The following is a 56,329-nucleotide window of genomic DNA, read 5'->3' as shown; positions in this document are numbered from 1 at the left end:
TGCTATCTTTCGCACGCCGCTTGATCGAACGGACGAGCGAATTGGGCCTGGAAGATCATGAACGATGGCAAAGTGAAGACCCTCGATGACGCGCTGGCCTTCATCGCCAGCTATGTCGAGGCGGCGATACCCTCCGCAAGGGTATCCCTGTCCGCGGCCCATGGCCTTGTTCTGGCGGAAGATATCGTCGCTCCCGTCTCGCTGCCGCGTTTCGACAATGCGGCGATGGATGGCTTCGCCATCCGGTCGGAGGATATCCTGCCGGATGGAACCGCCTGTCTCAAGATCACCCAGACGATCGCCGCGGGACAGGAGGTCGTGCATGCGCTCCCGGCCGGCGAGGCGGCTCGGATAACGACAGGCGCAGCGCTGCCTCCCGGCGCCGACCGTGTCGTCGTGCAAGAGGCGGCGCAGGTCGCGGGCGACATGGTCCATCTGACGGCGGATGCCGGTGGAAAACCGCATATCCGCCGCACCGGCGAGGACGTTTCGCGGGGCGACGTCCTGCTGAAGGCCGGTACGCGTATCGGTGCGGGCCAGCTTGCGCTCCTGACGGCGCTCGGCCTGCGCTCCGTGCTGGTGGTGCCGCGGCCGAAGGTGGCTCTGCTCTCGACCGGCAACGAGCTTGTCGACAGCCCCGGATTCCTGAAGAGCGGCCAGATCTACGATACCAACCGGCCGATGCTGTCGCGGATGCTCCAGGCGGCCGGCGCGGAGGTCACGGATCTCGGTATCGCCGCGGACGACCCGCAGGCGATCCTCGCGAAGCTCGTCGAGGCGGCGAGCGGCCACGATCTGCTGGTCTCGTCCGGCGGGGCTTCCGTCGGCTTTGCCGATCATCTGACGCAGATCGTTTCCCGCCGCGGCTTTCTCGAATTCTGGAAGCTCGACCTGCGGCCGGGCAAGCCGATCGGGTTCGGCGATGTCGACGATTGCCCCATCCTGCTTCTTCCGGGAAACCCGTTCGCCGCCGCTGTCGGGTTCAACCTGCTGGGCCGCGCGATCATCGCCTGCCTGGAAGGAACGAAACCGGGCAGGAATGTCTGGCGGCTTCCTCTCGGCCAGCCGGTCTCCAGAACAGGCGGCGGGACGCAGGTCCTTCCGGGCCGGCTTCGGCATGAGCCCGGTCACGCAATGACGGTGGAACCGCTCCCTTATCCGGGTTCGGCCAGCATTCGCGCCCTCGCGCTCGCGGACGTGATGATCGTCCTTCCTCCCGGGCAAGGGAACATCCCGGCCGGCGGGCATGTCGAGGTCCTGCCCATCTGATCGCACGGCGCGGATCGGCAACGTGCCGGGTCACATCTTGCCGATAAGGACGAGGCGGCCGGGCTCGATGACGCGGATGGCATGCTCGACGCCCGCCTCGACGACGAGATGGTCGCCCGGCCCGAAGGAGAGCGTGGATCCGCTCATGCACAGCTCGAAGCGGCCGCTCACGACGATGGCGAATTCCGCCGTTTCGCCCGCATGCGCGGGAATGTCGGCCTCCACCTCAGCGTCGATCACCAGCATGTCGCCGAGCTTTCCGGTGATGCGGCCGCGGAAGCCGGGGGCCTCGATGAGGGGCTCCTTCGTCATGCCTTGTCCTCCTTGCGGGCGATGAAGAGAATGCCGGCGCTCGCGACTTCGCGTGTCTCGATGGGCATCAGGCCGGCCTCGTGCGCCCATCGGGCAAGCGTCGCCGGTTCGTCGAAGCGCATGGTCTCCGCCATGCTGGCGGAGATCCTCGCGATCTGCTTCCGGAAGGCCGGCGGGGAGGTGATGAGCGCCAGCCGGCCGCCGGGCTTCAGCACGCGCGCCATCTCCTTCAGGCTTTCGAGCGGCTCGGGAAAGAAGAAGAAGGCGTTGAGGCAATAGACCTTGTCGATCGTGCCGCTCGCGACGGGCAGGGCCGCGGCGTCGGCCTCGTGCAATGTCAGGCGGCCTTCGGCGAGCGCCCGGGCGTTCAGCCGGCCGGAATTGGCGATCATGTCCGGGCTGTGGTCGATGGCGGCGGCGCGACAGCCGCTTTTCAACAGCCGGCGCAGGAAGACGCCGCCGCCGCAACCGACCTCCAGCACGAGATCGCTTTCTTCCGGCGGAAGCTGCCTGAGCGCCAGATCGAAGCCGGGCCGGTGGCCGAGGGGGAAACGGTAGAGCAGGTAGCCGAGAAGGCCGCCCGGCCGCCGCGCGATGCGGTCGACCATGGTGGAGGAAAGCTTCAGCATGGATGAGCCTCGATTATCGGGTCATGGGAATGGCGCGCGCGGCGCGCGAGACGAAGAGAAGGGCAAGGACGAGCGCGATACCCGCGCCGCCGAAGGCGAGAACATAGCCGGTGCGTCCCGCTGCCCAGACGACAAGGCCGGCAATCGCCATCTCGCCGAGCACATTGGCGCTCTGGAGCACGGTCACGTCCGTGCCCGCCTGTTTTCCCGCGCCGCCGAAGGCCATGATGATCGTCGCCGCCGAGACGGCGATGAAGCCGCTCGCGACCGACAGGACGCCGATTGCCGGCAGGACGGAGAACCAGCCTGTCGGCAGGATGCCCGCGGCAATGAGGCCGAAGAGGGCGAAGGCGAGGGCGGCGAGCGTCATGCCCGATCCCATGGCGAGCCAGCGGTTGCGCGCCGTCAGCGCACTGCCGAGCGGGCAGCCGAGCACCACCATGATAAGGCCGCTGAACGTGGCGACGAGGCCCGTATCCTGGTTGGACCAGCCCTGGTCGACGAGGAATATCCTGCTGACGCTGAGCCCGCCCGCATGGGCGCCGCCATAGATGAAGGCGAGCATGAGGAGAAGTGCGATGCCGGGCCGGCGGAACGTGTCGGCGAGCCGGGCCTTGCCGCCGCCTTGCGCCGTGGCGGGACGTGGCGGCTCGCGCCAGGAGAGGGCGATGGCGACGGTCAGGATCGGGAACAGCGCGAGCAGCAGAAATATGCCTTGCTGGCCGAGCCTGTCGGCGACCATCAGCACGCCGCCGCCGCCCACCATGAAGCCGCCCATCATGCCGCCGACCTGCAGCGCATTGGCATAGGCAAGCCCGCGTCCGGCAAGCTGCTCGGCCGCCAGGCCGTCCGTCGCGGTGTCCTGCGTGGCGCTGGCGATCGAGCCGATCATGAGCGCCGTCACCGCCATCCAGAGGCCGGCTCCTTCGAGCGGAAGGAAGGCGAGCAGAAGGAGGCAGGCGGCGAGGATTATCTGCATCGGCACGATCCAGCTCCTGCGGCGCCCGAGGCTTGCATTCCAGCGATTGTCGACCGCCGGCGCCCAGAGGAACTTGACGATCCAGGGCAGGCCGGCGAGCGGCACCAGCGCGATGACGTCCATGGAGACGCCGCTCTGGCGCATCAGCACGGGCACCGCCTCCATGGAAAGCCCCATGGGCAAGCCTTGCGTGAAGTAGAGTGCGCCGATCATCAGGAAGAAGCGCAGCCGGCCGGTTTCCGCCGGAGCGGGTGCGGCGGCGGCGAGGAGCATGGTATTGTCGTTCCCGCCCATGTCACCACACCTTGGCCAGCGTGATGCCGATCGTCCGGCCGGGAGCCGCCACGCCCATGTCGGTGCCGCTATAGCTGAAATAGTTCTTCAGGTAGCGCTCGTCTGTCAGGTTCTTCGCCCAGAGGCTAGCGCTCCAGCCGTCCTTCTCGATGCCGATATGGGCATCCACCAGATGCGTCGGTTTCTGCCGATAGCCGTTGTCGGCGGTAAAGGCGTAGGAACTGCGGAACGTATAGTCGAGGCCCGCCTTCAGCACCGCGCCGGCTTCGAGCTCCCGCTCGAAGCGCAGGCCCGCGCTGACGCTGTGGCGCGGCGCGAAGGGCAGGTCGTTGCCGGTATAGACCGCGCCCATCACCGTATCGACGAAATCGTCGTATCCGGCACGGGTGTAGCCATAGCCGAACCGCAGCCCGAATTCTTCGGTGAGCTGCGCGGTGGCCTCGATCTCCAGGCCCTTCGACGTCGCCGCAGCGGCATTGCGATAGACGCGGGTGAACGGCGTCGTGTAGATCACCGCCTGCTGGTCCTTCCAGTCGATGTAGAACAGCGAGGCCGCCAGGGTGAACCGGCCGTCGGCCGAGGTCGCCTTGGTGCCGAGCTCGTAGGACGTGGTGGTCTCGGGATCGTAGCGGTTCGCCGTGCCGTCCGCCTCGATATAGGGGCTGATGCCGCCCGACTTGTAGCCGCGGCTGATCTTGGCATAGGCGATGTTGCCTTCGGACAGGTGATAGGTGAGGGCCGCTTCCGGCGAGACGTTGGAGAAGGACACGTCGCCCTCGGCCCGGCCGGGCGTGCCGAACATGAAGCTGCCGCTCGGCGAGGAGATCTCGCTCGTCGTCGACTTGCGGTCGTAGGTGTAGCGTCCGCCGGCCGAAAGCTCCCATTGTGGCGTCAGGAAATAGCCGGCCTCGCCGAAGACCGACACCGTGTCCGCCGATTGCTCGAAGACGTCCCTGCTCCAGACATCCCGCGGGAAGGCCGCGAGGTCGAAATACTGCGTGCCCTCGAAGCGCTCATGCATGTAGAAGAGCCCGCCGCTCCAGCGGAAGACGTCGTCGTCCAGCGAGGAGAGGCGGATTTCCTGGCTGAACTGGCGCTGCGTCTCTTCCTGGGCCTGGCCGATGAAGGGCGTGGCGGTGAAGTCGCCGTCGAGATAGCTGCTCATCTCGTGGCCGCGGAAGGCGGTGATGGAGGTCAGCCGCACGGTCTCGAATTCATGGTCGATACGGACGGAGAGGCCGCCACTGTCGACGCTGTTCTCCGGCTCGAAATCATGGGTCGCCTCGTGGTCGAAGGCGAGCGGCAGCGGCGCATACCAGAGCCCGCCGTCGCTGCGGTCGCGGGTGTAATCGCCGATGATCCTGATCTTCGTGCCGTCGCCGACCTCGCCGGTGGCGACGATGCGCCCGGAGAAGATGTCGGTGTCGCTGACATCCTCGCCGGTGACGAGGTTTTCGATATAGCCGCGATTGCCGCTCCAGGCGGCGGAGGCGCGCACCGCCCAGTCCGTGCCCTCGATGGGCGTCTCGAAGGCCGCCTTGAAGCGCCTGTCGAGGTCCGTGCCGATGCTTGCGGAGAACTCGCCGCCGACGGTGTCGCCGGGCTCGCGCGAGATCAGGTTGACCGCCCCGCCGATCGTGTTCTTGCCGTAGAGCGTCGCCTGCGAGCCGCGCACCACCTCGACTCGCTCCAGGTCTTCGAGGATGAAGGGATAGCCCATCGGCCGGGCGAGGTAGACGTCGTCGAGGAACATGCCGACGGCCGGCTGCCTGTCGACGCCGCCGGAAATGCCGAGCGACGTCACGCCGCGAATGCTGACCGGGCCGCCCTGTCCGTTGAAGAGCACGTTCGGCGTCCTGAAGGCGGCATCCTCCATCGTGTCCGTCCGGCCCTTGCCGAGCTCCTCGGCGGGAATGGCGGTCACCGCGACGGGCGCCTCCTGGATCTTCTCCTCGCGCCGCCGCGCGGTGACGACGATCTGTTCGAGGACGGTTGCCCCGGACGTGGTGCCGCCGGCTTCCTGCTCCTGTGCGGCAGGCGAACCGGCGTCGATGAGAACGAGGCCCGTGGCCGCAAGGACGGTCGCGGCGCGCAGGGCGGCGTGGCGTTTTCCATTCATGATGAATTCCCTCATGTTTGCGAGGGTCTTCGCATGGGGCCGGCGTGAGGGACAATCGCAGGGCCGTTCGGGATCGCGGCAAAGACGTTCGGGAAACGGACTATCGGTCAGCGGGCCTTGCCGGCGATGGTGGTGGGCGCGACGCCGAAGCGGCGGCGGAACTCCGTGGCGAAATGCTGCGGCTGGTAGCCGACCTGCCGGGCGACACGGGCGATCGACGTCTCGCCGCCCTCCAGCAGCATACGGGCGGCATCCAGTCGGTTCGCCTTGACGAAGCCGTAGACGCTGGTGCCGAACAGCGCCTGGAAGCCGCTGCCCAGCTTCTTGGCATTCGTGCCGACGCGGCGGGCGAGCTCCGGCACGCTGGGCGGCGAGGCGAGCTCGGCCAGCAGGATGCTGCGCGCCTCGTGCAGCCGGGCGATGTCGCGCGCCGGCCATCCCGCCGTGACGCCGGCATGGCCGGGCGCGGCAGCATCGTCGAGGACATGGGCGACCATCTCCATCGCCTTGCCGGTCATGTAGAGGCGGCGGGCCGGGCCCTGCAGCGGGCAGCCGAGCATCTGCCAGGCGATGGTGCGCGCCGCTTCCGGCAAGGCAAGGCGCGGGTCCGGCGTCTTGCGCGAGATCAGCGCCAGCGTGTCCCCGCCGACCAGCGGCTCGGCCATGTCCGCCTCGATCTGCACGAAGACGGCCGCCACGCTGCCGTCGCGCAGGACGACATGGCGCGTCGCGACCTGTTCGCTGGCGGAGAAGATCGTGCCGCCGCCGCTTTCCCATTGGTGCTCGCCAAGGCCCTCCTGCTGGACGGAAAGGCTGCCTTCCAGCAGCGTGCCGAGCCAGTGGCCGGGCGGCGTGACGCTTTCCCACACCATTTCCCGCCGCACGGTGGCGGTCTCCAGGAAGATGTTGAGGCCACAGGCCCGGATGATCTCCACGGCGTTCTCCGGGGAAGGGGAATGCATTGCGGCCGGCGCGAGGCCGTGTGCCGCGAATACATGTTTCGGTCGGAGAACGATCACAATATATGACTATAATAGTCAAGTTATTTGTGCGCTTTGTCCGCGCGGCATTCGGGATTGAACCAGGAACCGCCAGCGTCACGCAGCCGGTTCAGTGGGAAGAGGGTGTTCTTTCGCGCTCCCAGTACCAGGCCGCATATATGCGCTTCCGGTCATGCCCGCGGCTTTTCAGGGCGGCGCGGATGCGCCGCACGTCCTCCCGCTCGCAGGCGACCCAGACAAAGGTTTCGTCGTCCATTTCCGCCACGGCCCGCAGCGCTGCCTGCGCCAGCATGTTACCGGACCCCGCGCGGTGGAGCCATCGCACATCGAGCGAGCCGGCGGTCGGGAGCGGCTGCTCCTCCGCCTCGTCCTCGACCTCGATGATCGCCTGCATGCGCGTACCGGCGGGCACCTCGGCCGCAATGCGGGCGATGGCGGGCAGGGCGGTTTCGTCGCCCGCGAGAAGGATCGATCCCGCCTGCGGAAGGCCGCCGCCGCCGGGGCCGAGCAGGGCGGCCTTGTCGCCCGGGCGCGCATCGCGGGCGAAATCGGCGCCGAGCGTCGCAATGCCGGCGGCCGGGTGCTGGAGGAAGTCGACGGCGATCTCGCCGCGCTCTTCATCGATGGCGCGGATGGTGTAGACGCGCACGACCAGCGCGTCCTCGCCCTTGGGCCAGGCGATGCGGCCATCCTCCTGCAGCCCGGGCCAGACCGGCGCGCGGCCCTTCGGCGGAACGAGCAGGCGGACATGCATGTCTCCGCCGATGAAGGGCGTGACATCCGGGCAGGCGAAGACCACGCGCCGCATGCGCGGCGTGACGTCCGATGCCGAGACCACCGTGATCTCATGGAGGTTGGCGGGCCGCGTGCGCGGCGCAGGCCCGGACCAGGTGAGCTCGAGCGGATCGTCGCCGGCGAAATAGAACAGGTGCTCGGCGATGATCGTGCGGCTCATCTGGAGCGCTTCCTGTGTCGGGCAGGACAGGTCGATCAGGAGGCGCCCGGCCTCGATGCGCATATGCGCGGTGCCGATCTCGCTCCTGAGGGTCGCCGCATCGCCCGTGCGCCGGACCTCGGCATGCTCGATGAAATGCTCGCAGACCTCGTCGAGCATGCCCGCGGCATCCTTCGGCAGCGCGATGCCGGCAAGCTTGAATTCCGTGAGTGCATTCATGTTCTTATTCCGTCTTCCAGGGGTCTTGTCCGGTCCTTCCCGATCATCCTGTGCCGGCCGATCGGCAGCATGGTCGGGCGGCCCGAGGTCGGATCCGTGATGATGCGGCTTTCGAGGCCGAAGACCTGCCGCACATTCTCCTCCGTCAGCACCTCCTCCGGCCGTCCGGCGACATGCAGCCGGCCGTTCGCCATGGCGACGAGATGGTCGGCGTAGCGGGCCGCGAGGTTGAGGTCGTGCAGCACCATGACGATGGTGGTGCCGCGCATCTGGTTGAGGTCGGTGAGGAGGTCGAGGACCTCGATCTGGTGGCTGATGTCGAGGAAGGTGGTCGGCTCGTCGAGCAGCAGCAGGTCCGTCTGCTGGGCGAGCGCCATGGCGATCCAGACGCGCTGGCGCTGCCCGCCGGAAAGCTCATCGATGGGCCGTTCCGACAGGTCCTCGGTCTTCGTCGCCGCCAGCGCCGCGGCCACGGCCTCGTCGTCCTCGCGCCGCCAACGCGAGAAGACGCCCTGGTGCGGATGCCGCCCGCGGCTGACGAGGTCGGCGACGGTGATGCCCTCCGGCGCGATGGGCGACTGGGGGAGCAGTCCCAGCGTGCGCGCTAGCTCCCGCGAGGGAAGGTGATGGATCGACTTGCCGTCGAGCAGCACCTTGCCCCTGCGGGCCGGCAGCAGCCGCGACAGCGTGCGAAGAAGCGTGGACTTGCCGCAGGCATTGGCGCCGACGATCACGGTGATCCGGGCCGGGGGGATGGCGATGTCCAGACCGTCGAGGACGACGGCGTCGCCGTAGCCGGCCGAAAGGCCGCTCGCGAGGAGGGTATGGGATGTCATAGCGAACCTCCGGACCGGTTGACGCGCACGATCAGGAAAATCAGGTAGGGGGCGCCGAGCGCCCCGGTGACGACGCCGACGGGATAGCGGCTCGGCAGCAGGAACTGGCCGCAGTAATCGCCGACCAGCACGAGCGCCGCGCCGGTGAGCGCCGCGGGAACGAGGAGCGATCCGTTGTTGCCGACGATGCGAGCGGCGATGGGCCCGGAAAGGAAGGCGACGAAGGCGATGGGCCCGGAAATGGCGGTGGCGCTCGCGATCAGGCCGACGGCGGCGACGATGACGAGCACGCGCGTTCGCCCGACGCGGACGCCGAGCGCGGCGGCGGTGTCGTCGCCCAGCCTCAGCGCTTCGAGATCGCGCCCGCGGCCGAGCAGCAAGCCGCCGAAGAAGACGAGGGCGGCGAGGAGCGGCAGCGCCTGGCCGAGCTGCGCACCGTTGACGCTGCCGGTGAGCCAGCGCAGCGCCTCCTGCAGGGTCCAGGCCGGGGCTGTCGAGAGGATATAGGCGATGACGCTTTCCAGCATGGCCGAAACGCCGATGCCGACGAGGATGAGCCGCGTGCCGGCGACGCCGTTGCGGAAGGAAAGGGCGTAGACGAGCAGCGCCACGCCGAGCCCGGCGGCAACGGCGAGGATCGAGACCATCGGCCCCTTCAGCCCGAACACGACGATGGCGAGGACCGCCGCGGCGCTGGCGCCCCAGCTGATGCCGATGATGTCGGGGCTTGCGAGCGGATTGCGCAGCATGATCTGGAAGGCGACGCCCCCGAGGCCGAAGCTGAGGCCGGCGAGGATGGCGAGGACGGCGCGCGGCAGCCGGAGCTGACCGACCGTGAAGGCGACGCCCGGCACGTCCTCGCCCATCAGCGCGCGCAGGATATCCCGCGGCGGGGTGAAGGATTGCCCGAGAAGCAGGGCCAGCACGAAGGCGGCGGTGATGAGGGCAAGGAGCAGGCCGATGACGAGGCCGTGCCGGCGGGCGCGGCGGCGGCGGTTTTCGGCAACGGAATCGACGAGGGCGTGAGGGAGAGGGGCAAGCATGGTCACAGGTCCCGCACCCTTTGGCGGCGGACGATCCAGATGAAGAAGGGCGCGCCGACAAGGGCGGTCACGATGCCGACGTCGAGCTCGGCCGGCCGGGCGACGATGCGCCCGATAATGTCGGCGGCCAGCAGCAGGCCGGCGCCGCCGATGGCGGAAAAGGGCAGCAGCCAGCGGTGATCGCTGCCGGCCAGCAGCCGGGCGAGATGCGGCACGACGAGGCCGACGAAGCCGATCGGGCCGCAGACCGCCGTCGTCGCGCCGCAAAGCAGGATCGCGGCGAAGGCGGCGACCGCGCGCGTGACGGCGACATGCTCGCCGAGGCCGGCGGCCAGTTCGTCGCCGAGGGCGAGCGCATTCAGCTTGCGGGCGGAAAGGAGCGCGACGACGAAGCCGGCGGCAAGGAAGGGCAGAACCGGGTCGATCCGCTCGAAGGTCGCGCCGCCGACGCCGCCGATCTGCCAGGCGCGGATGCCGCCGGCAATGTCGGCGCGCGGCAGCACGACGGCGATGACCAGCGAGGAGAAGGCGATGGAGGTGGCGGCGCCGGCAAGGGCGAGCTTCAGCGGCGTCGCGCCGCCACGTCCCAGCGAACCGATGACGTAGACGAAGACCGCGGCCGCCCCGGCGCCGAAGATGGCCGTGAAGATATAGGCATGGGCCGAAGCGATATCGAACCAGGCGACGCCGACGACGACCGCGAGCGAAGCGCCCATATTGACGCCGAGGATGCCGGGATCGGCGAGCGGGTTGCGCGTCACGCCCTGCATGATCGCCCCGGCAAGGCCGAGGGCCGCGCCGGCCAGCAGCGCCAGCACCGTCCGAGGGATGCGCATGGCGACGGCGGCCTCGCCGATGGTCCCGGCCTTTCCTGCGAGCGCCGCGGCAAGGTCGTCTAGGCCGACATCCCGCGTGCCGATCGCGACCGACAGCGCCGCGAGCACGACGAGCGCTGCCGCGGCGAGCAGCAGCCACAGGGCGCGCAGGCGGCGCGCCCGCCCGATGGCCCCCGGCAGGCTCCCGAGTGCCGTGGCGCCGGGCGTCATTTCGCCTTCCCGGCGGCCTCGGCCAGCAGCGCGACATAATCCTTCAGCACCCAGGAGATGGAGAGCGGCGTCGGATTGGCGGCGGTGCCGACCGGATTGCGGCCAAGCATGACGAGAGCGTCCTTTGTGACGGCGGGCATGTGTGACAGGAGAAGGTCGGCCTTCACCGCATCGAGCAGCGGTACGCCGCCATAGGCCACCACGATGTCGACATCGTCGAAGGCATCGACCCGCTCGGCGCTGACGCTAGCGGCGAACTGCCCCGGCTTCGTTGCCTCCAGCACGCTTTTCGGCGAGGTGAGGCCGAGATCGGCGAAGAATTTCACGCGGGTATCGTTGGCCGTATAGAAATTGACGGTGCTGAGGTCGGTCACGTCGAGATGGGTGACGAAGATCGCCGACTTGCCCTTGAGGATCGGGTAGCCCGCGACCGTGTCGGCGATCTCCTTCTCGATGCGGGCGATCAGCGCCTCGCCTTCCGCGGCCATGCCGAGCCCGGCGCTGTTGAGGCGGATCATCTCGCGCCAGTCGGTCGACCAGGCCGATTGCGGATAGGCGACGACGGGCGCGATCTGGCTCAGCGTATCGTAGTCCGCCTGGCTGAGGCCGGAATAGGCGGCCAGGATGACATCCGGCCGGGTCGCCGCGACCGCCTCGAAATCGATGCCGTCGCCCTCGTCGAAGAGCACCGGCGCCTCGCCGCCCAGGTCCTTCAGCCTCTCGGCGACCCAGGGCAGCAGCCCGTCGCCATCGTCATCGCCGAAATTGGCCGCGGCAATACCGACGGGCACCACGCCGAGCGCCAGTGGAACCTCGTGGTTCGCCCAGGCGACGGTCGCCACGCGCTGCGGCTTCTTTGTAATGGTCGTCGTGCCGAAGGCGTGATGGATGACGATGGGGTAGGCGGTGTCCTCCGCCGCCCGCGCACCGGCGGTCCACAGGACGATGGCGAGCAGGGCCAGGGAAAAGCGGAAAAGCCGCGGCATTGGCGGAACCCTCGCGAGCGGTTAAAAGTGGAGTTTCCGTTTCAGGTTCATGGGGCGTCGTCAAGGCGAATGCCGGCCGCCCGGTCCGGCAGGTGCGAAGTTTCCGTGGGTTTGTACAAAACCGGGGGATTCTACAATACCGGAGGAAACGTCTCAAGTTATTGGGCGCTCAGGGGACATCGCATATCGCTGACGGCGGCCGGGCTAAGAGGGTCTGGCCGGCCACGGAAAGCCGATGGCTCCGGGCTGGACAGGACGGCGCACCGCCGCCGCCGGCCGCAATGGCAACATCGACCTCTGGAAAAGCACAATGACCATCAGCAAGACAGGCAGCAACGGCCGGCAGCCCCTCACCCGCTACAGGAATGCGATTCTTCTCGGGTGCACGGCGCTGGTCGCGCTCACGCCGACCCTTGCGATGGCGCAGCAGGCGGAATCGGGTTCCGCCACAACGCTTGAAACGATCACTGTCGATGGCGGCAGCGTTGCCGAATACGACGATGATACGAAGACGATCGTGGCGCGCAAGACCACCGCCGTCGGCAAGATGCCGACGGACATTTTGGAAACGCCGGCCACGGTCTCGGTCATCACCTCCAAGGAAATCCAGGAGCGCGCCGCGAACAGCATCGAGCAAGTCGTGCAATACACGTCCGGCGTCGTCACGGACTATTATGGCTCGGACGACCGCTACGACTATTTCAAGATCCGCGGTTTCACACCCTTTACCTATCGCGACGGGCTGGTCGTCGGCAGGACCTGGAGCGGCGTTCTCGAAGAGCCCTATGCCTTCGAGCGCATCGAGGTCCTGAAAGGGGCCAATTCCACCGGCTTCGGGGTTTCCGATCCGGGCGGCTCGGTGAACTACGTGAGCAAGAAGCCGAAAAGCGAACGCTTCGGCGAGGTCTATAGTACCGGAGGATCGTTCGACCACAAGGAAGTGGGATTCGATTTCGGCGACAATATCACCGAAGACGATACGCTCTCATACCGCCTGACCGGCAAGTTCCAGCGGTCGGATGCCGAATACGATTATTCCCAGGATGACGAGAACTTCATCATGGGTGGCCTCACCTGGCGCCCCACCGACACGACAAGCCTAACATTCACCTTCGACCATCTGGACAGGGATGGCACACCCAGCGGCGGCGGTCATCCAAGGGGTACGGATTTCGACAGGGACCGCTTTTTCGGCGAGCCGGGTTTCAATTACGATACGACGAACAGAAACACCTACAGCGTCATGTTCGACCATGATTTTGGCAACGGCCTGACCTTCAACTCCAGCGCCCGCTACAGCAAGTCGAATACAGGCTTCGGATATGCCTATATCTATGATGAGCTGGGCGCCTTCGACCCGGCGGATACCGAGGCGGATCGTATTTTCTTCAAGAACAAGGGATCCGACGAACAGCTCGTCATGGACGCGCATATGCTGTACGAGGCGAATGTCGGCCAAGTCGATAGCCGTACGCTTGCCGGCGTCGAATACAGCAGATTCGAATCGACGGGCGATACCTTCTATGAGTATCCGCCGATCTGGGGCGGCACGGCACCCGGAATCGACTGGCAGAACCCTGTCTTTTCCGGCCCGCCCGGTACGTTCACGTATCGGACTTGGCAGGAGAATGATCAGAAGACCAAGGCCATCTACATCCAGCAGGACCTGACCTTCTTCGACAGGCTGACCGCGAGCATCGGATTGCGCAACGACTGGCTTGATCTCACCGAGACGGATCTGGCTGCGGGAACCACGACGGCGGACGACTATAGCGAATTCACCAAGCGACTGGGCCTGAACTACAAGATCACGGACGAATTTGCGGCCTATGTCAGCTACGCCGAATCCGTCGCGCCGCCGAGCGTTGGGACCGAGCCCACCACCGGCAAGCAATATGAAGTCGGTGTTAAATATCGGCCGGACGCTTTCCCAGCACTATTCAGCGCGTCCATCTACGACCTGACGCTGGAGAACATCACGACCCGCGACGCGCCCATATACCTGCCCGCGACGGTAGACAAAATCCGCCATCGCGGTCTCGATCTTGAAGCCAAGGTCGAAATGACCAACAATATCAACCTCATCGCCGCCTACTCTTACATCGACTCCAGGATCGTCGAGAAAGGCGGCACGCTCGATGGCAACAGCTTCGCGCAGGTGCCCGAGCATCTGGCTTCGCTGTGGGGCACCTATACGCTGGAAGGCAACGGGAGCCGTGGCGACATGACCTTCGGGCTCGGCGCTCGCTATACGGGCTCGTATTACTTCGACAACGCAAACACCCGGAAGTCGGACGGTGCCATCGTCTTCGACGCCGCCTTCACCTACAAGATACAGGAGAACACGACGTTCCAGCTGAACGTCAGCAACCTGTTCGATGAGAAGCATATCGCCAATGATGACGGCGGTGCGTATTACTACAATCCGGGTCGCGCAATCTACGCGACGCTGCGCCAGACCTGGTGAGCGTCCGCCCCGCCCAGACCGCACGGGCGGGACGCTTTCGGTTCAGGAAAACTGCTGCATCCGCCGCCAGGCGGCGGGTGTTCCGCCGACGACCTGGCGGAAGGCCTTGGTGAGGTGCGCCTGGTCGGAAAAGCCGAGCTGGGCCGCGATGTCGGCAATGGTCAGCTCGCTTTCCACCAGCAGTTTCTGCGCGAGGTCGATGCGCTTGCCGAGCTGCCATTGCAGCGGCGTCTTGCCCGTCGTCTGCTTGAAGACATTGGCGAACCAGCTTTCGGAAAGTCCGACGGTCTGCGCCATGTCGGCGACGCTGAGGCGGTTGCCGTTGCAGCTTCCAAGACGCGACATCAGCCTGTTCATCTGGGCCTGCGTGAGCCGGCCGTTGGGCTGCTCGGCGCCGTGATCGGGAATGTCGAGCAGGCCGGCGACGATTCCCGCCACGAGGCTTTCGGCGAAGACGGCATGTTTCGTGGGGGCGGACACTTCGCCGACCAGCAGGCCGGCCAGGGTCTCGATCGCCGCGGTATCCTGGATTTCCACCGGCCGGCGCAGGGCCGCCAGCGCCGCGGAGGCGCCGACCGAAGGCGACAGGAACCGCAGCAGCCGGTCCCTGTGAAGGTGCAGGTCCAGATGGGAAAAGCGGTGGGTGGCGGTAAAGCCGGTCCAGAGCGGCACGCCCGCCGGCACGTAGACCGCCCGCGTCATCGGGCGCGAATATCCCGTCATGCCGCCTTCGCGATTGGTCATCCGGATGAAGGGCGAAACGTCGTTGAAGAAGATGACGATGCGCGGATCGGGTGAAAGATAATAGCCCCTCGCGCCGGCCTGGCCTTCCGCATCCCAGAAGACCCCCACCATGCCGTCAAGGCTGCGCCATTTCACCGGCGCGAGCACCTTGATGCCTTCGGTAAAGCAGGTCATGGAATGCAGATAGCTCACCTTGCCAAGCCGCCCCAATTCGATCGCCACCGCCGCAGGGTTGGCCAATTTAATATGACGAAATTTATCATGTTTTTTGGGCAAGACAAGGTGGGTGGAAGGAAGCTGCTTGCTCGGCCCGAGAAATGACTCGGCCGATCCACGCACATTCATGGTGGGAGGTTAGAGCAAAACGGGGCGTGGGAGAAGTTGTGCCGGTGTTCGAGAGCAACACGTGCCCGGTTCTGGCGACCAGTGTCGCGGCATGATTGGCCAATCTGATCCCAAACGCTGCATAGCCATCCCCCGGATGCAATGAAGGCTGATAATCCAGCCACCACCGTTTCAGCCGGAATTCAGCGAAATTTCCCCGAACCTTCCGGACTTCGCGGGATGGGCATGGGAGTCTCGCACCATTCAAACGAATGGAGCGAGCCATGGCTTACCTTCGTATCGACAACCCGGTTCTCCCGGTTGCCACCTTCCAGACGGTTATCGTCTTTCTCAAGCGCGTGATTCCACGATCCGGAAAGGCAAACGGCGAATCCAGCTGCCGCCTGACGGATGCAGGAGCTCTCGAAGCATTCTCCCGGTTGAGCGATGAGCAGCTTGGCGATATCGGCGTTTATCGCAAGGTCCGAAAGGTCGAATGGGACCCGCTCTCCCGGCCGCTTCATCCGGAAAAGACTGTGATATTCGACTATTTCCGCCTGGGCGACTGAGGTATATTTCCGTCGTGCGGGGAGGGGAGGATGAGGCCCGAACGCATCTACGAATTCGCAGGCCATAGTCTCGATCTCGGCCGCGGGCGCCTGCAGCGCGGCCAGGAGGATGTGGCGTTGCGGCCGAAATCCCTGGCGCTGCTTACCTATCTTCTCGAAAATCCGGGCCGGGTGGTCGACAAGGAGGAACTGATCGCCGCCGTCTGGCCGACATCGATCGTCACGGACGACTCGCTCAGCCAGTGCCTGAAGGACATTCGCGCCGCGCTCGGTGCTGCTGCCGAGGGTTTCATCCGCACCGTGCCGCGGCGCGGCTATATCGTGGATGCGGAACACGTCCAGAGCCGCAGCCGGCTTCCGATGCGGCAGTCGGAAAAGCCCTCCATCGCGGTGCTGCCCTTCCGGCCGCTGGCAAACGACCGGGAGCACCATTGGTTCGCGGAAGGGCTGACGGAGGATATCGCGACGGCGCTGACGCGCAGCCGGCAGCTAAGGGTCATCTCGCGCCCCGCGCGTTCTCCAGATGCGGCATCTCCACCGGCTGAGACGGTCGAGGCGCTGGGCGTCCGCTATGCGGTGGATGGCAGCGTGCGGCTGGCGGGGGAGCGGCTGCGCGTTTCCGCCCGGCTTGTCGATGTGGTCTCCGGCACGATCCTGTGGGCAGACTGTTTCGACCGCTACCTCTCCGATGTCTTCGCCATCCAGGACGAGATCACCGCGGCGACGGTGCGGCATCTGGAGCTGGAGCTTCTGCCGGAGGAACGGCGAGCCCTCCAGCTCTCCCGCACCGCGAGCATGGAGGCCTATACCTATTATCGCCATGGCTGGCCGCTCGCGCGCCACTGGTCCAAGGCGTATCTGCTCGTCGCCCGCCGCATGTTCATGCAGGCGGCCGCGCTCGATCCGGCCTTCGCGCGGGCCCATTCGGCCGCAGCCCTTTGCGATTGCTTCCTTCTGGAATGGCTCGCCGGCAGCGAGACGCCGCAATCGATCCTGGCGCTCGCGGAGAAGGCGCTGGCGCTGGACCCGAGCCTCGCCGAGGCCCACGTCACGCGCGGCCTCGCCTTCCAGCGTCTCGGGCGGCTCGACGAGGGGCGGGCGGCCTATGCGAAGGCGCTCGCCCTCGATCCCTCCTGCTACGAGGCGCGCCTGTTCGCGGGCTTCCTTGCCCGGATGGAAGGCGAGCACGATATCGCCAAGGCGCACTTCCTCGAGGCGGCGCAACTGCGGCCCGACGACTATCTCGGCCCCTATTTCGTCCTTGCCGAGGTCGACCTCTCCTCGCCGGAGAAACTGGTCTGGGCCCAGCTCACGCTGGAACTGGCCGAACGGGCCGCGGTGCTGCAGCCGGAAAATCCCGCGCCGCTGTCGCGCGGCGCCATCGCCCTGGTCCATCTCGAGCGGGCGTCGGAAGCCTTCGCTTGGGTCCAGCGCGCGCTGGTGCTCGATCCAGACGATCCCGTCACATGCTGCAATGCCGCCTGCATCTATTCAGCGGCCGGCGACCAGGAAACGGCGATGCAATATCTCGAAGCCTATGTCCGGCAAAGTTCGGAGGACATGATGGGATTGATCCGGCATGACAGGATGCTCGACGGCATCCGCAGTCATCCGGGTTACGAGAGGCTGGTCGCGACGGGTTGGCGACCGCGATCCTTCGAGCGGACAGCCTCTCCTTAGAAGGTGGTTCATGTCGGCAGGGCGTACCCACCCTTCATGCCCGGCTATGATTTGGGAGGCTCTCCATGTGTTTCCCCACGAGCGTCCGGATGCGTTCGGCGACCGAGGGATCGACGGGATTATAGACAACCAGGTTGAGATCGGGACGGCCGTCGACGGCAAAGCCAGAATATTCCAGCTCGATATCCCCGAGGACGGGGTGACGCAGCCGCTTGGTGCCTTCGCCATGCGCGACCACCTCGTTTTCCCGCCACAGCGCCTCGAATTCCGGGCTGGCGCTGCAGAGTCCGTCGACCAGCGCCGTGATTTCCGATGTCGCGCCCGCCCGGGCCACGTCGGCGCGGAAGGCGCCGACGAGGAAACGCGCCATCGCATCCCAATCGTGCTGGATATCGCGGATCGCCGGATTGCAGAATAGTAGCCGCAGGATGTTCCGGTCGCCGGGCGCCAGCCGGTCGTAATCGGTCATGACGATGGCGGCGGCCGGGTTCCAGGCGACGATGTCCCAGGCAGCGGTCCGCACCAGGGCGGGGCTCGCGTCGAGCGTATCGATCAGGCGCTGGAGGCGCGGGCTGACGCCTTCGACGGATTTGTAGCGAATCTCCGGCGGGCGGCCGAGGGCCAGCATGAAGAGATGCTCGCGCTCGGGCTCCGTCAGCATCAGGCCGCGGGCGATCCGGTTCAGCACATCGGCCGAGGGCGCTCCGCCGCGCCCCTGCTCCAGCCAGGTATACCAGGTCGCGCTGATATTCGAGCGCTGCGCAACCTCTTCCCGTCGCAGGCCGGGTGTGCGCCGGCGCCCGGAAAAGCCGAACACTGCCGGATCGAGGCGGGAGCGGCGATCGCGGAGGAACAGGCCGAGGGCATTTGCTTCGATGGTCATGGCTTTCCTGTTGGTGATTATACCAGGATAACGTCACTACTTTAACAGCATAAAGGATACGGCAATAGTCGCGCCGCAATCAACCAGGAGACATCGCATGCGTATTTTCCTCACGGGCGCGACCGGGTTCATCGGCTCGGCCATCGTGCCGGAACTGCTGAAGGCAGGCCATCGGGTGGTCGGCATGACCCGCTCGGAGGCCGGCGCAAGGGCGCTGGAAGCGGCGGGCGCCGAAGTCCACCGGGGCACGCTGGAGGAGCCGGAAAGCCTTCGCCGCGGGGCGGAAAAGGCAGATGCCGTCATTCATACAGCCTTCGACCACGATTTTTCCCGCTTCGTCGAGAACTGCCGGAAGGACAGCCGCGCGATCGAGGCGCTGGGCGAGGGCCTGAAAGGCTCGGACCGGCCGCTGGTGATCACCTCGGGCACCGGGCTCGGCAATGCCGAACCCGGCAAGCTGGCGACGGAGGATGTCTGCAACATGGAGCATCCCAATCCGCGCATTGCTTCCGAACAGGCCGGCAATGCGTTGCTCGATGCCGGCGTCAATGTCTCTGTCGTGCGCCTTCCGCAGGTGCACGATACGGTCAAGCAGGGCCTTATCACCCCGCTCGTCGCCATCGCCCGGGAAAAGGGCATGGCGGCCTATGTGGGCGAGGGGCGCAACCGGTTTCCGGCCGGCCATCTGCTCGACGTCGCCCTGCTCTACAGGTTGGCGGTCGAGCGGGCCGCGCCCGGCGCCCGCTACAATGCGGTCGGCGAAGAGGGCATCGAGACCCGCGCCATCGCCGAGGCGCTCGGCCGCGGGCTGAAGCTGCCGGTCGTATCGATCGCGCCGGAAAAGGCGGCGGAGCATTTCGGCTGGATGGCGATGTTCGCCGGGCTGGATTTTCCCGCCTCCAGCGCCTGGACCCGCCGGACGCTGGAATGGAACCCGACCGGCCCCGGCCTGATCGCCGATCTCGATGCCATGAAGTATGATTCCTGAAGGGTGGCCGGTGAAGGAGACGCCGGCCGCCGGCGTCTCGAAACGGGCGCGTCCGGCCGGACATGAAGCCACAGCCCGGCTCCAGCCTTGCGATATCGCCCTGCCTTTGCTTTGTATGAGGAGGTTTGCAATCCCGTTCGGCGAGCCGACGTCAATTCGACAGCGAGCCTATTCAGCATAGGCGTGACCGCGGAGGCCAGTGTGGCGAATGCGATCCTGAAGAGAACCGTCGAGATCGTGCGCGACCGTCTCGGACACGCGCTCGACGACGTCACGATCGACCGCGTCGCCATCGGCCTCTTCTTCACGGGGGTGAAACTGTCGACGGGGCATGCCGGGGCCTGCGCCACGCCGGTCAAGGATATCCCGGACGCAGTCTGCTGCCCGGGTTCCGCGATGGCAATGCCGTTTCCCGGCAAGCTGCGCGGCCGCCGCGCCGCCGACCTTCTCGAAGAGGCGATGGAGCAGGTCGGGATCAGGCGGACGCTGGGCATCGCCACGCTCAACGCGCTGGCGCAGATGGCCAACGAGGACCGGACGGACGGAGGGGTCGAGATCGTCGAGGGCCTCGACGCGTTTGCCGCGGCTCAGGTCGGGGTGGATGACACGGTGGTCGTGGTCGGCGCGTTCGTGCCATTCCTGCGGGAGCTGAGGAGGATCGGCGCGAGGCACTGGGTGCTGGAGAAGGATCCTTCCACCCTCAAGCCGCACGAGATGCCTTATTTTCGGGAGGCGGAGCGGGCGCCGGAAGTCGTGCCGGAAGCCGATGTGCTGATCATTACCGGCACGACGCTGGCGAACGACACGCTTGGCGACCTGATTGCGCTGGCGAAGCCGTCTGCCCGCATCGTCGTCGTCGGCCCGACCGTCACCATGATCCCCGATGCCTTCTTCGAGCGCGGCTGCCATATCCTCGGCGGCATCAAGGTGACGGATGCCGACGCTTTCCTCGACATTCTGTCGGAAGGCGGATCGGGCTATCATTTCTTCGGCAAGTCGGCGACCAAGATCACCCTGCGCAAGCGCCTGTAAAACCTGGTATTCTCACAGCCGGATCAGCTTCGCGCGGATCGCGTAGTGCACGAGGTCCGCCACGGTGTGCGCGTCGAGCTTCTTCATCGCCGCCGTCCGGTGCGATTCGACGGTCTTGACGCTGACCTGCAAATGATGCGCGATGTTCCGGTTCGTGCGTCCCTCGGCTACGAGCCGGACCACCTGTATCTGCCTCGGGGTCAGGATCTGCGACGGGCAGGGCACTTTTTTCCCGACATGGCGACCGGTCGACGGGGCGGCATATTGCCGTCCGGCGACGACGGCCTCCACGGCGGCCAATAGCGTGACGTCCGCGTCGTTCTTCGACACATAGCCATCGGCGCCCGCCTTCAGGATATCCGAAACGAGGCATTCGTCCGCATGCATGGTGTAGATCAGGATACCCATGTCCGGGATATGGCGGCGGAATTCGCGCATGGTCTCCAGCCCGCTCGGGAGAGCAGGATCGAGAATGACGAGGCGCGGCCTGTGCCTTTGGGCAAGCGCGACCGCCGCTTCTCCGGTGCCGGCCTCCGCGCAGACACGCCAATCAGGGCGCGCCGCGAGGCACGCCCTGATCCCGGCACGCATGACCGGATGTCCATCCACGATCAGTATGTCGACATGCTTTGATTGCGTCATTCAGCCTATCCCGCCAGCCGGCGCGGTTGGAACGAGGCGGGGCGTAGCTCCTGCACCTCCGCTGGCCGGCCCTTGCCGGCCTCGCCGACGCGGAACTGGCCGAGCAGGTTGAAGAGGGCTTCGGCCTCCTTCGCGAGGCTGTGGCTGGCCGCCGTCGATTCCTCGACCATCGCCGCGTTCTGCTGCGTGCCCTGGTCCAGCGTGTTGACGGCCTGGTTGATCTCGCCGAGGCCGGTCGCCTGCTCCTTCGCCGCCTCGACGATGGCCGCGACATTGCTGTTGATATCCTGCACCTGTCGGACGATCCGCTCCAGTGCATCGCCGGTCTGGCCGACCAGCGTCACGCCGTTCTTGACCTGCTCGCCGGAAGTATTGATCAGCGCCTTGATCTCCTTGGCGGCATTGGCCGAGCGCTGGGCGAGTTCGCGCACTTCCTGCGCGACGACCGCAAAACCCTTGCCGGCTTCCCCGGCCCGCGCCGCCTCGACGCCGGCATTCAGCGCGAGCAGGTTGGTCTGGAAGGCGATGTCGTCGATCACGCCGATGATGTTGGAGATTTCCCGCGAGGAGCCCTCGATCTGCCCCATGGCCGAGATCGCCATGCGCACGACCTCGCCCGATTTCTCCGCGTTCTCGCGGGTGCTGGCGACGAGCTTTCCGGCCTCCTCGGCACGGCGGCTGGAATCGGCGACCGTCGTGGTGATCTGTTCGAGCGCCGCTGCCGTTTCCTCGACGGAGGCGGCCTGCTGCTCGGTGCGGCGGGAGAGGTCGTCGGCGGCGGAGCGGATCTGGCTCGAGCCGGCGGCGATCGCCTGTGCATTCTCGCCGACCGACGTCATGGCCTGGCGCAGGCGCTCCGATGCGCCGTTGAAGTCGGTGCGCAACTGTTCAAGGCTGGGAATGAACGGGGTCGGCAGGTGCAGTGTCAGGTCGCCCTGGGCAAGCCGCGTCAGCGCGCTGGCCAGCGTCTCGACGTTCTCGACGCGGCCGGTCACGTCGGTGGCGAACTTCACCACCTTGAAGACCTTGCCGTTCATGTCGAAGATCGGGTTGTAGGAGGCCTGGATGTAGATGCGGCGGCCGCCCTTGCCGATGCGCATGAACTCCTCGGCGACGAACTCGCCCGCCTTGAGCCTGTCCCAGAACTGCCGGTACTGCGGGCTCTGGCAATAGGCCGGGTCGCAGAACATCGAATGATGGCGACCCTCGATCTCGGAAAACTGGTAGCCGAGGGTGGAGAGGAAATTCTGGTTGGCGGCGAGGATTTCACCGGCCGGCGTGAACTCGATGACGGCCTGGGCACGCGACAGGGCCTCCAGTTTGCCGGCGTCTTCCGCGCTCTTCAGCTTCTGCGCGGTGACGTCGGTGGCGAACTTCACCACCTTGTAGGGCTTGCCGCGGCGGAAGACCGGATTGTAGGACGCCTCGATCCAGATCTCCTTGCCGCCCTTGCCGATGCGCTTGTACTGGCGCTGGTCGAATTCGCCATGTGCCAGCTTGGCCCAGAAGGCGCGGTAGTCCTCGCTGGCGGCCTCAGCCGGATCAACGAAGAGGCGATGGTGCTGGCCGACGATCTCGGAAAGGGCATAGCCGAGTGCCCGACAGAAGTTCTCGTTCGCCGTCAGGATGCGACCGGTCAGGTCGAATTCGATGATGGCCTGCGACTTTTGCATCGCGGCAAGAATGGCGCTTGCATCGGATGCAAGGCCGAAAGAAAAGGCTGTCATGGGTCCTCCTTGGCGGCAGGGCGGTTGAAAGTTTTTGCAATGGAACGCCCTCCGGCGAGGCGTCTTGCGACGGCCGGCAAAGCGATCCCTGTTCGGGTTGGGTAGTCGTTTCGTTCGGGTTAGTGGGACGGTTCGTCCGGCCCGCAGGGCGTCATGAAGAACTTGAGCCGCGCCAGATTGGCAAGCACGTCGTCAAGGTTCTTCTTGGCCTGGCTCATGCCGGTGACGAGACGCTGGATGCGTGCCGCTTCCTCGTCTTCCGTACCTTCCGGTACTGTTTCGGACAGTGTCGCAAAAGAAGGATTCAGTTGCATTGGCACCCCCCCGGGCTCTCGGTGATTGTCGCTGATTCCGAATCCGTCCTCATGCCGGAACCGATACGATCAGTTGTATTCGGATGACCTAAAGTAGCAAATTTACCTTGATAACCATGAAACGCGACGCGTGGGTCAGGCGCGCCTTTCAGTCATAAACTGCGCTTATTCTACTCAAAAGCCGCATTTTACTCGCGCCGCTTGTAAAGGATTGCATAAATCTACGTGCCGGCGTCCGTTCGGCCCGGCGTATCGGGGTGTCGCAATTTGACGCCTACATCCGTGGCCGATGCGGTCAGGATGAGGCCGTGGCGCGCCAGCGCGCCGACGATGGCGGAGACCGTCGCCTCCTTCATGTGCTCGCCGGTCGTCTCGTAGCGCCGGATGGTCGCGGTGGAGACGCCTGCCTGCTCGGCGAGTTCCTCGGCCGACCAGCCCAGCATCACGCGGCCCGCCCGCAGTTGCTGCGGCCGCAGCACCGTGCCGTCGCCCGGCAGGCTCGCGGCCTCGTGGCGCCATGTCTCCTCGATGACACCGATCCATTCCATCGGCGCGCCGTTCTGCCGGCGCACGGGCGTCGTGCGCGCCCGCACCTGCCGGTACTCGCCGCCGTCGTAGAGCAGGCGGAAGGCGACGTCGCCGGACATCAGGTCGCGCTCGCAGGCCTCCCGCACCTCCTGCACCCGCTGGCGGTCGTCTGGGTGGATCACCTCCATCCAGCTTTCCTTGCCGTATTGGACGGAATCGTGGCCGGCGATCCTTTCCCAGCCGCGAAGATCGCTCACGGCGCCGTTGAGATCGCGCGCCCAGAAAACGCCGCCCGTCATGTCGATGAATGCGTTGAGTCGCGCGCGCTCGCGGTAGAGGGCGGCCTTGGCCTCCCGCTCGGCGGCCGCGTCCTGCACCAGGCCGACGATGCGGTCCGCCGTGGTCGGTTCCTCCACCGAAATGCGTATCCAGCGCGGCGGGCGCTGCTCGTCGGAGAGCCGCACGTTGCGGGACACTGATACGCCCATGGTGACCACCGCGCCGAGGGAACGGAAATCCTCGCGGTCGTCCGGGTGCAGGAGGGCGATCCATTGCTGGAGGCTGAAGGGCTCGCTTCGCGGCATGCCGAGGAGGCGGAAGAAGCCATCCGTTCCGCGCACCTCCCCCGTCGCCATGTCGGCATTCCAGAAGCCGATATCGAGGAAGCGTTCTGCGACGTCGAGATAATTGCGGGAGGAAACGAAGTTCGGTTGTTTCTGCGACATGCACATTCAGGTCCATTGGGTCGCCAGATGGGAGGCCCGCAGTGTGCATGTCCCACGACGTGCCGTTCACCTTCTTGCGACCGTAAATACAGACCGTAGCATCCGGCATCATCGGCCACTATCGGGTATATACCTGAGGCGACTCCCATTTTCCGTCCCGTTGCTTGACCATCGTCAACAAATTCCGCCGGTTCTCCCAGTCATTCGGCCTCGCTTTTTTATTCCTGCCGAGGGCATGGCCGGACGGTCATTGTTCTCCCGCCCGGCTTCTTCATGGTGGAAAAGGATAAACACCTGACGACGGACTACCGTGCTTGGGCCGATCCCTTTATCCTTGATATGGAAGCGGCCGCCACCAAACTTGTTCCGATGCCATGTCGGACTCTCCCTGCCTCGTTCGTCTTAACTGCATCGGGCGGCGATTGGCTGGCCGCAAGGTGCCTCGACAAGGAGCGGGCACCCGACTGAACGAACGATGAAACCGAACCAAGGGAGAAAACCATGCCCAGCACGATCCGCCTTCACCGCGTCATCGCCGTCAGGCCCGAGAAACTCTATCGCGCGTTCCTCGAACCGGACGCGGTCGCAAGCTGGCTTCCGCCATACGGGTTCCTTTGTACCGTCCATGAACTCGATGCGAAGGTCGGCGGCCGGCACAGGATGTCGTTCCGGAACTTCACGACGGGCAGGAGCCATGCCTTCGGCGGCACCTATCTGGAGCTCGTTCCGGACGAGCGCCTCGTCTACACCGACAGTTTCGACGATGCCAACCTGCCGGGTGAGATGAAGGTCACGGTAAGCCTGAAGGCCGTGTCGGTCGGCACGGAGATTAACATCGAGCAGCAGGGCGTGCCGGATATCATCCCCGCCGAGGCCTGCTATCTCGGCTGGCAGGACTCGCTGGACAAGCTTGTCAAACTCGTCGTGCCCGAGATCGACCAATAGGCGCGGCGCCCGTGCGAAAACGACCGCCCGGCCTTGTCAGGCGAGGGTGCCGAGGGGAATGATCTCCTTGGCGCCCTCCTTCCAGGGACGGCCCTCCCAGTCGCCGAGCCACTGGTCGGCGCGAAGGCCGGTTTCGGTGAGGAGCGCTTCCAGTTCCGTCTTGTCCGGGAAGGCGATGCGGGAGGCTGCGGAAAGGCGCCGGCCGGTGGCACGGATCTCGTAATGGGTCTCATAGGTGACGATGCCGGTGGCGGCATCGACGGCGACATCGTTCCATGCCGCGACCTCGCCGAAACGGGGATGGGCGAGAAGGCGCGTCGATTCCTCCGGCCCCCATTCCTCCCATTCCCGGCAGGCGGGATTGCGGCTGTCGAAGATGAAGCGTCCGCCGGGCGCAAGATGCGCCGCGATGGTGGCAAGCACCGCCCGCCGATCCTCCCGCGTCAGGAAGACCTGGAAGGCATGGCCCGTGAGCACGACGAGTTCGAAGCGGCGGCCGAGCCGAACGGACCGCGCATCGCCCTCCACGAATTCGACGCTGCCAGCCCCCGGCTTCCCCCGCGCGATGTCGAGCATGGCCGGCGCGGGGTCGACGCCGGCGACCGTCCGGCCTTCGCAAAGCGCGACGGCCAGTTCCCCCGTGCCGCAGCCAAGGTCGAGCACGCTGCCCGCGTCCCTTGCGAGCGCCTTGCAGAAGGCGAAGTCCGGCGAGCGCTCCCAGCCGTTTTCGAGATCGTAGAAATCGGCAAGGGCGGGGTCGTGGTAGAGGCGGTCTTCGTCCACGCTTTCCTCCAAAGGAAAAGCCGCGCGTTTCCGCGCGGCTCCGGAATGGTCGGCTTCAGCCGGCGGTCACTTCCCGTCGCCGGCGGCGTCGAGGACCTTTTCGCAATGGGTCGGGCCGCCCTTCGGATCGACGCGGTCGCCGACGGCGCGGATATTGGTGATCCTGTAGGCGTCGTTGACGGTGAGTTCCACCGAGCAGGACTTGCCCTTGGCAAAGCCGCCGCGCCACTTGTAGAGCGTCGTGCCGCCGGTGCCGGCCGTATCCGAGATCGGCGGGCCATAGGCCGCGAAGAAGCTGCCGGCGGTCTTGCCGTTCCAGCGCGCCTGCAGCGGGTTGGTCGGGACGCTGACGGTGGTGCATGCGGTGAGGGCAAGCGCAACGCCTGCCAGAATTGCAACGCGGGAGTTCATATGTGCCATTTCCTTGGACGTCTTGCGGCCGTTTTCCGGCGACTCGGAACCGGACCCTCAATTTCGCCATAGCGCAGTGCGCGCAAAAGGGGAATCACCGCCGCGCCAACTTTGCAGCCATCCCCGTCGAACGGTTGCGGACCGTGCCGATTTGCAACAGTGCGGCCGGTTGGGGTGGCGTGGCGGCATCCGCTGCCGCATATCCTGACCAGCACGTCGGCTCGTTCGAAATCGCGGCGATGGCCATGTTGGAGACGCAAAACATGCAGCGCTCCGTTTCACCGCATCCGCCATGCCGTAATTTTAAGCGGAGCTTTGCAGCAGAAGGCGTGCCGTCGCCTCGTCCGTGATGAGGCCGTGGAGCTTGTGGCTGTGCAGCACGGCGCGGATGGCCTCGGTCTTGACGGGGCCGCCGGCGATGGCGACGAGGCGGTCGTCGCCGGTTTCCGAGAAGGAGGCGGCAAGGGTCCGCGCCGTCACCGATGTTTCCAGAATGCGGCCCTTGCTGTCGAAGAAGTGCCCGAGCAGCTCGCCGACGCCGCCGAGAGCCCGGATCTCCTGCAGCTCGTTCGCCTGCAGCATGCCCGACGTGACGAGATGGGCCTGGTTATCGACCGTGCCGATGCCGACGAGCTTCAGGTCGGCGTTGCGGGCAAGGTCGAAGACCTCGCTGACGCCGCGCTGCGACAGCAGCACCTCGCGATCCTCCTCCGTGTTGGCGAAGAAGGGCACGGGCATCACATAGGCCTGCGTACCCGTCTTGGCGGCGATGCGGTGCATGACATCGTATGGATTGGCCGCATAGTTGCGGGTGAGGCCGCCGAGCAGCGAGACGAAGCGCGTGCCGCTGGCGCTGATGCGGGGCAGGTGATGGACGGCGGCCGAGAGCGTTCGCCCATGGCCGAGGCCGATGACGGCGACTTCGCCGCGCTCGATCTCGCGCCGCAGGAAATCCGCGCCGACATGGCCGAGCGTCGTCAGCGCCAGCGCGTCGTCATCGACATCGGGCGCCACCTCGCAGTAACCGAGCCCGTAGCGCTCGGAAAGCGCCACTTCGAGATTGACGCATTCGGCGATATCGCCGTCGATGCTGACCTTGACCACGCCCTCGGCGACCGCCCGCGCGATCAGCCGGTGCGCCTTGACCGAGGGAATGCCGAGGCGCTTGGCCACGGCGGACTGGGTGAAGCCCCCGATATAGTGCAGCCAGGCGGCGCGGACGGCGAGGGAGTCTTCATTGTCGGTCATCGGCGATGTCCTGTCCTGCTGTGCAAAAAAGCACCCCGTCTTGGAGCATTTTCGGTTCACCGGAAATGCTCCAGCTTTTGTTTTTACCGCATTATCCGACGCCGAAGCGATGCCGCTTCGGCTGGAAATGCTCTGGCAAGCGGCCCGGACGCGGTCAGCCCAGCTTGAGGTCGGATGCACCGGTATCGATATGCGGCGCCCAGAAAGCGATGCTTTCGGCGATCTGGGGAATGACCTGCCGGTCGTTCGGCTCGCGTTCCTTGAAGGAGAGTTCCAGGCAGATCTCGTTGTCGACCGCGCCGCCCTCGGCAAAGGCCTTCAGCAGCGGTTCCGGCTGGATGCGGCCCCTGGCGTTGAACTCGGCGGTGAAGGGACGGTGCCCACCCTTGTCCATCAGGCTCTGCTTGATGTGGATGATCGGCGAGACCTTCGGCACGGCGCGCGCCCAGGCATAGGGATCGAAATCGTCCGGATTGCTGGAGGTGACGTCGCCATGGTCGATATCGGCCATCATCCACATGGGAACGGCCATGTTCGCCGCGGTGAGCCGGTCCTGAAGCCTGACGCATTCGGCGATGGTCTCGCCGAATTCGCGGCCGATGCTCATCGGCTCCCAGAAGACATAGGAGAGGCCGGTGTCCTTCGCATGCTCCGCCACCTCCGCCCAGCAGTCGATGGCGATGCGGATCAGCTCTTCCCGGCGGGTCGGGTCGTCATAGTCCTTGTAGGTGAAGATGGCGAACTGCGTTCCGACGGAAGTGCCGCCGAGATCGCCGATGATATCGGCGAAGGTCTTGAACCAGTCGACATAGTAGCGGCGCACATCCGCATCCGGATGGCCGAAATGGTTGAGGCGGCCATAGGGGCCTGTCATGCCCGAGGTGACGCGCACGCCGGTGCGCTGGAGCGCACGGTCCATCTGGCGCGTCAGCCGGCGGATCGTCGCGGCGTTCCAGCTCGGATTGATGAATTCGTGCGTCAACTGGAGGTCGCGCAGGCGAAGGTCCCGCGCGACGGTCTCGATCAGGTCGTCGGGATCGGCGAAGCGGTTGACCAGCGGATTGGTGTTGAGCGAAAGCGTCAGCGGCATGGTCGTCCTCAGGCGGCGGCAGGGCGGGCGGCGTCGAACCAGTCGGCAAAGGCCGCGCGCTCGGCTTCCGTCAGGTGCAGGTAATGCTTGGTGCGGCGGTAGAGGATGTCCTCGGCCGTCTGCGCCCATTCGGTGGCGGCGAGATAGCGGGCTTCCGCCTCGTAGAACTGGCCGCCGAAATGCCGGCCGAGCCCCTCGATACCAGTCGCGCCGCCGACGACGGCCTTGGTGCGCGTGCCGTAGAGGCGGCCGTAATGGTGCACCAGCTTGCGCGGCATCCAGGGATAGGTGTCGCGCAGGCCGTTGGCGAAGGTCTCGTAGTCGGCGTTCGGCATGTCGCCGCCGGGAAGCGGGGCCTTCTCCGTCCAGTCGCCGCCCATATTGGGGAAGATGTGCCTGAGGCGGTGCATGCCGCGCTCGGCAAGCTCGCGGAAGGTGGTGATCTTGCCGCCGAAGACGTTGAGCAGCGGCGCGCCGCCCGTTTCGTCGAGGTCGAAGACATAGTCGCGGGTGACGGCGGAGGGATTGCCCTTGCCGTCGTCGAAGAGCGGGCGCACGCCGGAGAAGGAGTGCAGCACGTCCTGCCGGCGCAGCTTCTCCTTGAAGTAGCGGTTCACCGCCTTCAACAGGTAGTCGATCTCGGTCTCGTCGGCCGAAACGTCCTCGGCGCGGCCTTCATAGGCGATGTCGGTGGTGCCGATCAGCGCTTTGTCGCCCTCGTAGGGATTGATGAAGATGACGCGCTTGTCGTGGTTCTGCACCAGATAGGCGTTGGCGCCCGCCCAGAACTTCGGCACGATGATGTGGCTGCCCTTGACGAGGCGCACGTTGCGCGTGGAATTGGAGCCGGCGACGCGGTTGATGACGTCGGACACCCACGGGCCGGCGCAGTTGACGACGCACTTCGCGCGGAAGGCGCGGGTCTCGCCCGTCAAGCGGCTCTTCGTCTCCACGATCCAGACGCCGTTTTCGCGGCGGGCGGAAACGGCCGGCGAGCGGGTCAGCACCACGGCGCCCTTTTCCGCCGCGCCGAGCGCGTTGAGGGTCACGAGGCGGGCGTCGTCCACCCAGCAGTCGGAATATTCGAAGCCGCGTGTGTACTGGTCGAGGATCGGCGTGCCCTCGGGATCGCGCGCAAGGTCCAGCGTGCGCGTGCCGGGCAGTTTCCTGCGGCCGCCGAGGTGGTCGTAGAGGAAGAGGCCGAGGCGGACGAGCCAGGCGGGACGGTCTTCAGGGCTGTGCGGCAGCACGAAGCGCATCGGCCAGATGATGTGCGGGGCGGCGTTGAGCAGCACTTCGCGCTCGATCAGCGCCTCGCGCACCAGGCGGAATTCGTAATATTCGAGATAGCGCAGGCCGCCATGCACCAGCTTGCCGGATCGCGACGACGTGCCCTCGGCCAGATCGTCCTTCTCGCAGAGCACGACCTTCAGTCCGCGGCCCGCCGCATCGCGGGCGATGCCGGCGCCGTTGATGCCGCCGCCGATCACGAAGAGGTCAATAAGCTCGGGCTCGTTCATTTGGGTCTCCTTCAGCGCCGGCCGCAGAGGGGGCGCATTCGTCGTTTCGTCAGCGCGCGGCCAGGATGTCCCAGGCTGGCGCGATGCCCCGGCGCACGGTGGAATAGGCGGCAAAGAGGCGGTTCATGCGTTCGGTGTCTTCTGCTTTCGGCTGCTCGGCCGCGCCGAGCTCGGGCGTCACCCAGTCGGCGATGCAATCGTCCATCGTGCGGTAGACGCCGATGGCGACGGCCGCCATCATCGAGGCGCCGGCGGCGCCCGCCTCTTCGCGCGTGCTGACGCGCACCGGCGCGCCGAGCGCCGCGCCCAGCGTGCCGCGCAGCGAGGCGGAACGGGCGGCGCCGCCGCTGACGCGCAGTTCCGAGGGCAGGGCCCCCATGGCGGCGTAGCAATCGCGCGTCGCCATGCCGAGTCCTTCCACGACGGCGCGCACGAGATCCGGATAGCGGTGGCGGCTGGCAAGGCCGGTGAAATTGGCGCGGGCGCGGGCATTCACGAAGGGGCCGCGTTCGCCGGCCTCGGAAATATAGGGGTGATAGAGGATGTTGCCCGGCTTGCTGGCGGCGATCCAATGGTCGACGCGGCCGATCATGTCGTTGAGGCCGACGGTGACGCCGAATTCGCCGAGAAGGTCCACGCCGAGCTGGAGTAGCCAGTCGAGATTGATCGTCGCGCCCATATTGGTCTGCACCTGGGTGACGATGCCGGGGATGGGGAGCGCGATGACATAGCCGGTGCGCTCGGCATTGAGAACGACGTCGGAAACGGCCTTCGCCTGGAGATGCACGCCCGTCGAGCCGATGGCGGAACAGGCGGCATTGCGGCCTTCGCTGCGCACGCCGGCACCCAGCGCCGTCATGCACATGTCGACATAGCCGAGGCAGACAGGCGTGCCGGGCCTGAGGCCGGCGGCAGCAGCGGCTTCCGCCGTCAGCGGATGCGTGGTCTCGGTGCCGTCGATCACCTCGGGCAGCAGGCTGCGGCGGTGCGTCAGGCCGAGGGCGGCGAGCACGTCGTCGTCATAACGGCGCGTGCGGAAATTGCCGAAGGTGAAGCTCACTTCCGACGGATCGGTGGCGCGCACGCCGGTGAGGTTCAGATAGAGCCAGTCCTTGCAGTGCATGGCGACTTGCGCGCCGGCGAGCAGTTCCGGGAAATGGCGGTCCATATGGGCAAGCTGCGTGCCCTGCTGGCAGGTGTTGAGGCCGGTGCCGGTCGCCTCGAAGCGCAGGCGGTCGGCATCGCTGGCGGCAAGCCGCTCGACGGTGGGAGCCGCCCGCGCGTCGAGCCACAGCCAGGCATCGCCGACGGGACGGTTGCCGGCGCCGACGAGCCAGGTGCCGTCGCCCTGCGCCGTGACGGCGATGGCGGCGGCGCGGGCGGAAAGGTTCTCCACCTTCTCACCGAGCCCGCGCAGGGCGCGCGCGCAGTCGAGCCAGGTCTGGTCGAGGGATTGCGTGACGGAGCCGTCGTCGCCGGTCCGGTAGCTGTTGCGCACGGAGGCGCTGGCGATCTGGCGGCCGGCGAGCGTGAAGGCGACGGCCTTCATGACGGAGGTTCCGGCGTCGATGCCGATGATCAGGTCGGCGGCCTCAGCCATGGCGTGCACCTGCCGATGCCGCGACAGCGCGCGCCGTCTCGCCTGACGTGAAACAAAGCATTCGATCCTCCCGATCGTCCTTCGCGAAAGCGCGCGTGGCTGCCCCGCCAGATTGGGTCAAGGGAGCGCCACGGGGTAGCCCGGACTTCGCGAAGGAACATATCATAAAGTTACCACATGTCGCGTAAAATTTTTCGCACAACGAATTATTTTTCAGCTATGCTGGAGAGTAACGGAGGGCTCCTTTGGGTTGTGTGCGGAGAGCCGTTCTTGCTGGTCGTCCTCAATCAAGGTCGCTCTATAAAACATGCCGACCCTTGGGCAAAAGACTCAAGGATCATATATTGTCATTTAATAGCAGTATGTTGAGGCTTGCATGCCGTTCGCTCTCCTGTCGGGGAGAGCCTAGCTTCCGCAGGCGCCTCTCCGGTATGCTCATGCACTCAGCGCAACAGGTGGCCGGGGAAAACGAGCTAATCAGTGCCGGTATCCTTCAAAAAGGCCGATTGACAGCTCGTGTTAATTTAACATATATACTGCGACATATCACACACATATATCGCAACTGCGAAAAAGTGTGCACTGCAGCGCAAGGCGGAAGAGGAGATCCGGCCGGCGCGTTCATGGGGAGGGCATCATGACATGTTCCGTTTCGAAGGCATCGGCACGCGGCCCTGGCGCCATGGTCGTGTCTTCCGGCCCGTCGATGTCCCCGGCATCGTGCCGGCGCGCCCGCTGACGCTTTCACCGTTCAACCGCAAGGCCATCCGACATGACTGACGCCACGCTCTCGAAATCGCCCCGGCCCGCCCGCAGCTACCGCTGGATCGGCATCGCCGCCGTCGTCGTGCTGGTGGGAGCCATGGCCTTCGACACGAAAATCGTGCAGATCGGCTCCGAGGCCGACGTCCAGGTCCAGAAATTCTCGCCCGTGGCCTTCGGTGCCGAGCAGTTCCCGATCATCAAGCAGAGCGTCGAGACGCGCGCTGCCGACGCGGCTGAGCTGTCGCAGGCGATCGCCGCCGACAAGAAGGCCGCCAGCGAGAAATACGGCGTCAACACCTCCACCGGCCCGGTCTTCCCGGTCAAGTTCACAGGCGTGGTCGGCGAGCGCAAGGCGAACTACAACGTCGTCGCCGTCGAAGGCCTGCCGCCCGAGCTGACGGTGCGGGTCCAGACCGGCCCGGCGCTCAACGGCACGGACCTGCGCGATGCGACGGGGCAGATCGAGTTCGGCCAGTTCAAGAACCAGATCGAATACCAGGATGCCGGCTCCGCCATCAACAACGAGGTCAAGAAGGTCGTTCTCGACGGCCTCGATCCGGCGGCCCTTTCCGGCAAGACCGTTTCCGTCATCGGCGTCTTCAAGCTCGTCAATCCGAAGAGCTGGATCGTCACGCCCGTGAGGTTCGACGTCCAATGAGCGCGATCCCCGAAACCGGACAGAAGGGCGAAGTCGTTCTTGCCGCGCGCAACGTGGCGAAATCCTACGGCAGCGTCCATGCCCTCAAGGGCGTCAATTTCGATATCCATCGCGGGCAGGTGACGACCCTGTTCGGCGAAAACGGCGCCGGCAAGTCGACGCTGATGAAGATCCTCTCCGGTGTGGTCAGGCCGACATCGGGCGAAATCATTCTCGATGGGGAACCGGTCGTCTTCGCGTCATCCTCCCAAGCACGTGACCGCGGCATCTCCATCATCCATCAGGAGCTCAGCCTCGCCCCGAACATGAACGTTCGCGACAACATCTTCATGGGGCGCGAGATCATGACCTCCACGGGCGTGGACTTCGCCGAGGAAGAGCGCCAGACGCGCCTCCTGATGGAAGAACTCGAAGAGGACATCGATCCTCTAACGCTCGTCGAGGACCTACGGCTCGGCCAGCAGCAGATCGTCGAGATCGCGCGCGCCCTTTCGGTCAATTCGCGCATCCTGATCATGGACGAGCCGACATCGGCCCTGTCGGCCTCGGAGGTCGAGGTGCTGTTCAAGGTCATCCGCGACCTGACCGGCCGCGGAGTCTCCATCGTCTATATCTCGCACCACCTCGAAGAGGCGCTGCAGATCACCCACCATGCCGTGGTGCTGCGCGACGGCACGATGACGGCCTATGCCGAGCGCAAGGACATCGATCTCGAATGGATCGTCCGCCACATGGTAGGCGATAATTTCGACCTCGGCTCGCCGCCGGCCGGCTACCAGATGGGCGATGTCTCGCTCTCCATCGAGGGCCTGACCGTTCCCGATCCGGGCGGCGCCGGCTATTCGGTCGTCGACGGCATGTCGCTGTCGGTGCGCGCGGGCGAGATCGTCTGCATCTACGGCCTGATGGGCGCAGGGCGCACGGAACTGCTCGAAACCGTCGCGGGCCGCCTGAAATCCACCGCCGGCAAGGTCGTGCTGAAGGGCAGGGACGTCACCGGCCAGTCGATCGCCGAATGCATCCGCGACGGCCTCGTGCTCGTGCCGGAAGACCGCCAGCGCGACGGACTGGTGCAGACCATGAGCGTCGGCCGCAACCTCTCGCTCGCCAGCCTCGGCGCCTTCACGCGCGGCCTCTTCACCTCGACGTCACGCGAAGGCGGGCTCGTCGATAGCGCGATCCGCAAGGTGCATATCAAGACGGACGGCGGCGCAGCCGCCATCGGCTCGCTGTCGGGCGGCAACCAGCAGAAGGTCGTCATCGGCAAGATGCTGGCGACCGATCCCGAGGTCATCCTGCTCGACGAACCGAGCCGCGGCATCGACATCGGCGCCAAGGCGGAGGTCTTCAAGCTGCTCGCCGAGCGCGCGAAGCAGGGGCTCGCCGTGGTCTACACGACTTCGGAAGTCGGCGAATGCCTGAGCATCGCCCATCGCATCATCGTCATGCGGCGCGGCCGCATCTCCGCCGAATTCGGTCCCGACGCGACCAAAGAACAGATCATGGCCGCCTCCGGCGAAGCCGTGCATGCCCATTAGGAGCGCTGAACCCATGTCAGTCACACCTGCAATCCAGACGAAGGCAGCGGCAAGCGGCGGCAAGCGCAAGAAGAGCCTGATCGAGCTTCTGTTCGAAGGCCGCGCCTTCTTCGCGCTGATCGCCATCGTCGTCGTCTTCTCGCTGATGTCGCCGAACTATTTCACGGTCAGCAACTTCCTGATCATGGCCTCGCATGTCGCCATCTTCGGCCTGCTCGCCATCGGCATGCTGCTGGTTATCCTGAACGGCGGCATCGACCTCTCGGTCGGCTCGACGCTCGGCCTTGCCGGCGTCGTTGCCGGTTTTCTCATGCAGGGCGTGACGCTGCCGCAGCTCGGCATCATCCTCTATCCCTCGGTCTGGGTCGTCGTGGTGCTGACCTGCCTGCTCGGCGCGGTCGTCGGCGCGGTGAACGGCGTGCTCATCGCCTATCTCAAGGTGCCGGCCTTCGTCGCGACGCTCGGCGTGCTCTATGTCGCCCGCGGCATCGCGCTCCTGATGACCAACGGCCTCACCTACAACAATCTCGGCGGCCGTCCCGAACTGGGCAATACCGGTTTCGACTGGCTCGGCTTCAACCGCCTTGCGGGCGTTCCGATCGGCGTCCTCGTGCTCCTCGTCTTCGCCATCGCCTGCCATGTCCTGCTTGCCCGCACGGCCTTCGGCCGCTGGCTCTATTCCTCGGGCGGCAACGAGCGCGCGGCGGAACTGTCGGGCGTGCCGGTCAAGCGCGTGAAGATCACGGTCTATGTGCTCTCGGGCATCTGCGCCGCCGTCGCCGGCCTCGTCCTCTCCTCGCAGCTCACCTCGGCGGGCCCGACGGCCGGCACCACCTACGAACTGACGGCGATCGCCGCCGTCGTCATCGGCGGCGCGGCGCTGACGGGCGGCCGCGGCACGGTCATCGGCACCATGCTCGGCGCCTTCGTGATCGGCTTCCTCTCGGACGGCCTCGTGATCATCGGCGTCTCGGCCTACTGGCAGACGGTCTTCACCGGCGCCGTCATCGTTACCGCTGTTCTCCTGAACAGCGTCAAATACGGCCGCCGCTGACCTCAGCGGCGACCGGCACAGACTGACCGCTGCCGGGAGAGGCGGACCATCGAGTGGCCCGGCAGCGGAAAGTATTGCCGACAATCGGCACAACCGGACTCAACAAAGGGAGTGAGACCATGTTCAAAAAAGGTATGCGTCTACTCTTCGCGGCAACGGCCGTCATGCCGCTGCTGTTCAGCTCTGCCTGGGCGGACGGCCTGATCACCGTCATCGTCAACGATCCGTCGAACCCCTACTGGTTCACGGAAGGCGAAGTCGCCAAGAAGACCGCCGAAGACCTCGGCTACACGGCCAATGTCGGCGCCCACAAGGGTGACACCAACACCGAGAGCAACCTGATCGACACCGCGATCACCAACAAGTCGGTCGCCATCATCCTCGACCCGGCGAATGCCGACGGTTCCGTCGGTGCGGTCAAGAAGGCCGTCGCCGCCGGCATCCCGGTCATCCTCGTCAATGCCGAGATCAACCAGGAAGGCCTCGCCAAGGCGCAGCTCGTCTCGAACAACGCCCAGGGCGCCGCTCTCGGTGCGCAGCAGTGGGTCGAGGCGGTCGGCGACAAGGGCAAGTATGTCGAACTCTTCGGCGCTCCCTCCGACAACAACGCCGCGACGCGTTCGAACGGCTACGAAACCGTCCTGACGCAGTATCCGGACCTCGAGAAGGCCGCCAAGGAAGTGGCGGACTGGGACCGCACCAAGGGCCATGACAAGATGCAGTCCATGCTCCAGGCGAACCCCGACATCATCGGCGTGATCAGCGGCAACGACGAGATGGCCCTCGGCGCCATCGCCGCGCTCAAGGAAGCCGGCAAGCTCGACCAGGTCAAGGTCGGCGGCTTCGACGGTTCGCCGGATGCGGTTGCCGCCATCAAGGCCGGTGAGCTGCAGTACACCGTCCTCCAGCCGGTCGCCGTCTTCTCGGAAGCGGCCGTCAAGCAGGCCGACAACGTGATCAAGAACGGCTCGACCGGTGTCGACACCGAAAAGCAGCTCTTCGATTGCCTCCTGATCACCAAGGACAATGTCGACAAGTACACCGCTCCCTTCGTTCTGAGCGAGTAATCGATCCCGGGAGCGCCCGTCCGCGGGCGCTCCCATCTCGCATTCCCGGGCTTTTCCGGGCCAGCTTGGCATTTTCCTTGCCGCCCGATACGAGATACGAAACCTCTATCCTCGAAGCATGGCAGGGCCTCCGGTGAACAAGAAAGTCGACGTCAAGGATTTGCTTTCGGAAGAATTGCCGAGCGACAGCCGGCATGCGCGCCAGCTCGTGCGGCGCCAGATGATCGCCGAGACGGTGATCGCCGAAGGCTCGATCCGCATCGAGGACCTGACCGAGCGCTTCGGCATCAGCCTCATGACGGCGCACCGCGATGTCGACGAACTCGTCAGCCGCGGCCTCTTCCGCAAGACGCGCGGCATTGTCTCCGCCGCGCCGACCAGCCTCATCGAATCCTCCGACGTCTACCGCGCCACCCGGCAGGCGAAGGAGAAGAAGGCGGTTGCGAAGGCCGCCATGCAGTTCGTCGAGCCGGGCCAGGCGATCTTCATGGACGACGCCACGACCGTGCACGAGATGACGAGGTTCCTGCCGGCCAAGGTGCCGCTGACGGTCATCACCAACTCGCTCGTCCTCATCAACGAGCTGAAGGAGGTGAGCGACCTCAACCTCATCTGTCTCGGGGGACAGTTCTACAATTGGTGCAATGCCTTCATGGGGCACATCACCACCAACGAGATCCGCCGGCTGCGCGCCGACACCGTGTTCATGTCGCTGTCGGCCATCGTCGACGACGTGGTCTATCACCAGTCGCCCGAGACGGTGGAGACCAAGCGGGCGATGTTCGAAAGCGCGGCAAGGCGTGTGCTTCTGGCGGACCACACCAAATTCGAGCGGCGCGCGCTGCATCACTTCGCGACGCTCAAGGAATTCGACGCGGTGATCGTCGACGAGGATATTCCGATCTCCCACCTGTCGCGCATGCGCTCGAAGGGGATCAACGTGATTGTGGCGGACGGCGAACGGTCCGGCTGAGGGGACCGCCGCCGCGGCTGCCCCGATACCCGGTTCCGTTCCGCCGTTCGCTCGAGAATGGAGGCATGGATGCCCTGCATCATGGGTATAGACAGCGGCCTGACGGTGACCAAGGCCGTCATTTTCGACGCGGACGGCACGGTGCTCGCCATCGCCCGCCGGCGCGTTCCCCAGCTCATCCCCGCGCCGCAGCATGTCGAGCGCGACATGGACGGCCTGTGGACCGCGACGGCCGACGCCATCCGCGAGGCTATCGCCGCCTGCGGCCGCCCGGCCTCCGATATCGTGGCGATTGCCGCGACCGCCCACGGCGACGGCATCTACCTCCTTGATGAAGACAAAAGGCCGCTCGGCCCCGCCATTGTCTCGCTCGATACGCGCGCCGGGGCGATTGCCGATGCGTGGAACGAGGGCGAGATCGGCGCCCGCGCGCTGGAACTGACCGGCCAGCGCCCGCACGCCTCGGCGCCCTCCGCCATCCTGCGCTGGATATTCGAGCACCAGCCGGAGCGCTATGCCCGCATCGCCCATTTCATCGCCGCCAAGGACTGGCTGCGCTTCTGCCTCTGCGGCACCATCGGCACGGACCGCACGGAGGCGAGCACTTCCTTCACGGATGTGACGACGCAGGACTATGCCGAGGACGCCTTCCGCCTCTTCGGGCTGGGCCGCCTCGCCGGACGGCAGCCGCCGATGGCGGCTTCCACCGAGGTGGTCGGCGGCGTGACGGCGGAGACCGCGCGCCTGACGGGGCTGGTCGAGGGCATGCCCGTCATGGCGGGCCTGCACGACGTCACGGCTTCCGCGCTCGGCATGGGCGGCTATGGCGAAGGGGTGGTGGCCGTCATCGCCGGCACCTATTCGATCAACGAGACCGTCTCGCCCGCGCCGAAGGTCGATGGCCGCTGGTTCTGCCGCAACGGCATCCTGCCCGGCGAATGGAACAACATGTCCATCTCTCCGGCCTCCACCGCCAATTACGACTGGTTCATCGAGCAGTTCTGCGCCGCCGATGCCCGGCAGGCGGAGGCGGCCGGCGAGAGCATCCATACGGTCCTCGGCAGGGAATTCGAGGCGGCGCGCGAGCGGCCTTCGAGCACCTTCTTCCATCCCTACCTCTTCGGCTCGCCCTTCGGCGGCGCGTCCAGCGCCGGCTTCTACGGCCTCAATGCCTGGCACGACCGCGGCGACCTCGTCCGCGCGGTGCTGGAGGGCATCGCCTTCAACCACCGCGTCCATGTCGACGCGCTGCGCGACGGCTTCGCGCCGACCGCCGCGCGCCTGACGGGCGGCGTCTCGCGCAATCCCGCCATGGCCGGCCTCTTCGCCGATATCCTCGGCATGCCCGTCACCGCGACGCGCACCGAGGAGGCGGCGGCCTGGGGCGCGGCGCTCTGCGCGGGTGCGGGCGCCGGCCTCTACGCCTCGCCCACCGACGATCCGCGCGACCTCGCGTCGATCGAGACGACCTATCAGCCGGACCTCGACCGGCAGCGTGCCTATGACGAGAAATACCGGGTCTTCCTCGATCTCGCCGAGGCGATGAAACCGCTCTGGCCGACGCTGCGGCGTCTCGGCGGGGCGGCGCAAGTTTAGGAATGCCGATCATGACAGAAACGACAGCCGGAACCGTCGAGACCTTCGACGTCATCGTCCTTGGCGCGGGCATCAACGGGGCAGGGCTCTTCCGCGATCTCTGCCTGCAGGGGCTGAAATGCCTGATCGTCGACAAGGCCGACTTCGGCTCCGGCACCAGCGCCGCGCCCTCGCGCCTCATCCATGGCGGCATCAAGTATCTGGAGACCGGCGAGCTCGGCCTCGTCGCGCAGTCGACGCTGGAGCGCAACCTCCTCCTGCGCAACGCGCCGCATTGCGTGGAGGCGCTGCCGACCTTCATTCCCTCCTTCTCGCTGACGAAGGGCGCCTTCGCGGCGCTACGCACGCTGCTCGGCTCCACCACCGCCCCGCGCAGCCGCGGCGCGCTCCTCATCAAGATCGGCCTTGCGCTCTACGATCTCTACGGCGCGCGCCACCGCGTCATGCCGAAGCACCAGTTCTTCTTCCGCCGCAAGGCGCTGGAGGAGATGCCGGCGATCACGCCGCGCATCGTCGCAGGCGGCATCTATTACGACGCCAAGATCAGCCGGCCCGAACGGCTCGTCTGGGAGCTGGTGCGCGACGGCCTCGACGCCAGCCCGGCCTCCCGCGCCATGAACGACACGACGCTGCTCGGGCAGGACGACGGCGTGCTGCGGTTGCGGGATCCGCGCGGTAGCGAGCGATTTGCCCGTGCCGGCATCGTCGTCAACGGGGCGGGGCCGTGGATCGATCATGTCAACGACACGCTTGGCGTTTCCGGCAAGCTGATCGGCGGCACCAAGGGGTCGCATATCCTCCTGAGGCACCCTGAACTGGTCGAAAGCCTCAAGGGCCGCATGATCTATTTCGAGGCGGACGACGGCCGCATCTGCCTCGTCTACGATTTCCTCGGTCTCGCGCTCGTCGGCTCGACGGATATCAAGGCGGACAATCCCGATACGGTGCGCTGCGAGGAGGACGAGATCGACTATTTCCTCGCCAGCCTCCGCTCGCTCCTGCCGGCCCTGCATTTCGGCCGCGAGCAGATCGTCTACACCTATAGCGGCATCCGCCCGCTGCCGGCCTCCGACGCCAGCCAGCCGGGCCTCATCAGCCGCGACCATTCGGCCCCGGTGGCGGAGCCGGCGGAAGGCCGGCCGTTCTCCGTCATCTCGCTGGTCGGCGGCAAGTGGACGACGTTCCGCGGCTTTGCCGAGGAGGTGGCCGACACGATCCTCTCCCGCCTCGGCCGGAACCGGGCGGTAAGCACGCAGATGCTGCCGATCGGTGGCGGGCGCGGCTTTCCGGTGGAGACGGCGGAGCGGCGCGCGTGGATTTCCGGGCGCGCCGCGAAGAGCGGCCTGCCCGAAGCGCGCGTCGAGGCGCTTTTTGCCCGCTACGGGACGACCGCCGATGTGGTTCTCGCCCATATCAAGGAGACGGGAGATGCGTCGCTCGCCCATGTCGAAGGCTACGGCCGCGGCGAGATCGACTGGATCGCGCGCAACGAGATGGTCGAACATCTCGCCGATATCGCCATGCGCCGGACGACGCTTGCCATCGAAGGCAGGCTGACGACCGAAGGGCTCGACGAGATCGCGGCGATTGCCGCCGCCGCGCTGGGCTGGGACGAAGACCGGCGGGCGGACGAGCTTGCGCAGGTCGCAAGCCATCTGACTGCGTTCAATCGCGTAAGCCTTTGATCGCTTTCCGGGGCGAGGGGCTTTCCCGCTTCGCGATTGGCGAAGCGCAGCATCGATGTCACGTCACGAGGGCCGCCAGCCGTCCCGATCCGGCCTGTACATGCACGGTGAAGTCCATTCCGTAGATCGCCCGCAGCGTCTCCGGCGTCATGATCGAAGGCGCCGTGCCGCGGGCGATGACCGTGCCGCCATGCAGCGCGATGATCTCATCGCAGTAGCGGCTCGCCATGTTGACGTCGTGCAGGACCATGATGGTGGTGAGACCCTTGGTCTTCGTCAGGTCGCGCACGAGATCGAGCATGGCGACCTGATGGGCGATGTCGAGCGCGGAGATCGGCTCGTCCAGCAGCAGGCACCGGCTGTCCTGCGCGATCAGCGCGGCAAGCCAGGCACGCTGGTGCTCGCCGCCGGAAAGCGTCTCGACATGCCGGCCGGCCATGGCCGTCATGCCCGTGAGGTCGAGCGCCTCCTCCACCTTCATCCGGTCGGTCGCGCCGAAGGAGCCGAGCGAGCCGTGCCAGGGGTACCGGCCGAATTTCACGAGTTCGTGGACGCTCGTCCCCACCGCGGTCGGCACCTGTTGCGGCATATAGGCAAGGTTGCGGGCGAATTCGCGGCTCGGCCAGCTTTCAAGCGCACGCCCGCCGAAACGGATCCGCCCGGTGGACGGCGCGATCTGGCGGGCGAGAAGCTTGATCAGGGTCGATTTGCCCGACCCGTTGTGCCCGATCAGGCCGATCGTCCGTCCCGCCCCGATCTGGAGGTCGAGCGCTGGCAGTATCCCGCGCCCGCCGGCACTGTAGGCGACGCCTTCCAGGCGGAAGAGCAGCTCGCCGCTCGATGAGGTTTGCGGATAGGTCACGGGAATTTCCTTATGGGGAAGGCATCGGGTTTCATGCGGCCTCCTTGGCCTGCCGCCGCAAATGCCACAGGAACCATGGGCCGCCGACAAGCGCCGCGATGAGGCTTGGCGACAGGGGCCAGGGCCAGGCGAGGTTGCGGCTCAGCCATTCGGCAAGCACCATGATCAGCGCGCCGATCAGGGCGCTGGCGATGCTTGCCGTCGCCATGCCGCGAAAGCCGATGAGGGCGGCGACATGCGGTATCATCAGGCCGATGAAGCTGATCGGGCCGACGACCATCGTTCCGGCGGCTATCGCCAGGGCGGCAAGGCCGATCCCGAGGGCCCGGGAAGTCCTGACCGGCACGCCGAAACCGGTCGCCGTCGCATCGCCGAGCGCGATCAGGTCGATCCTCCGGTGCATCAGCAGGCAGGCGGCAAGGCAGAAGAGGCCGGTGACGCATGCCGCCACCGCCGCGGCCATGTCTACCCCGGCGGTCATTCCCGCGAACCACCCCAAGAGCGCGGCGCCCCGCTGCCCGCCCCCGGCAAGCGCGATGACCAGCATCGCATTGGCCGTATTGGCGAGCCCGAGGCCGAGCAGCAGCATGCGCGAAGGCTCGAACCGGGATCGCAGCCCGAGCAGGGTAACGGCGAGCAGGGCTGCCGTGGCTCCCGCCGCCGTGATCGCGAATTTCGTCGCCACGCCCATGGTCGGGAGGATGACGAAGGCGATGGCGAGCGCCAGACCGGCGCCATGGGTGATGCCGAGGAGGTCGGGACTGGCGAGCGGGTTGCGGAGAAGGCGCTGCAGCAGCAGCCCCGCAAGGGCAAGGCAGACGCCCGCGCCTGCGGACGCCAGCAGCGGGGGAAGGCGCCAGCGCCAGATGAGGGCGAGGTCGTCCTGCCCGGCGAAGGCCCAGCCTTCCGGGCCGCGGCCGTAGAAGAGCGCGACGAATGCCGCCAGAGGCAGGGCGGCGGCGAGAAGGAGGAGCAGCCGCCTGTCGCCCGCCGGCCGGACCGCCGGTATAGGCATGACCTTCGGCGCGCTGGTCGGCGCCCGGCGGGCAAGGAGGATCAGGACAGGCCCCGCCAGAAGGCCGGCCGCCGCGCCGACCGGCAGGTCGCCGGCGACGGTGGACAGCAGGCGCATGACCTGGTCCGTCAGCAGCAGGAGCCAGGCCCCGGTCACGGCGCATTTGAACAGGCCGGGATGCGCGCGTCCCCAGACCGCGCGGGCGATGGCGGGAGCGGCAAGGCCGATCAGGCCGATCTGGCCGAATTCCGCCGTGACGGATGCCGCGAGGAACGAGGCGATGACAAGCAGGAGCAGCTTGATCGTGCGTACCGAAACGCCGAGGTTCGCGGCGGCCTCGTGGCCGAGGGAAAGCAGCCTCAGCGGCTTTTCGAGCAGGCAAAGCGGGCCGATGGCGAGGACGGCGAGAACCATCAGGCGGAGCGACGGCCCCCACCCGCTCTGCTGCAGCGAGCCGACCTGCCAGGTCAGGAGGTTGCTGAGGAAATCGTGGTTGAACAGCACGAGGGCCGTATAGGCCGCATTGCAGAAGAGGTTCAGCATGATCCCCGCGAGCAGCAGCGTCGAGGAGGACAGGCGCGGTCCCCAGGCAACGGCGAGCGTCGTCGCGAGGGCGAGCGCTGCGCCCGCAAGGGCCACGACCTGATAACCGTGCGACCATAGCATCGGCGCGAAGACGAGGCTTGCCGCAAGCGCGAGCGCCACGCCGCCGGATATGCCGAGGACCGTCGGCTCGGCCAGCGGATTGTCGAACGTGCGCTGGAAGACCGCGCCGCCAAGGCCGAGGAGGAAGCCGGACACCACCGCCGCGGCGATCCGCGGCAGCGTGCTGTAGAAGAGTATGGCGGGATCGATCGTCTGGACGGCGGCCACTAGGGCGAGCGCGATGGCGGGCAGGGCGAAGAGGGCCGTCAGCCGGAAGCCGCGCCGCGTCTGCGCAAGGGGGTAAGCGATGGTCACGGTGCGCCTTCTCCTGATCGGTCCGGGACCGCGGCGGTCAGCGCGGCGGCGAGATGAAGGGTCGAAAGGCAGCCGCCGAAGGGATAGAACTGGCCGAGGCGGTTCACCCGTCCTTGCCGCACGGCGGGAAGGCGCTGCCAGAGCTGGCTGTCCGCCAGCACCCTTTCGGTCTGGGGCGCAAGCGTCGGGATCTCCATCTGCATGAAGATCGCGTCTTCCAGTGCCACCAGGGCTTCGAAGCCGACCTGGATGAAGCCGCTCGCATTGGTTGGTCCCTTCCACGCATTGACGAGACCCAGCCGGTCGATCACCGAGCCCGGCATGCTGCCGTTTCCATAGACCATCGCGCGGCTGCCGCTCTGGTCGGGCAGGAGGATGCAGATCGGGCGCGTGCGGTCGATGCGGGCCGCGAGCACGTCCATCTGGCGCTCGACGCTGGCGAGGACCGCTTCGGCCGTGCCGCCGGGCAATCCGGCCGCGCGCCCGCACTGGCGCAGGATTGTGCCGGCGCGGTCGTAGCTTCCCTCGCCGATCATTTCCTCCACCACCTCGACCGGCGCGATCTCGCGCAGGCGCGGCGTCATGAAGAGGCTCGGCGCGCCGATGAAGACGAGGTCGGGGCGAAGCCGGTCGAGAAGCTCGAGGTTGATTTCCCAGAACGGGCCGATGTCCAGCGTCTGCGCGGGCAGGGCCTGCGGCATGCGCTGGTTGTAGTAGCCGGTATCCGCGACCGCGAGCGGGGCGACCCCGAGCGCAAGCAGGGATTCCGCCGCCGCCCAGTCGACGGCGGCGATACGCCTATGCCCCTCCGCCCGGAGCGGGGCGAAGGGGAGAAGGGCGGCAAGGCCGCCGGAAAGAAAGGAGCGTCGCTTCAGCATGACCATTTGGGGCGCACCGCCTCGCGACGGCGCGCCCTTCGCTCTCAGAAGTCGACCGTGAGCTTGCCGATCACCGAGCGCCGGTCGCCCTGGTAGCAGGAATAGCTGGCTTCGCAGGTGGTGAAATATTTCCGGTCGAAGAGGTTGGTCGCGTTCAGGGAGACCTTGGCATGCTCGTTGATGCGATAGCTCGCCCCGACGTCGAAGAGCGTCCGGCTCGGCACGGAGAAGGTATTGGCATTGTTGCCGTAGACATCGCCGACATAGCGTATGCCGCCGCCGATCGAAGCTCCCTCCAGCACGCCGTCGTCGAACGTGTAGTTGAGCCAGGCCGACGCCTGGTGCTCCGGCACGAGCATGGGGCGGTTGCCGGCATAGCCGAGCGCGTCCTTGGTGATCTCGGCATTCGTGTAGGTGTAGGAACCGGTGAAGTCCCATCCGCCGCCGAGGCTGAACTTGCCTTCGACCTCGAGGCCGCGCGAAGCGATCTCGCCCGTCGCGACAATGACGCCGCCCGCCAGATAATTCAGCACGTTCGTCTTCACGATGTCGAAATAGGCCACGGTGAAGAGCCCGTCGAAGCTGTCCGGCTGGTATTTGACGCCGGCCTCCCACTGGCGGCCGAGGGAGGGATCGAACGTGTTGCCGCTCGCATCGACGCCGCTGTTCGGCACGAAGGACTGCGAGAAGCTGACATAGGGGACGACGCCAAAGGTGGTGACGTAGCTCAGGCCGGCGCGGCCCGAGAAGTTGCCGATATCGATGCTGGTGTCCGAGCCGAGGCGGTTGTCGGTATCCAGGTCGAGCCAGTCGTAGCGCCCGCCGATCGTCGCGATGAAGCCGTCGCCGAACCTGATCTGGTCCTGCGCATAGATGCCGGCCTGGCTGTAGCGCTCGGTATAGTCGGCGATGGGCGTGGTCGGGGTCGGGACGGGGACGCCGTAGATCGGGGCACTGGGGTCGATCGAGGGGGCCGGCCCCTGGTAGCGCCTCACGTCGGCATCGGACCAGCTATAGTCGAAGCCGAGCAGGGCCTGGTGGGAAAGGGCACCCGTTTCGAAATCGGCCTGCACCTGGTTGTCGACGGTGAAGGAGTTGAAGCTTTCGTCGAAGCGCCGGGCGAAACGGTCAAGGCCCGTCGCACCGAGGCCCTGGAGGAAGAGGTTGTCCAGCATGAAATCGACATGCCCGTAGCGAACGTTCTGCCGGAAGGTGAAGGTGTCGTCGAAACGGTGCTCGAATTCGTAGCCGATGGTCTGCTGCCGCTGGGCGCTCTTGTTGAAGCTCGGATCGCCGAGCAGGATGTTGGTCGGCTTGAAGAGCATGATGGTGCCGCCGCTGTCGTCCTTCAGCGCCTGCCCGGTGACCGTCAGCGTCGTGTCTTCATCCGGCTTCCAGGTGATCGACGGCGCGATCATCAGGCGGTCGTCGGCGATATTGGTGCCGTCGGAATACTGGAACTGGGTATTGGATTTCCGGGCGACGCCGACCATGCGGTAGAGGACGCTCTTGTCGTCGTTCAGCGCGCCGCCGAGATCGAAGGCCACCTGCCGGCGCTGGTGGCTGCCATATTCGAGCTCGACCTGCCGAATGTCCTCCTCCGTCGGCTTCTTCGACGTCTTGTTGACGATGCCGCCTGCATCGCTCTGGCCGTAGAGCGACGAGGAGGGGCCGCGCAGCACCTCGATCGTGTTCAGCGCATAGGGGTCGGTGCGGTAGAAGCTGTAGCTGCTGGAAACCTGGCGCAGGCCGTCGAGATAGGAACTCGTCGCCTGGGCGTTGAAGCCGCGCATCATGATCCAGTCGTAGCCCTTGGGGTCCGGCCCGTAGGTCTCGATGGCGACGCCGGGAACGTAGCGCAGCAATTCCGTCACGCTCTGCGCGTTCTGGGCCTCCATCTGCTTGCGGCCGATGACGGAAACCGATTGCGGAACCTCGATCAGCCGGGCGCCGGTCTTCGTCGCGCCCATCGAGCGCGAGGCGACGAAGCTGTTCGCCCCGTTGGTGTCCCCGTCGATAACGATGGGGGAAAGGGCGGTGGAGCCGTCGGCATTGAGCGCGGCGCCGTCGGTTCCGACCGGATCGTAGATCTGCACCGTCGTCGCATTGCTGAAGCGATAGAGCAGGCCGGTGCCGTCGAGCAGGCGCGAGAGGGCTTCATTGGCCGTCATGGGGCCGTGCACGGGCTTGCCGGTCTTGGCAATGGCGCGGTTTTCGCGGAACACGACGGAAAGGCCCGTCACCCGGCCGATATCGTTGACGGCCTGGGTCACGGGTTTGGCGGCGATGTCGAAAACGAACTGTCCGCTTTGTCCCTGTTCCTGTGCCCGGGCGCCTGCGATGCCGCAGGCTGCCGACGCCAGAAGGCTGGCCGCCAGAAGGTAGCCGGTCCGCCCCATATGATTCCATGCCATGGATAGTCTTCCTCTCGCTCAAGGCAGTGCGCGGCGGAAACCCGTTCCGTCCGCGTTCTGACTCCTTCACGGATGAGAGGCAGCGACGATGAACCCCTTGGGGCGAAGAATCCTGAATTTTTTCATCAACTATCTGGGGCGCAAGGCGAATTTCATGGCGTGATCACGGTGAGGCGTCCGGCAAGCGCATGGAACCGGAATCCGACGGATGCCTGAAGCGAGGCGAGCGCGGCATCCGTGTCGTCGAGCGGGAAGCTGCCGGTCACGCGTTCGTTCGCCAGCCGGGTCGAGGCGATGGCGATCCGTCCCTTCCGGTAGCGCTCGATCTCGCGCACGACATCCGCAAGGCGGGCGCGGTAGAAGACGAAGCGGCCGTTGTGCCAGGCGAGGCTGTCCTCGATGTTCACGCTCTCGACCGGCTCGAGGCCCGCCTTGCCGAACGCGACCTGTTCGCCCGGCTTCAGCAGGGCCTGCGCCCGGTCGGACCCAGCGGTGACCGCGACGCTGCCATGGGCGAGCGTGACGACGGTCCTGTCGTCGAGCAGGCGCACATCGAAGCGCGTGCCGAGGACGCGGACCTCACCTTCGCCGGCCGCGACGATGAAGGGCCGCGCCGCATCGTGCGTCACCTCGAAGAAGGCCGCCCCGCGCAAAAGCCGCACCCGCCGTTCGCCCGCCGTGAAATCCTCGGAAAGCGCGCTGTCGGCATCGAGCAGGATGGTCGAGCCGTCGGCCAGCGCGATGCTGGCGCGCTCGCCGCGCGGGCTCACATAATCGGCGGTCATGTCCTGCAGCAGGTGCGGGCGTTCGAGCCAGACGGCGCCGCAAAGGAGACAGAGCAGGATGACGACGAGGCCGGCAAGGTTGCGCGTGGTGCGCCTGTGGCTCTTCTCGCCATCCATGGCGCGAAGATAGACCGCCAGTTCGTCGGCTTCCGCCTCGGCAAGGCTCCTGCCGGGCTGTTCCGCCGCCTCCCAGGCGAGGGCCACCGACCTGAATGCCTCCGCATGCGCGGGATCGGCCGCGCGCCAGGCTTCGAAGGCGATCCTCTTGCGCTCGGTGGGCGTCTGCAGCAGGTCGATGAACCATGCGCGCGCTTCCGCCTCGATGTCCCTCTCCGTCCGTTCGGATGTCCCGGTCTCGTTCATCTCGCTCTTCCGCCCCTCAATCGGGAAGGCTTTCCTGGCAGGCGGCCACGGCGCGCGCCATGTGCTTGGCGACCGCGCGCTGCGAAATGCCCATGGCCGAGGCGATTTCGGCGAAGGTTCTAGCGTGGATGCGGTTGAGAAGGAAGATATGCCGGGTCTGCTTGGGCAGCGCCGCAAGCGCCTGGTCGATGCTGCGCAGGCCCTCCCTTGCTTGCAATATGTCGTGCGGGGAGGCCGGGCTGGCCGCATATTGCTCCGGCAGCAGGCCGTCTTCCAGCGAGCGGCGCGTCTGCTGCGCCCGCAGATGATCGATCGCGGCATTGCGCGCGCAGCGCGACAGATAGGCGGCATGGTTGCCCGTGCCCAGCGGGGAGCGCTCCCAGAGGCGAAGGAAGACGTCCTGCACGAGGTCGTATGCCGTGGCGGCACATCCGACACGCCGGTTTATCTGCCGGTGAAGCCGCTCCCGCTCGGACAGGTAGAGAGCCGCCATTTCCTCATTCTTGGACGTCATTGCTTCAGAAGTCTCGGCCGATCTTCCCGCGGCAGTCATGATGGTAGGAGGCAGCCGGCACGCGCGCGGCCTATCGATAGGCCTGTGCTGGACGGGCCTTGGTGGCAATACTTGTATATAATAATCATGTTTTGTAAACGGGGAATATGCGCCTGAATGGCTTCCCGATGCGCCCGCACGACCTACCCGAGGAAGCGGCCTATGTGGTTTTCCGTCGCACGGTAATGAACCGGAACCGCAAGATCGGAGCCTTGCCGAATTTCGGCGGGGATCGCGATAGATTTCATGGCTCCCGGGACGGCGCGTCTTGTGCCGTCCCGGGAGTAGTCATGCGGGCTTAATCGAGATTCACCCAGACCGATTTCGTCTGCGTGTACTGCGTCAGGGCTTCCAGGCATTTGTCGCGGCCGTTGCCGGTCTGCTTGTAGCCGCCCCAGATCGAGGTCATGTCACCGTGGTCGAAGCAGTTGACCCAGACGACGCCGGCCTCGATATCACGGGCGAAGCGGTGCGCCTTGGAGATGTCGCGGGTCCAGACGGAGGCGGCGAGGCCATAGATGGAATCGTTGGCGATCTCGACGGCGTCGTCGATGCCCTCCACCGGGATGATCGCGGCGACCGGGCCGAAGATCTCCTCGCGGGCGATGCGCATGCCGTTGTCGACGCCCGTGAAGAGGGTCGGCTCGACGAAGGCGCCTTTCGGCGAGGCGGCGAGAGTGCCGCCGCCGAAGCGCAGCGCCGCCCCTTCCTGCCGGCCGATGTCGATATAGTTCAGCACCCGCTGCTGGTGCGAGGCGGTGACGAGCGGGCCGATGGTCGTCGAAGGATCGAGCGGATCGCCGAGCACGAAGTTCTCCCGCGTGCGGGCCGTGAAGCGCTCGACGAAGTCGTCGTGGATGCGTTTCTCCACGAGGATGCGCGAGCCCGCATTGCAGACCTCGCCCTGGTTGCCGTAGATGCCGTTGACGGCATAGGTGACGGCGGTGTCGAGATCGTCGTAGTCGCCGAGGACGATCTGGGGCGTCTTGCCGCCGCACTCGGTCGAGACGCGCTTCATGTTCGACTGGCCGGCATAGATCATCAGCAGCTTGCCCACCTCGGTGGAACCGGTGAAGCCGATCTTGTCGACGTCGTTGTGCAGCGCCAGCGCCTTGCCGGCCTCCTCGCCGAGACCGTGCACCACGTTGAAGACGCCCGCCGGGCCGCCCGCCTCGATGAAGAGTTCGGCGAGCAGGTTGGCCGAGAGCGGCGATTGCTCGGCCGGTTTCAGCACGACGGAATTGCCCGTCGCCAGCGCCGGGCCCAGTTTCCAGGCGGCCATCATCAGGGGATAGTTCCACGGCACGATGAGGCCGACGACGCCGAGCGGCTGGCGCAGGATGTAGTGCAGGGCATTGGCCGCCGTTGCCGTCACCGCGCCCTCGATCTTGTCGATCGTCTCGGCGAAGAATTTCAGCGACGTGACGGAGCCGGGAATGTCGATGTTCATCATGTCCATGACCGGCTTGCCCATGTCGAGGCTGTCGAGCACGGCGAATTCCTCCGAATGCGCCTCGATGAGGGCGGAGAATATCTCCAGCACGGCCATGCGGGCGCGCGGGTCCATGCGTGACCATGCGCCGGAGCGGTAGGCCTTGCGGGCGGCGGCGACGGCGCGGTCGATCTCCGCCGCCCCGCCGCGCGCCACCTCGGCGATGGTCGCCCCGGTCGCGGGATTGATCGTCGGATAGGTCCGGCCGTCGGCGGAAGCGACATAGGCCCCGTCGATGAAGTGCTGCGTGCGGAATTTGAGGCCGCTTGCCTTGCTGCGCCAGAAATCGAGCGTGTAGGTCGAGGCATCCATGCTTGTTCTCCCTTCCATGGATCAGGATTGGTCGCGGTCGCGCAGGAGCGTGACCGAGAGGACGATGAGGACGAAGGACACGGCGACGATCACCGTGCCGATGGCGTTGATTTCCGGCGTGATGCCGCGCCGGAGCGTCGAATAGATGTAGATCGGCAGCGTCACCTCGCGGCCGGTCAGGAAGTAGGTGACGGGGATTTCGTCGAAGGACAGCGTGAAGCAGAGCAGCGCCGAGCCGAGGATGGCGCTGCGGATGCCCGGCAGCGTGACGTGGCGGAAGGTCTCGAAGGGCGTCGCGCCGAGATCGGCGGAGGCTTCGAACTGGCGGCGGTTGATCTTGGCGAGCCGCGCCATGACCTGCGAGACGACGACGCCGAGCAGCGCCGTCGCATGGCCGATCACCACCGCCGTCAGGCTCTGCGGAATGCCGATCTGCTTGTAGAAGTTCAGCATGGCGATGCCGGTGACGATGCCGGGCAGGCTGAGGGGCAGGAGGATGACGTTCTGGAACAGCCGCTTGCCGGGAAAGTCGTAGCGGTCGAGCGCGAGCGCCGCCGTCACGCCGATGACGACGGAGAGTGCCGTTGCGAAGAGCGCCACCCACAGGCTGTTGGCGAGTGCCCGCAGCATCTGGCCGTTGGCGAGGAAGGCCTCGTACCAGTGCAGCGTGAAGCCGGAAAGCGGGAAGGACGTCACCTTGCTGTCGTTGAAGGAGAACATCACGAGGATGACGATCGGCAGGTAGAGGAAGGCGAGCACGCCGAGGCTGACGCCCACCATGCCCTTCTGCCACCATCTCAAGCGCAGCATGGCACCCTCCTAGAAAAGATCGACCCGGCCGGCCCGGTCGAGACGGCTGGAGAGTTGCAGGAGGATCAGCACCAGCGCGAGCACGAGCGTCGCGAGCGCCGATCCGAGCGGCCAGTTGAGTGCGGCGCCGAACTGCGTTTGCAGGAGGTTCGCCACCATCGTCCCGTCCGGCCCGCCGACGAGAACGGGCGCGACGAAATCGCCGAAGGACAGGCAGAAGGTCATGGTCGCGCCGGCCACGACACCGCCGAGCGACAGCGGGAAGATCACCTTCCAGAAGGTCATGAACGGACCGACGCCGAGATCCTCCGACGCCTCGATCAGGCGGCGCGGAATGTTGTCGAGCACCGCGAAGAGCGGCATGACCATGAAAGGCACGAAGATATAGACCAGCGTCACCACCATGGCGGTCTGGTTGTAGAGGAAGATGTCGAGCGGCGCCGAGACGATGCCGGTTGAGACCAGCAGCGAATTCAGCGCGCCGTCCGTGCCGAGGATGATCTTCCACGTATAGGCGCGCAGCAGGTAGGACACCCAGAGCGGCACGATCACCGACATGTAGAGAAGGTTGCGCAGCGCGCGCGAGCGGACGGTGAAGACGAGGAAATAGGCGAGCGGGTAGCCGAGCAGCAGCGAGCAGAGCGTGACGGAAGCGGCGATCTTCAGCGTGCGCAGGATGACGGTCGTGTATTGCGGGTCGGCGGCGATCTGCGCGTAGTTGCCGAACTGGAAATCCGGATAGAACAGCGGGAACTGCCGCGACCAGAAGCCCACCGAGATCATGATCGCATAGGGCACGATCATCAGCAGCAGCACCCAGAAGAGCGGCAGCGAGAACAGGGCGGCAAAGCCGGGGAAGGTGCGGCGGGTGAGGTTCATCGCCCGCCCTCCGCTTCGAAGACCAGCACGTCGGCGGGGTCGATGCCGATCGTCACGCGATCACCGGGCGCAAGCTCCGCCGGGACGGCCGTGCGTGGAAGCTCCGCGAAGATCGGCCTTGCGGCCCCTTCGGGCATGAGCTCGACCCGCAGCCGGTCGCCGTGGAACAGGCGTTCCATCACGGTGCAGGCGAGCGTGTTTTCCGCCCCGACCGCCGTGACATGCAGGTGCTCGGCGCGAAGGCCGAGGCTGGCATGGCGGCTGGCGGCAAGGCTGGCGGCCTCGCCGCGCCGGCTGTGCAGCACCTGTCCGCCCGCAAGCCGGAAAGCGCCGCCGCCGAGGGCCTCGGCATCCGCCAGGTTCGCGCCGCCGATGAAATCCGCGACATAGGGGCTGGCGGGACGATCGTAGAGATCCGTCGGCGAGCCGACCTGCGCGATGCGGCCCTCTTTCATGACGACGATGCGGTCGGAGAGCGCCAGTGCCTCGTTCTGGTCGTGCGTGACCATGAGGAAGGTGATGCCGAGCTCGCGGTGCAGGCGCTTCAGCTCGACCTGCATGCCCTCGCGCAGCTTCACGTCGAGCGCCGAAAGCGGCTCGTCGAGCAGCAGCACGCGCGGGCGGCGCACGATGGCGCGCGCCATCGCCACGCGCTGGCGCTGGCCGCCCGAGAGGGCGCCGGGCCGCATGCCGGCCTTGCCCTCCAGCCCGACCATGGCGAGGGCGTCGGCGACGCGCCTGTCCCGCTCGGCCTTCGCCACGCGGCCGGATTTCACCGAAAGGCCGTAGCCGATATTCTCCGCCACGCTCATATGCGGAAACAGCGCATAGTCCTGGAAGACCGTGTTGACCGGCCGGCGATAGGGCGGGCTGTCCGTCACGTCCTGGCCGGCGATGGCGATGCGGCCCGCGCTTGCCTGCTCGAAGCCGCCGATCAGCCTGAGCGTCGTCGTCTTGCCGCAGCCCGAGGGGCCGAGCAGGGTCACGAACTCGCCCTCGGCAATCGCAAGGTCGGTCTCCTGAAGGGCAAGGAATGCGCCATATCGTTTCGCAACGCCGGCAAGCGTTACAATCGGGTTGGAGGTCATCGGATCCCCGTGTCTGTTGAAATGTCTCGCGTGGGTGTCGGGAAGCGCCGCCTTCCGGGGCGCTTCCCGACAGGGCCTTACGGCGCGGCCTTCACGGCGTTCCAGGTTTCCAGATACTTGTCGAGGCGGACGGGCTGCTGCCACATGACGAGGCTCTTGACGAACTCGACATTGTCGACCTGGCGATCCTTCTTCATCTGGTCATCCATGCAGCCCTGCACGGCCTTCGGATTGACCGGGAAATAGCCGGTGGACTGGGCGACGCCGCACTGGCCCTCGGGCGATTGCATGAAGCTCATGAACTTGTAGGCGCACTCCTCGTTCGGGGAGTCCTTCACCAGCATCATGGAATCCATCCAGCCCTCGGCCTTTTCCTTCGGCGTGAACTCGACGACCTCGAAGCCCTTCTTGAGGTTGTTGACGTCCTTGCTGGTCAGGCCTGTCCAGGCGTTGGAGACATAGACTTCCTGGTTGGCCATCAGCTCGGTCAGTTCGCCCGCCGAGGCCCAGTATTTGCGGATCAGCGCCTTCTGCTCGATGAGCTTGGCCTTCACGGCGTCCAGTTGCTCGTCGGTGAGGTCGAAGACATTGTCGTAGCCGAGATAGCGCGCCGTCCAGTAGAGCGCCGACTTGTCGTCCCAGAGCGAGACCTTGCCCTTGAGCGCGGGGTCGAACAGGACGGAGATGGAATCCGGCTTGGTGGCCAGCTTGTCGGGACGGTAGATCAGCGAGACGGAGCCCCAGATCAGCGGTACGGCCCAGGTCTCGCCGTCGGCCACCACGTCGCTCTGCTTGGAGAATTCCGGATAGATGCCGTCGAAGCCCTCCACCTTGGCCGTGTCGATCGGCGCGACGAAGCCGGCCTGCCGCATCATCGGCACGGTATCGAGGGAGGGGCTGATGATGTCGTAGACGCCGCCGCCGGCGGCGAGCTTGGCGGCGAAGTCGTCGTTCGAGCCGACATAGGAGGCCGTCACCTTGCAGTCCGAGGCGGCCTCGAACTTGGAGATGAAGCCGTCAACCGCATAACCCTCCCAGGTCAGGTAGTTGAGCTCGCCGGCCTTCGCGACGAGGGTCTGGGGGATGAGGCTTGCGGCAGCAAGGGCGAGAATTGCGGATCTGCGCAGTCTGGACATGTTTGTTCCCCTTCATGTCTTTGGTTGGTCATTTCGCCCGCTTTGTCTTGCGGACGAGGGTGGCGATATCGATTCCGAGCGCCTTGGCGGCGCCTCTCTTGCTTCCATGTTCTGCGATGGATTTTTCCAGGACCCAGCTTTCGAAGGCCTGCATCAGGTCCCGGAAGCTCTGCGGCGATGTCTCCCCATCGCCGACCGGGCGGGCAGGGGCAGGCCGTGACGCGGCCTCTTCGGCGACGATGAAATGCTCGGCGAGCGCCATGTCCTCGGCGCTCGCCGCGGCGCGCTCGAGGATATTCGTCAGCTCCCGCACATTGCCGGGAAAGGCATGGGCGGAAAGCCGCTTGGTGAAGGCCGCGGAAAGCTGCAGCGTCGGCGTGCGGCCGGCATTGAGCCGCCGCAGGACGTTCTCGGTCAGCGCGGCGACCAGTTCCGGCTGGTCCCGCAGCGCCGGCAGTTCCAGCGTCACGACGGCGATGCGGTAATAGAGGTCGCGGCGGAAGGCGCCGCTCCCGATCAGGTCCGGCAGGTCGGCATTGGTGGCGGTGACGAGGCTGATGCGCGCCTTGCGCCGCTGCATCGAGCCGAGGCGGCTGAAGGTCTGGCTTTCGAGAAAGGCGACGAGCTTCATCTGCGAGACGGGCGAAAGGTCCGTCACCTGGTCGAGGAAGAGCGTGCCGCCGTCGGCCGCCTCCACGAAGCCGAGCTTGCCGCGCGTCGAGGTGTCGAGCGCCGAGCCCGGCTCGATACCGAACATCTCCGCGTCGAACTGCGCGTCGCTCAGCATGCCGCAATTGACGTGGACGAAGGGCGGCGCATCGGAGGCGCCGGCCTTGCCGATGAAGCGGGCAAGTTCCGTCTTGCCGGTGCCGGTCTCCCCGGTCAGGAGCACGGCGCTGCCGCGCTCGATGGCGGTCGCGGCCCGGCGGGCGATGGTGGCGAGGCGCGGCGTGAGCACAGGGCCGCCGCCGCCGGCGGCCGGTAGCGGCTCGGCCCCGAAGCGGAAATGATCGCTGCGCTCGTAGCCGCGGCTGTGCCGCCCGGTCTCGCGCATCGTCAGGAGCGCGCCATAGGCGCCGCCGTCGGGCGTGCGCAGGATGCCGATCGAGGCGGTGACGTTGCGCTGCGAATTGAGCGTGCCGGAAACCTCGGTGCGCTTGAGCTGACGCAGGGCGCTCGCGAGCTTCTGGACGAGGGGGCCGGCCGTCTTGGCGTGTTTCGCCAGGTCCGAGCCGACAAGGTCACCGCGCGCAAGGTTCAGCAGCAGTTCGAGCTTGCCGTTGACCAGCTTGATGGTGCCGTCCGTCTCCAGAAGCGCCACGCCATCGGGGAAGGCTTCGAGGAAGGCGCCGAACTGCGGCTCGTCGATGAAGGAGGGGCGCAGGCGCCGCTGGCCGGATGGGGTGAGGTCGTTGGCGTAGAATTTCATGACGCGGCCTCCTGCAGAAGGCCGCGCGTCCTACGGCGGCTCTTGCGCCGGGCGGTCAGCACGTAGCGGCGCATCTCGCCCTCGATGCGCGCGGCGCGGAAGCGCCAGA

50 protein-coding genes (1 of these 50 running past the window's edge) are annotated in these 56,329 nt (G+C 66.2%); 15 read left to right on the top strand and 35 right to left on the bottom strand.

Annotation, left to right across the window (positions count from 1 at the left end; genetic code table 11):
* Positions 1-57: 57 nt before the first annotated feature.
* The gene (locus tag ACZ1A1_RS10965) at positions 58-1,269 is read left to right on the top strand and encodes a molybdopterin molybdotransferase MoeA (RefSeq protein WP_463619950.1); all 1,212 of its coding nucleotides are present in this window, start codon (positions 58-60) and stop codon (positions 1,267-1,269) included.
* A gap of 30 nt (positions 1,270-1,299) precedes the next feature.
* On the opposite strand, the gene ACZ1A1_RS10960 is transcribed toward ACZ1A1_RS10965, so the two are convergent.
* The 10 genes from ACZ1A1_RS10960 to ACZ1A1_RS10915 all read right to left on the bottom strand — a co-directional run bounded on the left by ACZ1A1_RS10960 (position 1,300) and on the right by ACZ1A1_RS10915 (position 11,688).
* Positions 1,300-1,581 (bottom strand): cupin domain-containing protein, encoded by a 282-nt coding sequence (locus ACZ1A1_RS10960; protein ID WP_463619949.1) that lies wholly within the window; start codon positions 1,579-1,581, stop codon positions 1,300-1,302.
* Positions 1,578-2,210, bottom strand: a complete 633-nt coding sequence (locus ACZ1A1_RS10955; RefSeq protein ID WP_463619948.1) for a class I SAM-dependent methyltransferase — start codon at positions 2,208-2,210, stop codon at positions 1,578-1,580. The genes ACZ1A1_RS10960 and ACZ1A1_RS10955 overlap by 4 nt, the downstream gene beginning before the upstream one ends.
* A 13-nt stretch (positions 2,211-2,223) precedes the next feature.
* Positions 2,224-3,483, bottom strand: a complete 1,260-nt coding sequence (locus ACZ1A1_RS10950) for an MFS transporter (RefSeq protein WP_463619947.1) — start codon at positions 3,481-3,483, stop codon at positions 2,224-2,226.
* A gap of 1 nt (position 3,484) precedes the next feature.
* Positions 3,485-5,602: a TonB-dependent receptor gene (locus ACZ1A1_RS10945; RefSeq protein ID WP_463619946.1), complete on the bottom strand. Its 2,118-nt coding sequence runs from the start codon at positions 5,600-5,602 to the stop codon at positions 3,485-3,487.
* Between the two features lie 107 nt (positions 5,603-5,709).
* Positions 5,710-6,537 (bottom strand): helix-turn-helix transcriptional regulator, encoded by an 828-nt coding sequence (locus ACZ1A1_RS10940; RefSeq protein ID WP_463619945.1) that lies wholly within the window; start codon positions 6,535-6,537, stop codon positions 5,710-5,712.
* Positions 6,538-6,712: 175 nt separating this feature from the next.
* Positions 6,713-7,777 (bottom strand): DUF2218 domain-containing protein, encoded by a 1,065-nt coding sequence (locus ACZ1A1_RS10935; protein ID WP_463619944.1) that lies wholly within the window; start codon positions 7,775-7,777, stop codon positions 6,713-6,715.
* A complete protein-coding gene (locus ACZ1A1_RS10930; protein WP_463619943.1) occupies positions 7,774-8,613 on the bottom strand; it encodes an ABC transporter ATP-binding protein in 840 nt (279 codons plus the stop codon). The genes ACZ1A1_RS10935 and ACZ1A1_RS10930 overlap by 4 nt, the downstream gene beginning before the upstream one ends.
* Positions 8,610-9,656 (bottom strand): FecCD family ABC transporter permease, encoded by a 1,047-nt coding sequence (locus tag ACZ1A1_RS10925; RefSeq protein ID WP_463619942.1) that lies wholly within the window; start codon positions 9,654-9,656, stop codon positions 8,610-8,612. The genes ACZ1A1_RS10930 and ACZ1A1_RS10925 overlap by 4 nt, the downstream gene beginning before the upstream one ends.
* Before the next feature lie 2 nt (positions 9,657-9,658).
* On the bottom strand, positions 9,659-10,702 hold the full coding sequence (locus ACZ1A1_RS10920) for a FecCD family ABC transporter permease (protein WP_463619941.1): 1,044 nt from the start codon (positions 10,700-10,702) through the stop codon (positions 9,659-9,661).
* Positions 10,699-11,688 (bottom strand): iron-siderophore ABC transporter substrate-binding protein, encoded by a 990-nt coding sequence (locus tag ACZ1A1_RS10915; RefSeq protein ID WP_463619940.1) that lies wholly within the window; start codon positions 11,686-11,688, stop codon positions 10,699-10,701. The genes ACZ1A1_RS10920 and ACZ1A1_RS10915 overlap by 4 nt, the downstream gene beginning before the upstream one ends.
* 310 nt (positions 11,689-11,998) lie before the next feature.
* On the opposite strand from ACZ1A1_RS10915, the gene ACZ1A1_RS10910 reads away from it, so the two are divergent.
* Entirely contained in the window at positions 11,999-14,155 is a 2,157-nt protein-coding gene (locus ACZ1A1_RS10910; RefSeq protein ID WP_463620110.1) for a TonB-dependent siderophore receptor, read from the top strand.
* A 42-nt stretch (positions 14,156-14,197) separates the two neighbouring features.
* On the opposite strand, the gene ACZ1A1_RS10905 is transcribed toward ACZ1A1_RS10910, so the two are convergent.
* On the bottom strand, positions 14,198-15,091 hold the full coding sequence (locus tag ACZ1A1_RS10905; RefSeq protein WP_463619939.1) for a helix-turn-helix domain-containing protein: 894 nt from the start codon (positions 15,089-15,091) through the stop codon (positions 14,198-14,200).
* Between the two features lie 416 nt (positions 15,092-15,507).
* On the opposite strand from ACZ1A1_RS10905, the gene ACZ1A1_RS10900 reads away from it, so the two are divergent.
* Complete coding sequence (locus tag ACZ1A1_RS10900; RefSeq protein ID WP_463619938.1) at positions 15,508-15,792, top strand: hypothetical protein; 285 nt, start codon at positions 15,508-15,510, stop codon at positions 15,790-15,792.
* A 30-nt stretch (positions 15,793-15,822) separates the two neighbouring features.
* Positions 15,823-17,472, top strand: a complete 1,650-nt coding sequence (locus ACZ1A1_RS10895; RefSeq protein ID WP_463619937.1) for a winged helix-turn-helix domain-containing tetratricopeptide repeat protein — start codon at positions 15,823-15,825, stop codon at positions 17,470-17,472.
* A gap of 34 nt (positions 17,473-17,506) precedes the next feature.
* On the opposite strand, the gene ACZ1A1_RS10890 is transcribed toward ACZ1A1_RS10895, so the two are convergent.
* Positions 17,507-18,355 carry a helix-turn-helix transcriptional regulator gene (locus tag ACZ1A1_RS10890; protein WP_463619936.1) on the bottom strand — a complete coding sequence of 283 codons (849 nt, stop codon included), beginning with the start codon at positions 18,353-18,355 and terminating at the stop codon, positions 17,507-17,509.
* Positions 18,356-18,452: 97 nt separating this feature from the next.
* Here ACZ1A1_RS10890 and ACZ1A1_RS10885 point away from each other — a divergent pair, with 97 nt between their 5' ends.
* A complete protein-coding gene (locus ACZ1A1_RS10885) occupies positions 18,453-19,343 on the top strand; it encodes an SDR family oxidoreductase (protein ID WP_463619935.1) in 891 nt (296 codons plus the stop codon).
* Between the two features lie 201 nt (positions 19,344-19,544).
* Complete coding sequence (locus ACZ1A1_RS10880) at positions 19,545-20,375, top strand: Rossmann-like domain-containing protein (RefSeq protein ID WP_463619934.1); 831 nt, start codon at positions 19,545-19,547, stop codon at positions 20,373-20,375.
* Positions 20,376-20,387: 12 nt separating this feature from the next.
* Here ACZ1A1_RS10880 and ACZ1A1_RS10875 read toward each other — a convergent pair whose 3' ends face one another.
* The 4 genes from ACZ1A1_RS10875 to ACZ1A1_RS10860 form a co-directional block, all read right to left on the bottom strand.
* A complete protein-coding gene (locus ACZ1A1_RS10875) occupies positions 20,388-21,017 on the bottom strand; it encodes a response regulator (protein ID WP_463619933.1) in 630 nt (209 codons plus the stop codon).
* 5 nt (positions 21,018-21,022) lie between these two features.
* Positions 21,023-22,744, bottom strand: coding sequence for a methyl-accepting chemotaxis protein (locus ACZ1A1_RS10870; protein ID WP_313192535.1), 1,722 nt, complete (start codon positions 22,742-22,744; stop codon positions 21,023-21,025).
* A 119-nt stretch (positions 22,745-22,863) separates the two neighbouring features.
* Positions 22,864-23,058, bottom strand: a complete 195-nt coding sequence (locus ACZ1A1_RS10865) for a hypothetical protein (RefSeq protein ID WP_463619932.1) — start codon at positions 23,056-23,058, stop codon at positions 22,864-22,866.
* A 221-nt stretch (positions 23,059-23,279) separates the two neighbouring features.
* Positions 23,280-24,311 carry a PAS domain-containing protein gene (locus tag ACZ1A1_RS10860; protein ID WP_463619931.1) on the bottom strand — a complete coding sequence of 344 codons (1,032 nt, stop codon included), beginning with the start codon at positions 24,309-24,311 and terminating at the stop codon, positions 23,280-23,282.
* 501 nt (positions 24,312-24,812) lie between these two features.
* On the opposite strand from ACZ1A1_RS10860, the gene ACZ1A1_RS10855 reads away from it, so the two are divergent.
* Positions 24,813-25,256 (top strand): SRPBCC family protein, encoded by a 444-nt coding sequence (locus ACZ1A1_RS10855; protein ID WP_463619930.1) that lies wholly within the window; start codon positions 24,813-24,815, stop codon positions 25,254-25,256.
* A gap of 36 nt (positions 25,257-25,292) precedes the next feature.
* Here ACZ1A1_RS10855 and ACZ1A1_RS10850 read toward each other — a convergent pair whose 3' ends face one another.
* The 6 genes from ACZ1A1_RS10850 to ACZ1A1_RS10825 all read right to left on the bottom strand — a co-directional run bounded on the left by ACZ1A1_RS10850 (position 25,293) and on the right by ACZ1A1_RS10825 (position 31,908).
* The gene (locus ACZ1A1_RS10850) at positions 25,293-26,039 is read right to left on the bottom strand and encodes a class I SAM-dependent methyltransferase (protein ID WP_463619929.1); all 747 of its coding nucleotides are present in this window, start codon (positions 26,037-26,039) and stop codon (positions 25,293-25,295) included.
* Positions 26,040-26,105: 66 nt separating this feature from the next.
* Positions 26,106-26,450, bottom strand: coding sequence for a hypothetical protein (locus ACZ1A1_RS10845; protein ID WP_415213373.1), 345 nt, complete (start codon positions 26,448-26,450; stop codon positions 26,106-26,108).
* Positions 26,451-26,753: 303 nt separating this feature from the next.
* On the bottom strand, positions 26,754-27,698 hold the full coding sequence (locus ACZ1A1_RS10840; protein WP_463619928.1) for a sugar-binding transcriptional regulator: 945 nt from the start codon (positions 27,696-27,698) through the stop codon (positions 26,754-26,756).
* Positions 27,699-27,852: 154 nt separating this feature from the next.
* Positions 27,853-28,788 (bottom strand): sugar phosphate isomerase/epimerase family protein, encoded by a 936-nt coding sequence (locus ACZ1A1_RS10835; RefSeq protein ID WP_463619927.1) that lies wholly within the window; start codon positions 28,786-28,788, stop codon positions 27,853-27,855.
* Positions 28,789-28,796: 8 nt separating this feature from the next.
* A complete protein-coding gene (locus ACZ1A1_RS10830; RefSeq protein ID WP_463619926.1) occupies positions 28,797-30,308 on the bottom strand; it encodes a glycerol-3-phosphate dehydrogenase in 1,512 nt (503 codons plus the stop codon).
* Between the two features lie 49 nt (positions 30,309-30,357).
* Positions 30,358-31,908: an FGGY family carbohydrate kinase gene (locus ACZ1A1_RS10825; RefSeq protein WP_463619925.1), complete on the bottom strand. Its 1,551-nt coding sequence runs from the start codon at positions 31,906-31,908 to the stop codon at positions 30,358-30,360.
* Positions 31,909-32,550: 642 nt separating this feature from the next.
* On the opposite strand from ACZ1A1_RS10825, the gene ACZ1A1_RS10820 reads away from it, so the two are divergent.
* The 8 genes from ACZ1A1_RS10820 to ACZ1A1_RS10785 all read left to right on the top strand — a co-directional run bounded on the left by ACZ1A1_RS10820 (position 32,551) and on the right by ACZ1A1_RS10785 (position 41,244).
* On the top strand, positions 32,551-32,688 hold the full coding sequence (locus ACZ1A1_RS10820) for a hypothetical protein (RefSeq protein WP_313192545.1): 138 nt from the start codon (positions 32,551-32,553) through the stop codon (positions 32,686-32,688).
* The gene (locus tag ACZ1A1_RS10815) at positions 32,681-33,331 is read left to right on the top strand and encodes a DUF2291 family protein (RefSeq protein WP_463619924.1); all 651 of its coding nucleotides are present in this window, start codon (positions 32,681-32,683) and stop codon (positions 33,329-33,331) included. The genes ACZ1A1_RS10820 and ACZ1A1_RS10815 overlap by 8 nt, the downstream gene beginning before the upstream one ends.
* On the top strand, positions 33,328-34,869 hold the full coding sequence (locus tag ACZ1A1_RS10810; RefSeq protein WP_119255686.1) for a sugar ABC transporter ATP-binding protein: 1,542 nt from the start codon (positions 33,328-33,330) through the stop codon (positions 34,867-34,869). The genes ACZ1A1_RS10815 and ACZ1A1_RS10810 overlap by 4 nt, the downstream gene beginning before the upstream one ends.
* Positions 34,870-34,882: 13 nt before the next feature.
* Positions 34,883-35,923: an ABC transporter permease gene (locus ACZ1A1_RS10805; RefSeq protein ID WP_119255687.1), complete on the top strand. Its 1,041-nt coding sequence runs from the start codon at positions 34,883-34,885 to the stop codon at positions 35,921-35,923.
* Between the two features lie 119 nt (positions 35,924-36,042).
* A complete protein-coding gene (locus ACZ1A1_RS10800) occupies positions 36,043-36,990 on the top strand; it encodes a substrate-binding domain-containing protein (RefSeq protein WP_463619923.1) in 948 nt (315 codons plus the stop codon).
* Between the two features lie 118 nt (positions 36,991-37,108).
* Entirely contained in the window at positions 37,109-37,963 is an 855-nt protein-coding gene (locus tag ACZ1A1_RS10795; RefSeq protein ID WP_370643670.1) for a DeoR/GlpR family DNA-binding transcription regulator, read from the top strand.
* 69 nt (positions 37,964-38,032) lie between these two features.
* Positions 38,033-39,559, top strand: a complete 1,527-nt coding sequence (locus ACZ1A1_RS10790) for an FGGY-family carbohydrate kinase (protein ID WP_463619922.1) — start codon at positions 38,033-38,035, stop codon at positions 39,557-39,559.
* A gap of 11 nt (positions 39,560-39,570) precedes the next feature.
* Complete coding sequence (locus tag ACZ1A1_RS10785) at positions 39,571-41,244, top strand: glycerol-3-phosphate dehydrogenase/oxidase (protein ID WP_463619921.1); 1,674 nt, start codon at positions 39,571-39,573, stop codon at positions 41,242-41,244.
* A gap of 58 nt (positions 41,245-41,302) precedes the next feature.
* Here ACZ1A1_RS10785 and ACZ1A1_RS10780 read toward each other — a convergent pair whose 3' ends face one another.
* The 13 genes from ACZ1A1_RS10780 to ACZ1A1_RS10720 form a co-directional block, all read right to left on the bottom strand.
* A complete protein-coding gene (locus ACZ1A1_RS10780; protein WP_463619920.1) occupies positions 41,303-42,106 on the bottom strand; it encodes an ABC transporter ATP-binding protein in 804 nt (267 codons plus the stop codon).
* Positions 42,107-42,137: 31 nt separating this feature from the next.
* Positions 42,138-44,081, bottom strand: a complete 1,944-nt coding sequence (gene fhuB / locus ACZ1A1_RS10775; protein WP_463619919.1) for a Fe(3+)-hydroxamate ABC transporter permease FhuB — start codon at positions 44,079-44,081, stop codon at positions 42,138-42,140.
* Positions 44,078-44,959, bottom strand: coding sequence for an ABC transporter substrate-binding protein (locus ACZ1A1_RS10770; protein ID WP_463619918.1), 882 nt, complete (start codon positions 44,957-44,959; stop codon positions 44,078-44,080). The genes fhuB and ACZ1A1_RS10770 overlap by 4 nt, the downstream gene beginning before the upstream one ends.
* Before the next feature lie 44 nt (positions 44,960-45,003).
* Positions 45,004-47,373: a TonB-dependent siderophore receptor gene (locus tag ACZ1A1_RS10765; protein ID WP_463619917.1), complete on the bottom strand. Its 2,370-nt coding sequence runs from the start codon at positions 47,371-47,373 to the stop codon at positions 45,004-45,006.
* Positions 47,374-47,525: 152 nt separating this feature from the next.
* A complete protein-coding gene (locus ACZ1A1_RS10760; protein ID WP_463619916.1) occupies positions 47,526-48,521 on the bottom strand; it encodes a FecR family protein in 996 nt (331 codons plus the stop codon).
* Between the two features lie 16 nt (positions 48,522-48,537).
* Positions 48,538-49,035, bottom strand: coding sequence for an RNA polymerase sigma factor (locus tag ACZ1A1_RS10755; RefSeq protein WP_415214285.1), 498 nt, complete (start codon positions 49,033-49,035; stop codon positions 48,538-48,540).
* A 337-nt stretch (positions 49,036-49,372) separates the two neighbouring features.
* A complete protein-coding gene (locus ACZ1A1_RS10750; protein WP_463619915.1) occupies positions 49,373-50,878 on the bottom strand; it encodes an aldehyde dehydrogenase in 1,506 nt (501 codons plus the stop codon).
* A gap of 21 nt (positions 50,879-50,899) precedes the next feature.
* Positions 50,900-51,688 carry an ABC transporter permease gene (locus ACZ1A1_RS10745; RefSeq protein WP_203320232.1) on the bottom strand — a complete coding sequence of 263 codons (789 nt, stop codon included), beginning with the start codon at positions 51,686-51,688 and terminating at the stop codon, positions 50,900-50,902.
* A 9-nt stretch (positions 51,689-51,697) separates the two neighbouring features.
* Positions 51,698-52,567, bottom strand: a complete 870-nt coding sequence (locus ACZ1A1_RS10740; protein ID WP_463619914.1) for an ABC transporter permease — start codon at positions 52,565-52,567, stop codon at positions 51,698-51,700.
* Entirely contained in the window at positions 52,564-53,655 is a 1,092-nt protein-coding gene (locus ACZ1A1_RS10735) for an ABC transporter ATP-binding protein (RefSeq protein WP_463619913.1), read from the bottom strand. The genes ACZ1A1_RS10740 and ACZ1A1_RS10735 overlap by 4 nt, the downstream gene beginning before the upstream one ends.
* Positions 53,656-53,732: 77 nt before the next feature.
* Positions 53,733-54,791 carry an ABC transporter substrate-binding protein gene (locus ACZ1A1_RS10730; RefSeq protein ID WP_463619912.1) on the bottom strand — a complete coding sequence of 353 codons (1,059 nt, stop codon included), beginning with the start codon at positions 54,789-54,791 and terminating at the stop codon, positions 53,733-53,735.
* A 28-nt stretch (positions 54,792-54,819) separates the two neighbouring features.
* The gene (locus ACZ1A1_RS10725) at positions 54,820-56,220 is read right to left on the bottom strand and encodes a sigma 54-interacting transcriptional regulator (protein ID WP_463619911.1); all 1,401 of its coding nucleotides are present in this window, start codon (positions 56,218-56,220) and stop codon (positions 54,820-54,822) included.
* Positions 56,217-56,329 carry the 3' portion of a PAS domain-containing protein gene (locus ACZ1A1_RS10720; RefSeq protein ID WP_463619910.1) on the bottom strand. The gene runs 1,057 nt beyond the window's last position, so the window shows 113 of its 1,170 coding nt (coding positions 1,058-1,170); its start codon lies off the right edge, out of view — the gene reads right to left on this strand; the stop codon is at positions 56,217-56,219. Before ACZ1A1_RS10720 ends, ACZ1A1_RS10725 begins: the two co-directional genes overlap by 4 nt.

Source organism: Shinella sp. R2-11 (assembly GCF_055330205.1).
The sequence above is the reverse complement of the archived record's forward strand: the minus strand, read 5'-3'. Positions and strand labels throughout refer to the sequence as shown.

Excerpts from the sequence above, each read along its gene's own strand:
- ACZ1A1_RS10965 (WP_463619950.1), top strand. The coding sequence starts at position 58 with ATGAACGATGGCAAAGTGAAGACCCTCGATGACGCGCTGGCCTTCATC.
- ACZ1A1_RS10960 (WP_463619949.1), bottom strand. The coding sequence starts at position 1,581 with ATGACGAAGGAGCCCCTCATCGAGGCCCCCGGCTTCCGCGGCCGCATC.
- ACZ1A1_RS10955 (WP_463619948.1), bottom strand. The coding sequence starts at position 2,210 with ATGCTGAAGCTTTCCTCCACCATGGTCGACCGCATCGCGCGGCGGCCG.
- ACZ1A1_RS10950 (WP_463619947.1), bottom strand. The coding sequence starts at position 3,483 with ATGGGCGGGAACGACAATACCATGCTCCTCGCCGCCGCCGCACCCGCT.
- ACZ1A1_RS10945 (WP_463619946.1), bottom strand. The coding sequence starts at position 5,602 with ATGAATGGAAAACGCCACGCCGCCCTGCGCGCCGCGACCGTCCTTGCG.
- ACZ1A1_RS10935 (WP_463619944.1), bottom strand. The coding sequence starts at position 7,777 with ATGAATGCACTCACGGAATTCAAGCTTGCCGGCATCGCGCTGCCGAAG.
- ACZ1A1_RS10930 (WP_463619943.1), bottom strand. The coding sequence starts at position 8,613 with ATGACATCCCATACCCTCCTCGCGAGCGGCCTTTCGGCCGGCTACGGC.
- ACZ1A1_RS10925 (WP_463619942.1), bottom strand. The coding sequence starts at position 9,656 with ATGCTTGCCCCTCTCCCTCACGCCCTCGTCGATTCCGTTGCCGAAAAC.
- ACZ1A1_RS10920 (WP_463619941.1), bottom strand. The coding sequence starts at position 10,702 with ATGACGCCCGGCGCCACGGCACTCGGGAGCCTGCCGGGGGCCATCGGG.
- ACZ1A1_RS10915 (WP_463619940.1), bottom strand. The coding sequence starts at position 11,688 with ATGCCGCGGCTTTTCCGCTTTTCCCTGGCCCTGCTCGCCATCGTCCTG.
- ACZ1A1_RS10910 (WP_463620110.1), top strand. The coding sequence starts at position 11,999 with ATGACCATCAGCAAGACAGGCAGCAACGGCCGGCAGCCCCTCACCCGC.
- ACZ1A1_RS10900 (WP_463619938.1), top strand. The coding sequence starts at position 15,508 with ATGGCTTACCTTCGTATCGACAACCCGGTTCTCCCGGTTGCCACCTTC.
- ACZ1A1_RS10895 (WP_463619937.1), top strand. The coding sequence starts at position 15,823 with ATGAGGCCCGAACGCATCTACGAATTCGCAGGCCATAGTCTCGATCTC.
- ACZ1A1_RS10890 (WP_463619936.1), bottom strand. The coding sequence starts at position 18,355 with ATGACCATCGAAGCAAATGCCCTCGGCCTGTTCCTCCGCGATCGCCGC.
- ACZ1A1_RS10885 (WP_463619935.1), top strand. The coding sequence starts at position 18,453 with ATGCGTATTTTCCTCACGGGCGCGACCGGGTTCATCGGCTCGGCCATC.
- ACZ1A1_RS10875 (WP_463619933.1), bottom strand. The coding sequence starts at position 21,017 with ATGACGCAATCAAAGCATGTCGACATACTGATCGTGGATGGACATCCG.
- ACZ1A1_RS10870 (WP_313192535.1), bottom strand. The coding sequence starts at position 22,744 with ATGACAGCCTTTTCTTTCGGCCTTGCATCCGATGCAAGCGCCATTCTT.
- ACZ1A1_RS10865 (WP_463619932.1), bottom strand. The coding sequence starts at position 23,058 with ATGCAACTGAATCCTTCTTTTGCGACACTGTCCGAAACAGTACCGGAA.
- ACZ1A1_RS10860 (WP_463619931.1), bottom strand. The coding sequence starts at position 24,311 with ATGTCGCAGAAACAACCGAACTTCGTTTCCTCCCGCAATTATCTCGAC.
- ACZ1A1_RS10855 (WP_463619930.1), top strand. The coding sequence starts at position 24,813 with ATGCCCAGCACGATCCGCCTTCACCGCGTCATCGCCGTCAGGCCCGAG.
- ACZ1A1_RS10845 (WP_415213373.1), bottom strand. The coding sequence starts at position 26,450 with ATGAACTCCCGCGTTGCAATTCTGGCAGGCGTTGCGCTTGCCCTCACC.
- ACZ1A1_RS10840 (WP_463619928.1), bottom strand. The coding sequence starts at position 27,698 with ATGACCGACAATGAAGACTCCCTCGCCGTCCGCGCCGCCTGGCTGCAC.
- ACZ1A1_RS10835 (WP_463619927.1), bottom strand. The coding sequence starts at position 28,788 with ATGCCGCTGACGCTTTCGCTCAACACCAATCCGCTGGTCAACCGCTTC.
- ACZ1A1_RS10830 (WP_463619926.1), bottom strand. The coding sequence starts at position 30,308 with ATGAACGAGCCCGAGCTTATTGACCTCTTCGTGATCGGCGGCGGCATC.
- ACZ1A1_RS10825 (WP_463619925.1), bottom strand. The coding sequence starts at position 31,908 with ATGGCTGAGGCCGCCGACCTGATCATCGGCATCGACGCCGGAACCTCC.
- ACZ1A1_RS10820 (WP_313192545.1), top strand. The coding sequence starts at position 32,551 with ATGTTCCGTTTCGAAGGCATCGGCACGCGGCCCTGGCGCCATGGTCGT.
- ACZ1A1_RS10815 (WP_463619924.1), top strand. The coding sequence starts at position 32,681 with ATGACTGACGCCACGCTCTCGAAATCGCCCCGGCCCGCCCGCAGCTAC.
- ACZ1A1_RS10810 (WP_119255686.1), top strand. The coding sequence starts at position 33,328 with ATGAGCGCGATCCCCGAAACCGGACAGAAGGGCGAAGTCGTTCTTGCC.
- ACZ1A1_RS10805 (WP_119255687.1), top strand. The coding sequence starts at position 34,883 with ATGTCAGTCACACCTGCAATCCAGACGAAGGCAGCGGCAAGCGGCGGC.
- ACZ1A1_RS10800 (WP_463619923.1), top strand. The coding sequence starts at position 36,043 with ATGTTCAAAAAAGGTATGCGTCTACTCTTCGCGGCAACGGCCGTCATG.
- ACZ1A1_RS10795 (WP_370643670.1), top strand. The coding sequence starts at position 37,109 with ATGGCAGGGCCTCCGGTGAACAAGAAAGTCGACGTCAAGGATTTGCTT.
- ACZ1A1_RS10790 (WP_463619922.1), top strand. The coding sequence starts at position 38,033 with ATGCCCTGCATCATGGGTATAGACAGCGGCCTGACGGTGACCAAGGCC.
- ACZ1A1_RS10785 (WP_463619921.1), top strand. The coding sequence starts at position 39,571 with ATGACAGAAACGACAGCCGGAACCGTCGAGACCTTCGACGTCATCGTC.
- ACZ1A1_RS10770 (WP_463619918.1), bottom strand. The coding sequence starts at position 44,959 with ATGCTGAAGCGACGCTCCTTTCTTTCCGGCGGCCTTGCCGCCCTTCTC.
- ACZ1A1_RS10765 (WP_463619917.1), bottom strand. The coding sequence starts at position 47,373 with ATGGCATGGAATCATATGGGGCGGACCGGCTACCTTCTGGCGGCCAGC.
- ACZ1A1_RS10760 (WP_463619916.1), bottom strand. The coding sequence starts at position 48,521 with ATGAACGAGACCGGGACATCCGAACGGACGGAGAGGGACATCGAGGCG.
- ACZ1A1_RS10755 (WP_415214285.1), bottom strand. The coding sequence starts at position 49,035 with ATGACGTCCAAGAATGAGGAAATGGCGGCTCTCTACCTGTCCGAGCGG.
- ACZ1A1_RS10750 (WP_463619915.1), bottom strand. The coding sequence starts at position 50,878 with ATGGATGCCTCGACCTACACGCTCGATTTCTGGCGCAGCAAGGCAAGC.
- ACZ1A1_RS10745 (WP_203320232.1), bottom strand. The coding sequence starts at position 51,688 with ATGCTGCGCTTGAGATGGTGGCAGAAGGGCATGGTGGGCGTCAGCCTC.
- ACZ1A1_RS10740 (WP_463619914.1), bottom strand. The coding sequence starts at position 52,567 with ATGAACCTCACCCGCCGCACCTTCCCCGGCTTTGCCGCCCTGTTCTCG.
- ACZ1A1_RS10735 (WP_463619913.1), bottom strand. The coding sequence starts at position 53,655 with ATGACCTCCAACCCGATTGTAACGCTTGCCGGCGTTGCGAAACGATAT.
- ACZ1A1_RS10730 (WP_463619912.1), bottom strand. The coding sequence starts at position 54,791 with ATGTCCAGACTGCGCAGATCCGCAATTCTCGCCCTTGCTGCCGCAAGC.
- ACZ1A1_RS10725 (WP_463619911.1), bottom strand. The coding sequence starts at position 56,220 with ATGAAATTCTACGCCAACGACCTCACCCCATCCGGCCAGCGGCGCCTG.